The organism is Rhizobium sp. 1399 (assembly GCF_031455475.1).
Classification (GTDB): domain Bacteria; phylum Pseudomonadota; class Alphaproteobacteria; order Rhizobiales; family Rhizobiaceae; genus Rhizobium.
In genome coordinates this window covers 56,904-111,185 of record NZ_JAVDSU010000012.1, presented here as the reverse complement: position 1 = coordinate 111,185, position 54,282 = coordinate 56,904, and the positions used below count along the sequence as shown (strand labels likewise).

The window sequence follows — 54,282 nt, the reverse complement described above, 5'->3', positions numbered from 1 at the left end:
GCCTTCATTTGGGCGCAGAGTGCCTTGGCGACATCGATGTCGAAGCCCTGAATGGTGCCACTGGCGTCGACGAATTCGAAAGGCGGATAGGTCGAGTCCGTGCCGATCACATATTTTTCGCCGTCGGCAAGCGCCGCGCCGGCGAAGAGAGACATTGCCGCCATCGAGGCAGCAGCAAGGAGCTTGGTGGAAATGCGCATGAGGATCCTCTCTGTTGGTGGCTCCGGGCCTTTTTGTTGTTCGCCGGAGGCCGCACACTTCGACGGTGCCACCACCGTCTTGCGGCGATAATCAAACCTTTTCTCACAAAATTGCAACAGGAATCCCGCCGCAATTGTGCGCTGCAACCGGCAGCCAGCGTGCGAGCCGACATGAACGAGGACCGACTGCCACGTTCAGGCGAGGTTAATGCGTGCCTACCTAGCTTCCGGAACAAATCGGCATTTTAGCGCTTTGAGTTTCGCGTGGTGCACAAAAAGCCGTGATTGCGGGGCAGTGAGCCCCGGTCGAAGTCAAAACAAGGACGAGGAAACCCCTTATGGGCATGAAATCCAGACTGTTTGCGAGCGCGGCCTTTCCGCTGCTTTCCCTTGCCTTCGTAGTGCCGCCGGTAGGCGCTTACGCCGCAGTCGGCGGGGTTCAGCATGGCGCTGCCGGCACTGTTGCCAATACCATCGTTGGGGGCAGCTACGAGGTGGCGCAGGACGCACCTTCCGAAGAGGAGCTCCTGAAAAAGAAGAAGCAGGCAGAAGAGCAGCAACAGCAGCAGGAGGCGCCCGCCGAGAAGCCGCAAAAGCGCGAAGCGCCCGCCGAAAGCGCTCCGGAACCGGAACAGAAGCCCAAGCGCCAGCGCGAGCCCGAACCGCAGGCAGAGCCGCAAGTCCAGGCACCCGCGGCCGAGGAACCCGCACGTCCACGCCGCCAGCGCGAAGCCCAGCCCGAACAGGCAGCACCCGACCAGCAGGCTCCTGCCGCCGAGGAACCGCAGCGGCCGCGCCGCCAGAAGCAGGCACAGCCGGAACAGCAGGCCGAGCCGCAAGCTCAGCAGCCGCAGGCGGAGCAGCCCCCGGCAGAGCAGCCGAAGCGCCAGCGCGATCGCAAGCAGAATGCCGAGCAGGCCGCTCCTGACTCGCAGCAGCCGGCTGTCGAAGCTCCGGCCGCCGGCGAGGCGAATCAGCCTGCTGAAAAACCGCGCCAGCGCCCGCAGCGCCAGAAGACGGAGACGACAGAGCAGCCCGCGGAGCAGAGCACGGAACAGCCGGCGGAGCAGCAGGGCGGCAAGCGGCCAGCCGGCGGCAAGCGTCCCGCGGCAACCGAGCAGCAGGCAGCACCTTCCGATGAGGCACCCGTCCCAGCCGGAAAGCCCGCAACGGCCGAACAGCCGACAGGCGAGAAGCCCGTCCCGGCGGAAAAGCCTGCGACAGCCGAAAAGCCCGCTGCAACTGAAACGCCGGCGACCGCTGAAAAGCCTGCCGCTGGCGAACCGCCCGCCAATGGTCAGCAGGCTGTCCAGCCCGTACCCGGCCAGCAGCCTGAACAGCCTGCCGCCATCGTGCCGCAGCCTGGCGAACAGCCGGCAGCCGTAGCGCCGCAGCAGGCCGAACAGTCCATTCCCGCGCCTGAAAAGGTCACGCCGCAGGAGCTGGAGCGCCGCAAGGAGATCGCCCAGGATCCTGCCAAGAGTAGCGAGACCATCGTCCTGCCGGTTGAGAATGGTGCCGCTGTTCTGGACAGCGACAAGGATGCGGACCGCAGCCAGGGCCGGCAGGGCCGTCGCGACCGAGACCGCCAGCGCGCCGACAGCCAGGATTTCAAGCTGCCGACCTCGGATGCCGAGGCTCAGTCGCTGAGCGCCACCCAACAGCGTGCGCCGGTGCAGATCGAGGCCATCACGCGTGAAGAAGGTCGGCGCATCGACCGCCGTCCCCAGTTCGCCCAGCCTGATGGCGTGCGTTACGGCGAACGCACGGACGACAGCCGCGTCATCATCCAGTTCGGCGACCGCACCATTGTTCGCAGCGACGACGACCGCCGCTTCCTGCGCGATGGCGAACGGCCGAGCTATGAGGAGCTTTCGGGCGACCGCTACCGCGAAACGATCATGCGGCCCGAAGGCTATCGCATCGTGACGATCCGCAACCGCTACGGCGACATCATCCAGCGCTCGCGCGTCGATGCCCGCGGCCGGGAAGAGGTGCTCTATTATTCGCCCGAGCTCTACGAGGATCCGGACCGTGATTACTTCGAGGATCCGGGTGCCGACCTGCCGCCGATGCGCCTGCGCGTGCCGCTAAACGACTATATCATCGACACCAGCACCGATCCGGACCGTGACTATTACGAGTTCCTGAGCGAGCCGCCCGTCGAACCGGTCGAACGCGTATATTCGCTGAACGAGGTGAAATATTCCGCCCGTATCCGCGACAAGGTGCGCCGCATCGACCTGGATACGGTGACCTTTGCGACCGGCAGTGCGGAAATCCCGATGACCCAGGCCCGCACGCTGCGCAAGGTGGCCGATGCGATCAACGAAGTGCTCGACAAGAACAAGAGCGAGACCTTCCTGATTGAAGGCCACACGGATGCGGTGGGTTCTGACCAGAGCAACCTGATTCTGTCTGACCAGCGCGCGGAATCGGTCGCCAACGTACTGACGGATGTCTATGGCATCCCGCCGGAGAACCTTGCGACTCAGGGTTATGGCGAGCGCTATCTGAAGGTGAATACAGCAGGACCGAACCAGGAGAACCGGCGCGTGACCATTCGCCGAGTGACGCCGCTGGTGCGGCCTGTGGCACAGAACAGGTAAGCCAGTACCTGGAATTTTATGAGGAGGGCGGGGTCCGTGAGGGCCTCGCCCTTTTTATTTTGTGATGGCGATGATGGGAGGAGGTGGCCCGAAGGGTCGGATGAGGGGTCGCAGGTAAAACAAATGCGGTCTTCACTATCCGCTCAGACGTTCGCTCACGCCGGTTGGGGAGACGGAGGAGCCCCAAGATCAACCGTGCGCGCAACAAAATCCGCAATCGCGATCGTGTCATTGAGATCAAACAAGGCGAGCCCTGCAGCATCCTCGACCTCGTGATCCGCCGCAATCGCCACGATATGCCGATCCTCGGGCGCCAGCGGATCGCGCCTCGCAGCCTCCAGCCGCCGCGCCTCGATCTTCGGGATCGGCTCGCGCTTGTAGCCCTCGATCAGCACCAGATCGCAGGGCGCAAGCCGCGCCAATATCTCCTCGAAGCTCGGCTCCGGGGCGCCGCGCAACTCGTGCATGATGGCGTAGCGGGTGCCCGAGACGATCGTCACCTCATGTGCGCCGGCCTGGCGGTGGCGGTAGCTGTCGGCGCCGACCTTGTCGATGTCGAAATCGTGGTGGGCGTGTTTGATGGTGGAGATGCGATAGCCGCGGCGGGTGAATTCCTCGACGAGGCGCACCGCAAGGCCCGTCTTGCCGGAATTCTTCCAGCCGGCGATGCCGAAGATTTTCTGTGTCATCCGCCCATCTTCTTTCATGTGCCCATCTTTTTCATGCACGAAGTGCCTTCAGCCAGCGTTCGGCCTCCATTAAATCATCCGGCGTGTTGATGTTAAAGAAGGGATCGAGAACGCTGGCGCGGGTCGGATGCAGCGGGAAGGAGACTTCCGTTACGTCATGACGCAAGAGGAAGTCGCGAACACGGCGCTTCTCGTCCATCCTGACCCATTCTTCCAGATCGCCCGCGAGCGCCGTCGGCCAAAGGCCGAAGACCGGATGGCTGCGGCCTTCCGAGGCAGCAATGGCGATCTGTTCGGGATGGCTTACCGCACCCGCAAGCCGGCTAACGAGATCGGCCGGGAAGAAGGGGCAATCGACGGAAACGGTGACGACATGGGTGGCGGGCAGGCCGGCGCCATACATCATCGCCGCATGAATCCCGGCCATCGGCCCCGCCTTGCCGGGAATACGGTCGGAAACAACGGGCAGGTCGTGTCCGTCGGCCGCATCGGCATTGACGGCGATCTGTGCCGTCTGCGGCGAGAGGCGGGCCAGAACATGGGAGAGCAGGCTGCGGCCGCCGAGCGTGACGCCCGCCTTGTCGCGGCCCATGCGCGATGAGCGCCCGCCGGCCAGCACGACGCCGGGAATGGTCGATTGGTCGAGCACGAAGTCAGTCATGGCGATACCTCGGACTATCACACGGGCGAGCGGGGCGCCGATTCCTGCGCGACCGGCGGCACGTGGCGCTTGGCCTCACGATAGAACGTATAGAGGCCGGAGGCGATAACGATGGCAGCGCCCACCAGCGTCCAGAAATCAGGCACTTCGGCAAAGAAGAAGAAACCGAGCAAAGAAGAGAAGATCAGGCTCGTATAACGGAAGGGTGCCACGAAGGAGATCTCGCCGGTACGCATGGCGAGGATGACCGACTGGTAGCCGACGAGCACCAGCACGGAGGCAAGCAACAGATGCGTGAGCGAGGTAACGCTGACCGGTTCCCAGCCGCCGAGGAAGGGGATCATAAGCGCGCCGAAGATTGCGACCGAGACCGCCGTGACCGTCGTGATCATCAGCGAGGGAATATCCTTGCTGATGCTGCGGGTGGCGAGATCGCGCCCTGCGGTGGAGGCGACGCTGCCGACGCAGAGGAGGGCGGCGGCGGTAAAGCCTTCCGGACCGGGGCGGATGATGATCATCACGCCGATGAGGCCGACAAGGATCGCCATCCAGCGCCGCCAGCCGACCGGCTCCTTGAAGAAGAGTGCCGCGCCGAAGGTGACGACGAGCGGCAGAGACTGCAGGATCGCCGAGGCATTGGCGATCGGCATCATGCCGAGAGCGGTAATGTAGGTGACGGCGGCGATGATCTCACAGGCAATGCGCAGAGCGATGACGGGTTTGAGCATGACCCGCCAGGGCCTCAATGCGCCCAGCCTCCAGGCGATCAGATAGACGAGGATGCTGGTGAAGAGGCCACGCAGGAACATGATCTCGCCGGCATTCATGTAGGAAATGACCGATTTGGAGAGTGCGTCGCTTGAGGAAAAGCCCGCCATCGCCATGCTCATATAGATGGCGCCTTCGGTATTGCGTGATCGCGGCATGCTGGAGATTCCCTTACCTTACAAGCCCTTTTAGAAGGGAACGGACAGCAAGGGAATCGGAGGAATGCCACACCTGCAATAATTCGATGCTGCAGCGCAGCGCAACCTAGTGTAAGGGAACGCAATCCTTGTGCAGTTGCGGCAAATATTAGAAATATAAGGATAATTCCAAGATCTTCCGGTTGCGGATTAAGGTTGTATCAACCGATTCAGCAAAATATGCGACCACTCTTCATGATGGAGGAGGCCGCCGAACCATCCGGAATGATTGCGGAGTGGACGGTACCATCAGTTTCAAGGCGCCGCGTCCATGCACTTCATCGACCGACTTCTGCAAAGCCGTCGTATCGTCACCAAGGTCCTGCTGTTCGTCATCCCGCTCGTCGTGCTGATCGCCGGTGTCGGCATCCTCGGTTACCACACGGCCAATATCCTGAACGGCCACATGACGGTGACGCGCGCGACGATCGAAAATATCTCCGATTTCGAGAACCTTCAGGCGGCACTTCAGGAGTTCATCTCCGATCCGTCGGATGCGAGCAGGGCCGGTTTCGGCAAGGCGATCGATGCCCAGGAAAGTGGCGTCGTGCGACTGAACGGCTTGCTGAAGACCGACGACCAGCGCAGCCAGCTGACCGAAGTCAGCGCCCTGGCGTCAGCCATGCGCAGACAGCAGGAGACGCTGTTGGGCCTGCGCCAGACGGAAGATGCGAGCGTTGCAGCCATTACCAGGACGGTGCAGGCGATTTCGGCTGCCGCAGAGGAAGCCGGTGGCCAGACCGATCTCGTGCGCAAGGATTTCACCGACAAGGAAGTCTTCGCCAAGGCACTGCTCTACAATTCCGCTGCCTTCAAGTCGCTGACCGATATCATGGGCGCGATGCGCGTCGACATCCAGATGGGCTTTACGCCCGAGGAGCAGATCGAGGCCGCCCAGCAGCATATTGCCGAGATCCTGAAGCAACTCGATGTCGCCAAGGCCATGGTCTCCCAGGATGGCCAGCCATTGATCGGACAGGTCGCCGAGACAGCCGGCAAGCTCGATGCGCTCTTGAAGGGCAGCGGCACACCGGATGAGAAAGCCTCCGGCATGGCGCCGCTCTTGACCGGCTTCGTCAATACCGAGGGCCAGATGACGCTGCAGTCGGCCAAGAACAGCGACACGGCGTCTGCCCGCTTCGTCAGCCTCGACAAGAGCATTGCCGAACAGCGCGAGCTTTTGACCTCGGTCGACCAGGTGCGCGACAACGCCGACCGGTTGCAGGTGCATGTCAGCCAGATGCTGAGCACACGTGATGGCGCCGCACGGGACGTGGTACTCGCAGATCTCAAGGCGCTCACCGAAACCGCCAAGAAGATCTCCGTACTCGGCGCCAATGATGCCGTCATGAAGGCGTTCGCGGACAAGGTCGCCCCGGCTGCCGTTTCGCTGACCGCTGCTTCTGCAGACATGCTGAAGGCGGCTGCAGATTGGAAGGCGGCACGCCAGCAGTCATCCGAAATCCTCTCCGGCGCAATGGCCTCGCTTCGCCAGTTCGTCAGCCAGGCTCAGGAACTCGGCAAGGAAGACAGCGAGCGTTCGGCCAATGTTTCTGTCTTTGCGATGATCCTCGGGACGCTGCTGGCGATCATCGGCGGGCTGATGCTGGTCGAAACCCTGCGCGGCCCGCTGAAGCGCGTTTCAGACGTGATGACCCGGCTTGCCAATGGCGATCTCGAAGTTGCCATCGAAGGCCGTAACCGCGGCGACGAGATTGGCGACATGGTTCGCTCGGTCGCTGTCTTCCGTGATGCGGCTGTCGAAAACGTCCGGCTCGAGAAGGAGGCCGAAAGCGCGCGGGTGCTCTCAGCCGACGAGGCGAGCCGCCGCACCGCCGAGCGCGCCCGCATCGAGGCCGAACAGAAGCAGGCGCTGAATGCTCTCTCCGACGTGCTGCAGCAGCTGGCACAAGGCAATCTGGAAATCGGCATGCGTCGCGATCTCGCCAGCGATTTCGTCGATATGGCCGATACCTACAATCATGCCGTCGAGGCACTCCGCCAGACGTTGGCCGATGTGCGCGGCGCCACCGTCGAGATCAAGGGCGGCACGGGCAACCTGGCGTCCTCGGCCGACGATCTTGCGCGCCGCACCGAACAGCAGGCGGCCGCACTCGAGGAGAGCTCGCGGGCGCTGCGGCACTTGAGCGATGTCGTGCGCTCCACCGCCGACCGCGCCAAGCAGACGGCGCAATCCGTCAACGAGACACAGGTTTTCGCGACCCGTTCCGGGGAGGTCGTCGCCAAGGCCGTCGATGCGATGGGCGAAATCAACCGGTCGTCCGAGAGGATCGCCACCATCATCGGCGTGATCGACGAGATCGCCTTCCAGACCAACCTCCTGGCGCTGAATGCGGGCGTCGAAGCAGCACGAGCAGGCGAGGCGGGCCGCGGCTTTGCGGTCGTGGCGCAGGAAGTGCGCGAACTTGCCCAGCGCTGCGCCAAGGCCGCCCGCGAGATCAAGGAGCTGATCTCGGCGAGCTCCGGCCAGGTGCAGAGCGGCGTAGAGCTTGTCGAGGAAACTGGCCAGGCGCTCGCCGAAATCATCGCCCATATCGGCGGCGTGCAGCGCCTCGTCGCCGAGATTTCGGCTGCGACAGGCGAACAGTCGACAGGCCTCCACGAGGTCAGCAAGGCGGTGCATGACGTGGAGCTCATTACCCAGCAGAATGCGGCGATGGTGGAAGAGAACAATGCCGAAATCCAGGGCCTGCGCCAGCGCGTCGACATGCTCTCGGACAAGGTCAACCGCTTCCGCACCGGTGACGAAGGCGAGGTGCATGGATATGGCCGCGCCGAGGGTCGCTGGACGGGCCGTGCTGCATAAGTCAATGCATCGGCTTGAGATCAGAAAGGGCCCGCGGTTTTCCAACCGCGGGTTTTTCTTTTGAACAATTTGGCGCCTGCGTCGTTTTCCAACCATGTCCAACAAAGGAGAACCGTGATGGATTGGAACCGTGTTGAAGGTAACTGGAAGCAGGTGAAGGGCAAGGTCAAGGAACAGTGGGGCAAGCTCACCGACGACGACCTCGACCAGATCAACGGCCGCCGCGAACAGCTTGAAGGCAAGCTGCAGGAACGCTACGGCCTCGCCAAGGACCGCATCCGCAGCGACGTCGATACCTGGTACAACGGCCAGACCTGGCACTGATAACAATCCGACATCAGAGTATTCCACTCAGAAAGACTTGGCCCCGCTGATGCGGGGCTTTTTTCGTGCTGGTTATCAGCCGCGGCAAAGCGGGTTGAGTCGATAGCCGAATCCTGATCTCCATTGGACATCTTGAAACGGCGCACAACGGATAGACGAGACATGAGTACCGCGGAAAAATCGGACCACTCGAACCCCGAACTGCCCATGGGATATTCTCCGGTTCCCAGGGGCAAGCTTGCAAACGCCGTCACCTGTCTGGAAATGACCGAGAAGCCGCTGCGGAGGGAGACCGGCAACACTGCAGGGCTTTCCCTGGAGAGGATGCTGTCGCCCGATCCACAGATTTATCGGCAGCTCTTCCGGGCGATCGGTGAGGACTGGCTGTGGGTTTCCCGGCTTGTCATGGCCGATGAGGCGCTGAAAGCCATCATCGGCGACCCCTTGGTGGAAATCTACGCGCTGCTCTCCGATGGGCAGCAAGCCGGAATGCTGGAGCTTGATTTCCGGCAGCCCGGCCAATGTGAACTGGTCTTCTTCGGGGTCGGAAAAAGCGCCATCGGAACAGGGGCGGGGCGCTATCTCATGAATCATGCTTTGTCCATCGCGTGGGCGCATCCGATCGAGCGGCTCTGGGTCCACACCTGCCATTTCGACCACCCGAACGCGCTCCCGTTTTATCAGCGGTCCGGCTTCAGGCCCTATGCTTTCATGGTCGAGGTCACGGATGATCCGCGGCTGACCGGAGTCTTGCCGCGGTCGGCGGCGCCGCATGTGCCCATCCTCGAGTAAGGCAATGCCAGGCAGGGGCTCTTCGAAAGTTCAGGATAGAAGGCTGTAAAGGTTCGTCGGCGCGCCGTGGAGCATGACCTGGCCTTCGAAGCCGAAGCCGCATTTCTCAAGAACGCGGCGAGATGCGGAATTGGCCGGGCGCACCAGCCCGATGATGCGGCGGGCACCCAGCTCTTCGAAGGCAAAGGCCAGTATGCCGCGAACGAGTTCGGTTGCGTAACCGTGCCCCCAGCTTCCGGGATCGAGATGATAGGAGAGGTTGAGACCCTCGAACTCGTTCGACACGGTGACCCCGCCAAAGCCGATCAGCTCACCATTGGCGATGACTGCAAAGCGGCCGAAGCTGTGTTGTTCCCAATGCGCCATGTCCCTCGCCAGCCGCGCGGCGCTTTCTTCGGGGCTGTCCGGCAGAGGCACGGGCCGGTGCGCGACCAGTTCAGGCTTTGCGAACAGCTCCGTCAGAAAATGAAGATCCTCCATCGTCGGCGGGCGCAGCAGCAGCCTGTCGGTGCGGCGCGTCTCATTCATTGGAATATCATTGCCGTCAGTCATTCATGCTCCGCTTGGCAAAGGAAAGGCGCGGGACAGGGAATAGCGATAACGATGTCCCGCCAGATAGCCTCTTCCTCTCGTGCGGCGAAACATAGTCTCTCAACTCATGTAGCCGCCATCCAGCACCAGCGGACTTCCAAGCATGAAGGACGAGGCATCGGAGCAGAGCCACAGCACGCCTTCTGCAATCTCCTGCGGTGTGGCGATGCGGCCGATTGGCGTCTGGGCGATGATGGCGGCCGCAATATCGGCGCTCTTTTTCATAGAGGATTCGACGGGCGGGGTGCCGACCCAGCCGGGGCAGATCGCGGTAATGCGGATACCCTCGCGGGCATATTCGAGTGCGGCACTCTTCGTCAGCCCGATGACGCCGTGTTTTGCGGCCGCATAGGCCGCACCGCCCGGAAAGGGATAGCCGCGCAGGCCGTCAACGGAGGAGTTGTTGATGATGACACCGCCGCCGTTCTTCTGCATGGCCGGGATCTGAAAGCGCATGCAGAGGAAGACCGAGGTCAGGTAGCCGTCGATGGTCTTGCGCCAGGCATCCTCGCCGAGGCTTCCAACCGGTGCGCCGCGTCCGCCGCTGCCGCCATTGTTGAAGGCGTAGTCGATCCGACCATATTGCTTGACGATGCCGGAGATCAGCCTTTCCACAGACTTGCCATTGGCCACGTCGCATTCGACCCAACTGGCGCTGCCATCCGGCAGGCTGGCAAGCGCCTGTTTTGCCCGTTTCTCGTTGCGGCTGGAGATGATGACGGTGGCCCCCTCACGGGCGAAAGCCTGCGCAGTCGCAAGGCCGATGCCGGCCGATCCGCCGGTGACGAGGGCTATCTTGCCCTGCATTTCGGGATAACGTTTTGGGCTGGTGTCAGTGGGCATTCGGCGATTCCATGTTCACACAGTCATGCCATATGAGCGTGCCTTGCGGCTCACTGCAAGATCAGGTGCTCGATGGCTGAAGGGAGGGCGCCATGCATGGCTCAGGGCGTTCAACGCTGCAATCGATTGCTCGCGCTTCGCGGGACCGCATCTCAGCCCCCGGTGACACTCATATGCCGGGCAACGGCCGGGCGCTTGTGGGTGCGGTCGATGATGAAATCGTGGCCCTTGGGCTTGCGCGTGATGGCCTCGTCGATGGCCGCATGGAGCAGGCCGTCGTCCTCGGTGGCGCGCAATGCGGCGCGCAGGTCGGCGGCGTCGTTCTGGCCGAGGCACATATAGAGCGTGCCGGTGCAGGTGAGGCGCACGCGGTTGCAGCTCTCGCAGAAATTATGGGTGAGCGGCGTGATGAAGCCGAGGCGGCCGCCGGTTTCCGCGACCCGGACATAGCGGGCAGGGCCGCCGGTCTGGTAATCGATATCGGCAAGCGTGAATTGCCGTTCCAGATCGGCACGCAGTTTTGAGAGCGGCAGGTACTGGTCGGTGCGATCTTCTTCGATCTCGCCCATCGGCATGGTTTCGATGACGGTCAGATCCATGTCGCGGCCATGCGCGAAGCGCAGCATGTCGGGCATTTCCACCTCGTTGAAATCCTTCAGCGCCACGGCATTGAGCTTGATCTTCAGCCCGGCCTTCTGGGCGGCGTCGATGCCTTCCATGACCTTGGCGAAATCGCCCCAGCGGGTGATCTTTCGGAATTTCTCCGGATCGAGCGTATCGAGGGAAACATTGATGCGGCGCACGCCGCAGTCATAGAGCTCCTCGGCGTGGCGGGCGAGCTGCGAGCCGTTAGTGGTGATCGTCAACTCGTCGAGACCGGAGCCGACCTGGCGGCCAAGCTGGCGTACCAGGTACATGATGTTCTTGCGCACAAGCGGCTCGCCACCGGTCAGGCGAATCTTGCGCACGCCCTTGGCGATGAAGGCGGAACAGAGCCGGTCGAGCTCTTCCAGCGTCAAGAGATCCTTCTTCGGCAGGAAGGTCATGTTTTCCGCCATGCAATAGGTGCAGCGGAAGTCGCAGCGGTCGGTGACGGAAACGCGTAGATAGGTGACGGCACGCCCGAAGGGGTCGATCATCGGCGCTGCATCCGCTACCAGCGGCGAGGCATTGCCTATCGTTCCGACTATGGTGTTCACGTCAATCTCCGTACTCTCCTTAATGTGGGCATATGCTATTGTGGCGTCAAGGGAAACAGCTTTCGGCGCCACGGCAAATTACGCTTGCGCCGAAAAAGATCAGCGCCTACTCCTCGCAGAAGAAGAGGACATAACGATGAGCGATATCTGGCCCACCGAACTCCGGGTTTCGAAAGACCGCCAGAGGCTGGTGGTAAGCTTCAATGACGGGCAGAGCTTCGATCTCTCGGCCGAGCTTCTGCGCGTGCTGTCGCCCTCGGCCGAGGTTCAGGGGCATGGGCCGGGGCAGAAGGTCACGGTGCCGGGCAAGCGCAATGTCGCCATCATCTCAATGATCCCGACAGGCAATTATGCCGTGCGCATCGGCTTCGACGACATGCACGATACCGGCATATATACCTGGACCTATCTGCGCGAACTCGGCGAGCGAGGCTTCGAGCTTTTCTCCGCCTATGAGGAAGAGCTGAAGGAAAAGGGAATGAGCCGCGACGTGGCGGAAAAACCAAGATAATCTTCAATATCAGGCGAAGGGGCGACGAGGGGGCACATGACGGAAACGCATAAAAAGAGCTGGCTGCGAGCCCACGGGCATACCGGCAGCAGGGTCACATTCCTGGAACTCTTCTTCGATCTCGTTTTCGTCTTTTCCATTTCACAGCTGTCGCATGCGCTCTTTGCGCATTACACGCTGTTTGGCGCCGCCGAAGCCGCACTGATGATGTTCGCCGTCTGGTGGGTGTGGATCTTCACCGCCTGGGCGACGAACTGGCTCGACCCCGAGCGCATGCCGGTGCGATCCTTGCTGATCGTGATGATGATGCTCGGCCTCATTCTTTCGGCCTCCATTCCCGAAGCATTCGGCGAAAAGGGCCTGCTCTTCGCCTCAGCCTACGTACTGATGCAGGTCGGCCGCTCGGCCTTCACTGCCTATGCGATGCGGGCTGCAGGCCGTTCGGCCACGCTCAACTTCGTGCGCATTACCGCCTATTTTGTCGTCGCCGGCATATTCTGGATCGCTGGCGGGCTGCTGGAGCATGAAGCACGGCTGATCTGCTGGGTCATCGCGCTCGCCATCGAATATTGCGGGCCGGCGCTCTCCTTTGTCGTGCCTGGCCTCGGCAGATCGAATGCGGCGGAGTGGGATGTTTCCGGCGCGCATATGGCGGAGCGTTGCGCGCTTTTCATCATCATCTGCCTTGGCGAAGCGATCCTCGTATCCGGCCGCACCTTCTCCGAAATGGAATTCTCCGCCATGACCGGCGTGGTCTTTCTGATCGGTTTCATCGGCACGGTCGCCATGTGGTGGCTCTATTTCCGCTTCGGCCATGAGCGCGCGGCACACCGCATCGAGCACACGGATACGCCTGGCAGTATCGCACGGCAGGCCTTCACCTATGCGCATATTCCTGTTCTCGCAGGCATCATCGTGCACGCCGTGGCGGTGGAATTCATGTTCGAACATCCACATGAGACGGGCAGCCTCGCCATTGCCGCTTCCGTGCTCGGCGGCTCCGGCCTCTTCCTGATCGGCAATCTCTGGTTCAAGGGCGCCACCAGCGGCCGTCTGCCGCTCTCCCATCTCGCCGGCATCGTCATCCTGATCCTCTGCGCCTTCTTTGCGCCGTTCATACAGGTCTATGTAATGGGCATTCTGGCGGCGCTGGTGCTGATTATCGTGGCGGCCTGGGAGTACAAGTCGCTGACGCGGGCGCCGGCCGGGCCGGCGTTGCATTAGAGAGTCCGGCATCGCAAAAGGTCATGCATCACGCAGAAACTCCTGCGGTGTAACGGCAAGCCCTTCCAGCCAGCGATTGCCGCGCTCGTATAGAGCTTCCACCTGTTTGCCCTTCAGGCCCGGCATATCGCGCTTTACACGATATCCGATCTGCTCCTGTATATAGGCGAGATGCCGATATCCTTCCGGAAATGCCTGCAGCACCTCTCGGTCGATCCCGAGTATATCGGCGGGCGAAAGAGGATCGATCCTGTCTTTCTCATAGATCGGCTGCCGGATGACGATTGCCCAGCGGTCATTTCTCTTTTCGAGGAAGTCGTAGAAGCGCCCGGTGCAAACCACGTCGCAAGGGCAACCGTGAACCGATGCCCGCTGGGAGATCGTCATCTTGGTCTGAGCTATCGCCCGATGCGCTCTGATGTCGATCGAACTGCCGCCGAGAAAATGGAGGATGCTTACGCCTTTGTTCCAGCCATCCCGGCTGACACGGATAAACTCCGTTGCAGGCCCTTGGAACCAAGTCGCCATCATCCAGGCGTCGTCGTGCCATACGGTCTGGAAACGCTCCCAATGACCGGCATCCCGCCAGATCGCCCAGTTCTGAAGAAGCTCGTTTATTGCAAGCTTGTCATCCCATGCCGGCATCGTCACTACCCCCGCTTGTGTGCTGCAAGCCTCGAAGATAGCTCCGGGCTCAATCCTCGTCACGCAGATCCTGCAGCAGCACGGAGATGATGCGCTCCATCGAGTCGGCGGTCGCCATGCATTGCTCGATCGGCTCGTCCGAGAGCACACGGTCGATGAGGCTGGTCTGGATGGCCATGGCTTCCTCGCTCAGCTTTCGCCCCTCCGGCGTCAGGTAGAGGCGCAGCACGCGCTTGTCGCGCTCGTCGTCGCGGCGAAGGATCAGGCCGCGCTTTTCCATCTGTGGCAGGAGCATGCTCATATTGGAGCGGCCGACCAGCAGCTTACGGGCCAGCTCCTGCTGCGAAATGCCTTCGAAGCGGTAGAGATTGACGAGAATATCGAGATGCGGCGGCTTGATATCGAGATCCGATAACGAGCGCGCCAGGGATTGTTGCATGAGCTGGCAGGCGCGAGCCACCGCGATCCAGCTGCGAAAACGCGGATGATCCCAGGGAAGGGATTGATTTTTGTTCATCGTTGTACTTTATTGTTCAGTGTTGAACATTATCGGAATCCCATCATGGCAAAATTTGCGCTTGAGGTCACCCGCCTCGGATTTTCGCTCATGCAATCCGTTTCCCCGCGTCTTGCCGGCGAAGCGGCCTTCCGGCTGTTCTGCCGAACGCCATCCGTCAAGCCGAAAGGCGAGAAGGCGAAGGCGGCGCATGCGGCAGGTGTTGCCAGGCTTGCGGGCGCGGAACGCTTCCTGCTGCCGGTCGAGGGTAAGCGCGCCCATGCCTACCGGCTGAACGGCGGGGCGCTCGGGCGGCGCAAGCGTTACCTCGTCACCCATGGCTGGGGCTCCGGCATGGCCTATATGGCCGATCTGGTAACGATGCTGGCGGATACCGGCGCGGAAGTGATCGCGCTCGATTTTCCCGGCCACGGTCGCGCTGGCGGACGCTTCCTGCATATGGGGCTGGCGGTCAAGGCGATTGCGGCTGCGGAAGCGCGTTTCGGCCGCTTCGATGCCGTCGTCGGCCATTCCTTCGGCGGCGCGGCGCTGATGGTGTCGGCTTCCTCCATGCTGCCGGATGTAAAGCCAGTCTCGGCCGAACGCATGGTGCTGATCGGCTCCCCCAGCGAAATGCGGTGGCTGTTTACCGATTTCGGCCGGATGCTGCGGCTGAAGCCTGCCGCACAGGCCGCGCTCGAGGATGTCGTGCAGCGTGTCACCGGTCGCAGACTTGAGGATTTCGACGCGGGAAAAACGGCCGCAAGCATCGGCAAGCCCGTGCTGGTCATCCATGCCGAGGACGACAAGGAAGTCAGTGCCGCCCATGCGCGGCGTTATGCGGCCTCAGGCGGGCAGGTGCGGCTGTCCTGGGCGAACGGTTTTGGCCACCGGCGCATCATCTCGGCCGCCCCAGTTCTTGACGAGGTCGCAGCGTTTCTGGCTGAGGAAGACATCAAGAAAGCTGCTGAGATCATTCCGATTTTTGAGCTTCCGGCGCGCCGCGCATCGGTGTAGCGTCCGGCCGGCCGCAGGTCAGGCGGTCGGCAATAGGACTGGGCAGCAATGAAGATCATCAGCAGTATCGAAGAGCTCAACGAGATCTATGGCGCGGGCCTGTCGCAGGCATCCGTCGACAAGGTGACGAAACGGCTGACACCGCTCTATCGCGGAATGATCGAGATTTCGCCCTTCGTGGCGCTTGCGACCGTCGGCCCGGAAGGGCTCGACTGTTCGCCGCGCGGCGATCTCGGCGGCGTGGTGCGCATCGTCGACGACACCGTGCTGCATCTTCCCGACTGGCGCGGCAACAACCGCGTCGATTCGCTTTCCAACATCGTGCGCGACCCGCGCCTGTCGCTGATGTTCCTCATTCCCGGCTCGAATACGGTGATGCGCATCAACGGCCGCGGCGTGGTCTCCAACGACGAGGCGCTGCTTTCGAGTTTCGAGATGGATGGCAAACATCCGCGCACGGTCATCGTCGTCAGCATCGTCGAGGTCTATTTCCAATGCGCGCGTGCAGTGATGCGCGCCGAGCTGTGGAATGCGGAGCACTTCGTCGACCCCGCGAATCTACCGACGCCTGGGCAGATGCTGAAGGATGCGGTGGGGGATTTCGATCATGAGACTTATGATCGGGAATGGCCGGTGCGGGCTGCCAAGACGATGTGGTGAGGTGAGGGTAAGGCGGGGTTTTTAGAGGGTCCGAACCGGCCAAGCGATAGCACCAAATTGGGCAGCCTCTAAGCCGCCACTCTCCTCGGAAAGAGCACAGCGTCCGGCGCCGTCCTGACCCCATCGACGACAAGCGGCGTCCCATAGACATCAGGCACCTCCAATCCCAAGCCTTGAATGCAGTGCCTCCGCCGAGCACGGCAGAAACGGCAGGAGGCAGCGCGCAACGACTGCCAACCCATAAACCTGCTCCGCGAGGCAACCACCAAGACGATCAACTGTCGCCTGCCGTTCTTCGGGCGTGATGTCACCAAGTAGCGCCTTCGCATCCGCCCATGGGGCACGCTTCGCAAAACGGCGGTTCGCCTCGCCGACAAAAGCGAAGATATCAGCAAGACCGACATGCAGCTCATAGGTATCGAAAGCCGCAGCCACCTTCGCTGGAAGCCGCGCCGCCTCCTGTGTAAAATCGCTCTCCTGCAGCGGAGGAACGACCCCACCGAAGGCAGATGAGACAAGCGCCAGCACCCGGTTGGCGAGATTGCCGAGCTGGCCGCCGAGCTCTCCTGTCCAGGCGGCTTCCAGACGCTCAGCCGAGAAGTCGCCATCATCGCCCGAGCGAATATGCCGGAGCAGGTAGTAGCGCAGCGCATCCGGCGTGCCATAAGCATCGATGACGCTGTTGGGGTCGATGCCATTGCCGGCGGATTTGCCGATCTTTCTGCCGTCAACCGTCACATAGCCATGCACCAGGATCGACGGCGGCGGCTGCAGGCCTGCCGAGAGCAGGATGGCCGGCCAGTAGATGGTATGGAATTTCGAGATACCCTTGCCGACGACGTGGATGCGCTCACCGCTGGCGGTCCAATAGCGATTGAAGAGCTCCTCATAGGTGCCGTAGCCGAGCCCCGTCAGGTAGTTGGCCAGCGCATCGAACCAGACATAGACGACTTCATCGCTATCAGGCACGGGAACGCCCCAACCGCGCGCCCGCTCGGCGCTGCGCGAGACGCTGATGTCGTCAAGGCCTCGACGCAGCAGCGCCAGCACCTCGTTGCGCCGGTGGGTCGGAACGATGGAGAGTTCACCGGTCTCGATCAGTTGCAGGATGCGGTCGCCATAGCGCGAGAGGCGGAAGAACCAGTTCTCTTCCCGGACGAGTTCAAGCGGGACGCCGTGCTCAGGGCAGCGGCCGTCAACGAGGTCCGAGGGCTCGTAGAACTGCTCGCAGCCGACGCAATAAAGGCCTTCATAGGCCTTGCGATAGAGGTCGCCATTGTCGGCGCAGGCGTTCCACAAAGCGTGCACGCAGGTGACGTGCCGCGGGTCACGTGAGGTACGCACGAACTCGTCGTTGGAAATATCGAGCCGTGTGCCGAGCCGCTCGAACCTGTCGGCATTGGCATTGACGAAATCCGCCACGGGCAGACCGGCGGCTTCGGCCGAGCGGACATTCTTGAGGCTGTTGTCATCGGTGCCGCACTGAAAGCGCACATTGCGGCCGAGCAGGCGGAAGTGGCGGGCATAGGCATCGGCCTGCACGAGTTCGAGCGCGAAGCCCACATGCGGGGCGGCGTTCACATAGGGGATCGAGGTGGTGATATAGGTCTTATTCATCGGTTGATCCTTTCGAGGGCTAGTTGCCCCGCGAGACGGATCGACTCACGAAAAGACCGCCTCGAGGGCGGTCGCTGGTGCATTATGGACGCACGAAACCCGCCACGCTATGAGCGCGGCATCATCATCACAAAGGTGCTGATTGCGGTTCTGTCCATGCGGGATGTGGTAACATCTGGGGCGGCTTTGGGCAAGCGGGCTGCTTTCGCCGTGTTGTCAGCTATCCTGCGGTATCGTGATGCGATTGCATGGAGGACGCGATGGCGATGGAAAGCGTGAGAACCGGTGGCTGCGCGTGCGGCGCAGTCAGGTACGAAGTCGAAGGCGAGCCGTATCAATCCGGGCTCTGCCACTGCACCAAATGCCGGAAGCTGACCGGTTCCATCTTTTCGGCAACGGCGAACTGGCGTCGCTCGAAGTTCAAGATGGATGGCGAGATCAGTACCTACGACAAACGGTCGTTCTGCCCAATCTGCGGCTCGCGGCTGTTCTTCGTGCTTGATGACGCTGTGGAAGTCTTCATCGGCACCCTAGATCAGGCACCGAACGACATCCACCCCATGGTCGAGGTCTGGACCATCCGCCGCGAACCCTGGCTGCCACGGGTTCCGGATGTCAGGCTTTACGACGAAAACGAACACGCACCGTAAAATCGGCAGGCGCCCGCATCATCAGTAAAACGTCGATTTGAAGGGAACGATCGCCGAGCCCATGGCGGCGGCGTCGCCCGATATGTCTGACACGATGAGCTTGGGGTGTGGGCGGGCGACGCCGTAGCGCGGGCGGCCGAAAAGTTCGGTGCGTTCGCTCAACATCTGCGCCAGTCCCGGCGGCACCTGGCCGCCGAAGACGATCGCCTGCGGGTCGTAGATCGCCCAGATGGCGTTGATGAGACGGTTATAGGCGGGTGTGATCTCCTCGACCCATTCTGCCACGCCCGGCCATTTCGGATCGAAATTCCTGCGCAGGTAAGGGATCGACGGCACGTCGACATTGTGGCGCTTGAGCTTCTCCAGGAGCAGCTGCAGGGCAGGGCGTCGGACCATCTCCTCGTCGTCATACATGCCCGAGAATTCGCCGGCGTTGCCATTGCCGCCGGCCAGGAGTTCGCCGTCGTTGATCAGGCCGCCGCCGAAGCCGTAATTGAAGCTGAGATAGGCGAAGTGCTTGATGAAGCGGCCGGCGCCGAACATCGCCTCGGCGACGGCGCCGGCGCTGCCGCCGTTCAGGAGCCAGACGGGCTTTTTGAACAGATCGCTCAGAAGCGGCCCAAGCTCGATCAGCGACCATTCATGCAGCGGCATCGAGGCATTGTATTTTGTCCCGGAGATCAGAGCGCCGGCAATGCCGAAGCCGATGCCGAAGAAGGTCTCGTCATCGAGGCCGTTCAGCTGCTGCAATTCGGCAATGCGTTCGCACACGCGATCCAGCGCCTGGTTCATGCCCAGCTCCCTCAGCGAGATGTCGCTTTCGCCGAGCACATTGCCTGACAAGTCCACCAGGCAGATGTCGACCACGTCGGAATTGACGGAAATGCCGATCGAATAGGCGTGGCGGCCGTTGAGCCTGAGCATCGGGCTCGGCTGGCCGCGGCCGAGGCCGGGCTTCGGGGACCCCAGAGAAACGATGCCGCGCTCGACGAGCTGGTCGATGATGCGATGGACCGATTGCTGGGTCAGATCCGCATGACTTGTGATCTCGGATCGTGACAGGCCGGGATTGCGCCAGATGAGCTTCAGCAGGCTGCGTTCATTCGCGGAAACGACAATTTCCTCTCCCGGACGCCGGAATCGGGATGCAATCAACGGTTCTGGAGAATAAGGCATCACGCACCTCGAATATACTACAAAAGTGTAACTGTAACAAAGATGGCAACCGCAGGTGCCTGCATAAAGGGCTTCTCGCCCTCAATCAAGTCGGACCACGTCATCGATTTGTTACACACAAAGTGTATTAATCCGGCCGTTCACGATCCGGACGCTGATCCGGCGGGTCTCAAATTCAGGCGAGGGCAAAATGAAGATTTCCATTCTGGTGGCTGCGGCCGCCCTGATGACGGCTGCGTGTTCTTCTGCGCAGGCTGCCAATTTCGAATTCTGGTACGGCAATACGGGGAGCGTCGAAAAGGCGATCCTGGCGCAATGCGACGCCTTCAATTCATCGCAGTCGGCCAATCACGTCACCTGCGTCGGGCAGGGAAGCTATGAAGTCTCCATGCAGAAGGCGATTGCCGCCTACCGTTCCAACAAGCATCCGGTGCTGATCCAGTTCTTCGATGCCGGCACGCTCGACCTGCTGCTGTCGGACGCCGTCGTTCCGGTTCAGGACGTGCTGCCCGATGTCGACTGGAACAATTACATCAAGGGCGCGCGCTCCTATTACGAAACGTCAGGTGGCAAGCTCTATTCGCAGCCCTACAATTCCTCGACGCTGCTCTTCTACGTCAACAAAACCGAACTCGAAAAAGCCGGCGTCACCGAGATGCCGAAGACCTGGGAGGACATTATCGAGGCTGCCCGCAAGCTGAAAGCTGCCGGCAACGAGTGCCCCTATGTCACCAATGGCGAGCCGTGGTCGATGTTCGAGCAGTTCTCCGCCCGTCACGGCCTGCCGATCGCTTCCAAACACAATGGCTATGACGGTCTCGATGCCGAATATGTCTTCAACACCACTTTCTTTGCCAAGCACCTGCAGAACCTGATCGACTGGCGCAAGGAAGGCCTGGTGAAGATCGCCAGCGATACCAAGGCCGGCAATTACACCGCCGCCTTCAATTCCGGCGAATGCGCCATGATGGAAAATTCCTCCGGCTCCTACACGGACTCGTCCAAGGCCTTTGCCGGCAAGTATGAACTCTCCGTCAGCCTGACGCCGATGTACAAGGGTTACGAGCGCCACAACACCTTCGTCGGCGGCGCCTCCATCTACATCATGAAGGGCCATGACCAGGCCGAGATCGATGGCGCCAAGGCCTTCCTCGATTTCCTGCGCAAGCCCGAACAGCAGATGTTCATGACGGCTTCGACCGGCTACGTACCGGTCACCAACGACGTGCTCGATGCCATCGCCAAGAGCCCTGATGCCGGCACCACCAAATATGCGACGGCGGGCGTCGGCATCGAATCCATGAACGAGCCCGGCACCCCCGACACCCGCGGCATCCGCCTCGGCTTCTACGTGCAGTTCCGCTCGATCCTAATCGAAGAAACGCAGAAGGCGTTTGCCGGTACGCAGACCGCACAGGCATCGCTCGACAGTGCCAAGAAGCGTGGCGACGAGCTGCTGCGCCGCTTCGAGCAGACCTACAAGACGGCAAAGCTGCCCTGATCCATCTCCGGTGCGGCGCTCCCCCGTCGCCGCACCGGCCTTTCTCGAAATGGACATGCGTGATGTCGTCGGAATCCTCGCTTTTCAGCCATCGCTGGCTGCCGCTTTTATTGGCCGCACCCTTGCTGCTGCTGATCCTCGTCTTCTTCTATGCGCCGATCATCCAGGCCTTCTACTGGTCCTTCTTTCTGGAAAGGCCGTTCGGCGGCGGGTCGGAATTCGTCGGTTGGGATAATTTCCGCCGTGTGCTTGCCGATCCGGAATTCTGGAATGCCGGCTGGCGCACCGTCGTCTTCATGGTGGTCGCCTCGTCGCTCGCGGTCGCTCTGCCGCTGATCCTGGCGGTGGCGGCCGACCGGAAAATCCGCCTGTCGCTGACGGCCCGCAACGTGCTGGTCTGGCCGAAGGGTGTGGCGGGCGCCTCGATCGGCGTCGTCTTCGCCTTCATCTTCAATCCCTTCGTCGGCATTCTGGCGCCGATCAACCATTTCTTTCCGGGCGCCTGGGCGCCGGGCCTCAATGGCACGGATGCCTTCATCACGCTGATCGTCGCCCACGTGTGGGGCGGCATTCCCTTTAATTTCGTCATCCTGCTCGCCGGGCTGCAATCCATTCCGCGCACCATGTTTCAGGCGGCTGCCATGGATGGCGCTGGGCCATGGCGGCGCATCTTCGATGTGCAGCTGCCGCTGATCATGCCGCAGCTCTTTCTGACGCTGGTGCTGGAATTCACAGAGAGCGTCACCTCGGCCTTCGCGCTGATCGACACGATTACCAAGGGCGGACCGGGCGGCTCCACCAATCTGCTCGTCTACAAGATCTATACCGACGGCTTCAGCGGTTACGATCTCTCGGGCGCCTCCACCCAGACGGCCATCCTGATGGTCTTCGTCGTCATCCTCACCGCCGCGCAGTTCCTGCTTCTCGGCCGCAGCATCAATTACGAACGGTAAGGGCCAGCCATGATCGAAAACGCTCGCTCGCTCAATTTCGCCGCCAGCGCCATCCTGGCTGTCGGTATCATCTTCATTCTCGGGCCGCTCTATCTGACGCTCGCCAATGCCTCACAACCTTACGAGTTCCTGCTGCGCAACAGGCTTGCCTGGTATCCGGGCGACCAGTTCATCGCCAATGTCACGCGCGTCTTCACCGAGACCCGCATCCCGATCCAGATGCTGAACAGCATGCTGGTGGCCTTGTACGATGCCTTCTTCACCTGCGCGCTTTCCTTTCTCGCTGCCTATGCGCTCGTCTATTTCCGCATCCGCTGGGCAGGTATCGCCTTCGCGGTGATCCTCGCGACGATCATGCTGCCGATCGATATCCGCGTCATCACCACCTATCAGGTGGCAGCCAATATCTTTTCGCCGCTGAATGCGCTGCTTGATATCACCGGCGCCAATGCGCTGATCCAAAGCTTGTTCGGTGCGCCCGTTCATCTCGAACTCAGCGTGCTCGACACGCATTTCGGCCTCGTGGCACCACTGGTCGCGCATGGAACCGGCACTTTCCTGTTCCGGCAGTTCTTCCGCACGCTGCCGGCTGATCTCTTCAAGGCGGCGCGCATGGATGGGGCAGGACCGATCCGCTTTCTCTTCCATATTCTGCTGCCGATCTCGCTCAGCAGCTTTGCAGCGCTCTTCGTGCTGACCTTCCTTAGCGGCTGGACACAATATCTCTGGCCGCTCGTTGCCGCCTCAAAGCCTGACATGACGACCGCCGTCGTCGGTCTGGCGCGGCTGGCGCCCGATATGGAAGGCGAAATTCCTGACTTTCCGATGATCATGGCCGGTGTCGTGGTCGTCTCGGTCATACCCCTTGCGATGATTGCGCTTCTGCAGCGCTACCTTGTGCAAGGCCTTGTTCTTTCGGAGAAATGACGTGAACGCCATCGATACCGCCATCCGCACCGCGGCCACCAACATTACGCTTGCAGGCGTTACCAAAGCCTATGACACGAAGGCTGTCGTCATTCCGCCGCTCGATGTCGAGTTGCGCGCGGGCGAATTCACCGTCGTGCTCGGTCCCTCCGGCTGCGGGAAATCCACGCTGTTGCAGATGATTGCAGGGCTCGAAGCCGTCAGCGGCGGCAAGATCCTGTTCGGCAATCGCGAGGTACAGGGCCTGGAGCCGAAGCAGCGCGGCTGCGCCATGGTCTTCCAGAATTATGCGCTCTATCCGCATATGACCGTGTTTCAGAACATGGCCTATAGTCTGAGGGTCGCCGGCTTGCCGAAAGCCGAGCGTCAGGAGCGGGTCGGCGCTGTCGCCGAAATGCTCGGGCTTGCCGCCTATCTCGACCGCAAGCCGGGGCAGCTCTCCGGCGGGCAGCGCCAGCGCGTGGCGATCGGCCGGGCGATCGTACGTGAACCCGGCGTGCTTCTCTTCGACGAGCCGCTCTCCAACCTCGATGCGCAGCTGCGCCACGACATGCGCGTCGAGCTTGCCGATCTGCACCGGCGCATCGGTGCCACGACCGTCTTCGTTACCCATGATCAGGTCGAGGCCATGACACTTGCCGACAGGATCCTGATCCTCAACAAGGGCAGCGTCGAGCAGTTCGATACGCCAAAGGCGATCTATCATCGCCCGGCCTCGGTCTTCGTCGCAAAATTCATCGGCGCACCGCCCATGAATATCCTGCCGGTGACGGGCGACGGCTCCGTGCTGCGTCTGGCGGACGGGCAGGCGGTTGGCGGATACCACGAGGCCGGTAATTTCCAACTTGGCATCCGCCCCGAAGATATCGCTGTCGCAGCGGATGGCGTGATCAAAGGACGGCTGCGGCATTTCGAAGATCTCGGCTCGCATGCGGTGCTTGCCGCCGATCTCGCCGGCACTTCCATCCGTGTCGCCACACCCTTCGGCGCCGATATCGATCCCGCCACAGAGCTTTCCTTCTCCTTCCCACGATCCCGGTTGCACCTGTTTGACGGCGAGACAGGTCGCGCCATTGCGGACGCATTCGCCGACCATTGAAAGACCTCTCCATGAATTACACTGACTATGTGCGGGACTCGGGCAGGACCTGCGCAGTCGTGGCGCATCGCGGCATATGGCGCGATGCGCCCGAAAACAGCCTCGTTGCCATCGAGGCTGCGATCCACGCTGGCTGCGATGTCGTCGAGATCGACGTGCGCCGCAGTGCGGATGGCGGCCTCTTCCTGCTGCATGACAAGACGCTGCAACGCATGGCCGGCATTGACGAGGCGCCGGAGGCTCTGAGTTCGGCGCGGCTCGCCAGCCTCACGCTCAGAAACCGCGACGGCGGCGAGAGCAATGAGATGACGGCCGAAAGACTGCCGAGCCTGCAGCAACTCTTCGACCTGACACGGGATCGCATTTTCGTTCATCTCGACGTGAAGGACCGGGCCATCATTCCTCAGGTGATCGCCTGCGCCCGCGACCTTGATGTGGCGGGCCAAGTGGATTTCTGGGGCAACCTCCGCTCGACCGACGATCTTGCCTGGGTACGCGAGAAGGTCAGCCCGCACGGCGTGCTGTTCATCGCGAAGTCACGGATCGGCGCTGCGCATCCTGAAGCCGATCTGGGTCTCCTGTTCCAGCTTGCGCCTGATGTCTGTGAAGTCTGCTTCGACCACATCGATGATATCGCCGCTCTCCACCCCCGCGCCCGTCATGCGGGCATGGCTCTCTGGGCGAACACGCTCGATTCCGTCGCCTTTGCCGGCTTCACCGATACGGCTGCCATGCAGAATCCCGATGCCATCTGGGGCCGGCTCATCGAAGCCGGCATCTCCCTGATCCAGACCGATGAACCGGTCGCACTGAAATCATATCTCGCCAGCCGCCGCGGCTGACACATAAGGAAAGACCATGAGCTACAAAGACTTCATCGCCGACCCGAACCGCAGCTGCGCCATCGTCGCCCATCGCGGCGCCTGGCATGGCGCGCCGGAGAACAGCCTGGCCTCCATCGAAAAGGCCATCGCCGTCGGCGCCGATATCGTCGAGATCGACGTGCGCAAGAGCGCCGATGGCGAGCTTTTCCTGATGCATGACGATACGCTCCTGCGCATGGCCGGCATCGACCGCGACGCCGAGACCTTCACCATCGCGGAACTGCAGGCGATCGCGCTGCGCGAAGACAATGGCGGCGAGGGCCGCGCCACCACCGACCAGCGCATTCCGACGTTGAAGCAGGTCTTCGAGACCATTCGCGGGCGCATCTTTGCCGATCTCGACCTGAAGGATCGCGGTCTGTTTTCGGAAGTCGCAGCCTGCGCCCGCGAGATGGGCGTGGCGTCCTCCGTCGACCTGAAGACGACCGTCACGACCCGCGAAGATCTCGCATGGGTACGCGCCCAGACTATCGAGGGCGTGCCCTTCATGGCGATGGCGCATTTCACCGCCGGCGGTATCCATGAGACGCTTTCGCTGCTCTCGGAAATCCGGCCCTTCATGTGCGAGCTGCGCTTCGACCACCTCAACACGATTGCAGATAACCAGCAGCTCTTCAGGGATGCCAATATGGCAATCTGGTTCAACACGCTGGATATGGCCGCGAGCGGCGAATGGATCGACACGAGCGCACTCGTCGAGCCCAACGCAATCTGGGGCCGCCTGATGGATGCCGGCGTCAGCACCATCCAGACCGATGAGCCGGCCGCTCTGCGGGCCTATATCGAGGCGCGGAAAGCGGCGCTGAATCCAGCGGGAACCCGCATCGCGGGTTGAGCCTCTGCCAATCTGCCGGCCACCCGCCGAGACGTGGTGGCCCGCATCTGCCGGGGGTCACTTCGCCGGCACCACAAGCGGCGAGCCCTTCGTGACAATGTAGGTTGCCAGTTCCGAGGCCTTGCCATCTCCGACATTTCGCGCCGAATGGGCTACGCCCGAGGGAATGAAGAGGGATTGACCCGCGTTCAGCGTGACGGGCTTTCTGCCTTCAAGCTGGTACTCCAGCGAGCCCTGGAGGACATAGGCAATTTCCTCGCCGGGATGGCGATGACTGGGCGCAAATGCGCCGGGGGCGATATCGACACGCACCTGGACGGCCTCGTGGCCGGGTAAATCGATGTCGTTTTTTACGAGATCTGTGCGCTGGATCGGCTCTTCCGCATTGGCCTTGGTCAACTGCATTGCGCCGGCGATGACGAGAGCGCCTGCTGCCATGATCATGATGGTTCTCATCTGTCTATCCTTCCGTCAGATGGTTGAAACCCGCAATCGGGCGACGGGGCTATCTGAACAGAGGGATGAATTGGAAATGTTTCAGCAGAGGGGGCTTTTTGTATCGCCGTGTATCTGCGGGGCGCTCCGTCAAGGCCTTGCCTGCACTGCTTCAAGATGCTCATCGAGCGCTATCCTGCCCCAATGGCGACGGGCGGGCATTTCAAAGCCGGTGTCGATTGTGACTTCGGTCATCTTCGCGTAGCAACGGGCGGCCGCCCAAGAGAAGCCAAGTCCGAGATAATATTCCTCGAATTTTTCGCGGGGGATCGTCTCGGTCGTGACCGGGCGGCCGAGAAGCGATGAAAACGCCTTGGCGACGTCGGCGAAGGAATAGCGCTCCGGACCTTCGACATGGTCTATCCCGACGTCGTCGATCGGGCTCTTGAGGCGTGCGGCAGCGGCTTCTCCGAGATCCCTTGGCGAAACCATCGGCATCTTCATGTCCTCGGGGAAGGGCGTGAGCAGACGTCCGGTCTCTTTCGCAGGCTGAAGAAGCATGTCGAGATTGGTGAAATAATATGCGCCGCGGTTGATGGCGGCTGGAATACCGCTTGCCTTCACGAGGCGTTCGAATTCGTACAGCACCGAGAGATCGCCGATGCCGGCGCCATCAAGTGCTCCGTAGGTCGAGGCCACGACCAGCTTCTCGAGCCCGGATCCCTCCAGTGCCGCGGCAATGCTCCTGGCGGTCTTCAGTTCCTCGGCGTTCGTGTCGCCTTTGATATCGGCCGGCGGGTTCAGCAGAAAGGCGCGGCGCCCCTTTTGCAAGATGGAACGAATGTGCCCGGTGTCAGCCACATCGGCAATGACGGGTTGAACGCCGTCATGCTTTATGGCGGCAGCTTTTTTCGCGCTGTGAACGACGGCGATGACCTTCTCGCCCGACGCCTGCAAGGCGTCGATGACGACTGAGCCTATGTGTCCGGATGCGCCAAGGATGACATACATGTGTGAATCTCGCAGACGCTCACATGTATAACTGCGCACGCCGGTTCGAGGTTCCATTGCTGGCCCATTCGACCTCTGGCCGAAGACGGCTGCGGGTGCGAATATCCTGGTAGAAATGCCGGAGTGAGGCATCGCCTCGGACCGGACTGTGCAATCAGAGCCGATAGGGCTGCCAACATTGCAGGTGATGTCTTGCCCTTTGCCGTTCACATGGAGCTGGACCCGTATGCTGCAGCAGAGCTTCAGCCGATCATCGAGCATGTGGAGCGTATTTCACCCAATGTCGTCACTCCTCGTCGTTTGAAGGTTGAGCCGCACATATCGCTCGCCGTCTATGACGGGCTCGACCCCAAGCCTCTCACAAACACGCTCGACGCCTTCAGCGCGAACATGAGCGCTCCCAGCATCAAACTTTCGAGCATCGGTCTTTTTCCCGGCCCGGCTTCGGTTCTGTTCGCCGCGCCTGTCGTTTCCGCAGAATTGCTCGCCCTTCATCGGGACTTTCATACCGCGGCCGCCTCGGCAGGGGTGGCGTGCTGGCCGCATTATCTGCCGGGAAACTGGGTGCCGCATGTCACGCTCGCTGAGCAACTAAGCCCCGAAGAGGCCGGGGCGGCAATCAGTGGCGCGACGGGCCTCTGGCAACCGGTGGCCGCAAGCCTGCAGCGGATTTCACTCGTGCGCTTCCATCCGGTCGAGCTGTTGTGGCACCGGCAATTGCCGGGCTGAACCTATTCGGTCGCTTATGCGCGCCAGAAGGGCCGATGGCTCTGCTGGTAGGCGATTTCGCGCGTCATGCCGAAATCCCGGAGCGTTTCGTCAGGCAGGGTATCCAGTTCACGGGCAAAGAGGCGGCGTTCGCTCCAGCGTTCACGCCACAGGCGGAGCGTATCTGTCATGTGCATGATGAAATTTCCTTTCTCTGTTGGCAAAACTCACCTATTGTTAGCGGGAATTTGAGCGTATTTTTCCGCTCATCTTGCTTTTATGTCATGCTTTTATGGCAGTATTCGAGCTCGGAAAAGCGCATTATCTTGACGACATCTGTTAGAAAAACTCACCTATAGGGAAGCCATGGCCCGCAATTTGCCACCACTGTCCTATCTCAGGGCCTTCGAGGCCACGGCGCGTCTCGGCTCGGTGACACGGGCGGCCGACGAGTTGGGGCGCACGCACGGCGCCGTTTCCAAGCAGTTGCAGCTTCTGCAGGAGCAGCTTGGCATTCCGGTTTTCGAAAAATCGGGGACCGGGCTTCGGCTCAACGAGGAGGGAGCGGCCTTCTTCGCCACCGTGTCGCGGGCCTTCGATCTTCTGGAGGAGCGCTATCAAGAACTGAAGGCGAGCCGGAACGAGGCGAGCGTGCATATCGCCTGCAGCGCCACCTTCGCCATGGTTTGGCTCGTGCCGCGTCTGGCGGAATTCTACAGTCTCTATCCGAACTGCCGCGTGCAGCTTTCCTTGTCATCAAGCGCGCGCGACGGCGGTACGAACCGGGCGAGGGATGGCGTGGATTTCACACTGAGCTGGGACCGCCTGTCGCGGCCGCAGGTGAAGGACGAGTTCGTGCCGCTCGCTTCCGTCTCCTTCGGCCTGGTCTCCGCGCCGGATTATTCGTTCAATACGGACGGCGATGACTTCAGCTTCCCGACGCGCATCTCGCCTGACCATCTGAGTGAGCAGTGGACGAGCTGGCAGGCGGCTACCGGACATAGGATCTCGGCACAGTCGGAGCTTTATTTTCCGCATATGCATCTCTGCGTGAGCGCTGCCGTCACCGGGCTTGGGGTAGCGCTGGTCGAGCGGCGCTTTGCGCTGAAGGAGCTGAAGAGCGGGAGGCTCGTGGAGCGGTCGGAATTCCTGACCTACGAGGACGGCTTTGTGGCGATCATGAAACCGGGCCGGGCGCTCTCGCCGGCTGCAAGCCATTTCCTCGACTGGCTGCGCGGCGCCTTCGTGCGGGAATAGGCCGGCGAAAGCTCGCTTCCGCTTCAGCGAAGAAGCAGATCCCGCGCAAGCCAGATGCAGAGGGCAGCCGCGAGCAGCCAGATGATCACGACCGCCACAAGGCCGGCACGGCTGACCGGGCGTTGCACCCGCTCGATGGCCATGTCCCTGAATTCCGACATCAGAGGCGCGGGAATGAGGCGGATGGCGATAAGGATGCCGATCGGGACGATGATGAGATCATCGAGATAGCCGAGCACCGGCACGAAGTCCGGGATGAGATCGACCGGCGAAAGCGCATAGGCAGCAATCGCGCCAGCGACGATCTTGGCCACCACAGGCGTGCGAACGTCATGCGCGGCAATCCAGAGCGCCACGACATCGCGTTTCACGCTCCGCGCCCATTGTTTTGCCGCCTTCAACCATTCGCCCATTGTTGCGCTGCCTGTCTGTTCGAGCATTCGGGCCGGATCATTGCAGGCGTGGTTTAACATTTGATCTATTGAGTGGGAACGGAGCCGAGCCCAGATGTTTTCTGTTTGTTCTTTTTCGCCCTTCAGTTAGATTGCACTCGTACGCGACGCCGATTTCGCGAAAAGGGAGCTTGCATGAAGGCGGTTTTGTTTGGGATTTTCTTACTGACCGCGGGGAATGCGTCTGCTTCCTGCGATCTGATCTCGGCTCCGTGTTCTACCGACAGTTCAGGTAATACCTATATCAGAGAGCGGAATCTCGGCGGCGGTTACAATACGTATCGAAACGGAGATCTCTATTCACAGACGCATCAGCAGCTCAATGGCACCTATCGAGAAACCTATTCGAGCGGCGGCTACCGGACATATTACAGCGACCCCAACCGCAGCGACCCTTATCGGGACAATCCGAAAGGCATGGTTGGCCACTGAGGCGAGGCTGATCTTCCCGCAGCACACTCTGCGCAGTTGGGTGACAACGACGGCACTATTGTTGCCTGCACACTTTTGCTGGAATTGCGCTAGTGATGCTTGAAGTACTGCACCTCGCGCTCATGCTTCTCAGCCGCTTCCCGGGTCTTGAAAGTGCCCAGGTTCTTGCGTTTGTGCGTCTTCGCATCGGGTTTGCGGGAATAGAGACGATATTCACCTGACTTCAGTTTGCGGATCATCGGAACCTCCTGTGCTGAGGGGTAAATCCCCCTCAGCCTCATCCGGTTCCCGCTTGCGAGAACAATCTCTCTCAAAGTCACCGTGCAGCGACAATAGGCCTGAGCGCGTCGATCAACTCGGTGGGGCCTTTGCGGACATCGCGTGCATTCGGCTCGACGTCGATGAGGCCGCCCCTGCTATGCACGTCGTAGAGCTCGGTTAGAAGATCGGCAGCGCTGGCGCTCATCACCCGGCCCAGACTTTCCCGCCATTGCGCGCGGGGCAGGGCTTGAGCAGTAATCGTGCGGCCCAGCAACTGGCTCAGCGCTGCAGCCACGTCGCTCGCGCTATAGCGGCGCGGGCCTTCTGCGTGAACGATCTGCTCGCGCGTTTCGATGTCGGGCCGAAGTAGGAGACCGGCGGCAATCCGGCCGACATCCTGCGCCGAGACGTTGGGGATCGGCTTTTCGACCGGGTCATGAAAGCTCGGCAGAATGCCGGTTGCGATCGCTGCCGGCGCAACGCGACCCCAGCCTTCCATATGCTCGGCCGACCGCAGGAATATCCGGCGCATATCCAGTTGGCGAAGGCGCTGTTCGAATATGTGGAACATGCTCGGCATGGCGAAACCCTCGCCGAGATGGGCGCCATAGTCGGAAATGGCAAGCACGAGGGCGGGGCGCGCCTCTTCCAATGCCTCGGCAATGCTTTCCATCGAGCGGCGCATATCGCCTTTTATGTCTTCGGCCCGCGGGTCGGCCGGCAGGATGACCTGAACGCTGTCCGCACCTGATATCGCTCCGGCAAGCGCCTTGGCGTCCTGCAGATCGGCAAATGCGACATCGCAGCCGATGGCGGTCAGGCGGTCAGCCTTTGCCGGATCGCGCAGGATAGCGCGCACGGGCACACCTGCCTCGCGCAGTGCCTTGGCGGTCGAATAGCCGATTTTTCCGGCGGCTCCGAGGATTGCAATCATGTGTTTCTCCTTGCTGATGACGCGCAAGGACTAAAGGGCGAGCCCGAAGGCGTCGCACAAATTCAGGCCGGTCTTTGCAGTTTCGGGCGGAATTCGCCGACTTCGCGCAGGATCTCGCCGGGTGTCTGGCCCGTGAGCCGGCGCATGGTCGTTGCCATATGGCTCTGATGGGCAAAGCCCGCGGCAAGCGCGATCTCGCTTGCGGCCATATCCGTCGTCGTCATCAGGGCGCGGGCATATTCGACGCGCCGGCGGATGACATATTGGTGCACGGAAACGCCGGTGCTCTTGCGAAACAGGCTCTTCAGCCGTGTGATGCTGACACCGGCAACGACCGCAAGGTCGGCCAGATGCAGCTTCCGGTCCAGATGGGTCTCGATGAATTCCGTCAGCATCCGCAATTGCCGGGCCGAGAGTTTCGGTTCGCCGTTGATCTCGGGCCGCGGCGCGGCGGCGCTCGACGTCTCGATCAGCCGGATGGCGAGCGCGTTGGCGAGAAGATCGATGTAGAGCGGGTCGGAGGGCGTATCGGCTTCCAGATCCGCCTTGATCGCCCGGCAGATCGCCTCGATGCCGGCGTCACGCAGCTGAAATCGCGGCTGCAGCTCGATCTTGCCGGCATCCCGTCCGAGATCTTCCGCGACCTGTTCCAGCCGCGAGGGATCGAGACTCACGCGCAGGATCCGGCAATCGGCATCATCCTCCCAGGACCCGTCGAGGCCGGCCGGGATGACATCGATATCGCCGGGCTTCTGCACGCGGCGCATGCGCCGGCCGCCGCAGTGGCAATCGGCATTGACGGGCGGGCCGAAGTGGATGCCCAGACGATGCATGTCACCACCCGGCACACGAGAGATGCCGCGCGGAATATGCAGGAAGTCGGCCGCGAGCCCACTCCACGCCCGTCCGGCGCTGGTCAGCAGGATCTGCGGTGAGGTCTGCAGGGATGAAGCTGTCATGATCTGTCTTTGCTTTTAGCTTGGGGCTTTCGGCTTAAGGCCGGATGCTACGTCTCAATCGCCGCCTTGCCAACCGGCCATGCCTGAAAGCTCAGATGATCGCCTCGATGAGAAATGGTCCGCGGCGCCTGAGCGCGCTTTCGAAGAGATCGGCAAATTGCTCGCAGCTATGCGCACCCGCGGCATCGACGCCCATGCCCTTGGCGACCAACACCCAGTCCCAGGCCGGGTGATCGAGGTTCATCATCCGCCGCGCGTTCTCGCCGATGCCGTCGACGCCGACATTGCGCATCTCGGCATGCAGCACGGCATAGGCGCGGTTGGCGAAGATGATCGTGATCACGTCGAGATTTTCCCGCGCCTGCGTCCACAGGCCCTGCACCGTATACATGCCGCTGCCATCCGCCTGCAGATTGATGACCTTGCGGTCGGGGCAGGCGACCGCCGCACCCGTCGCAAGCGGGATACCGCAGCCGATCGAGCCGCCGGTGTTCATCAGGTAGTCGTGTGGCGCCGAGCCGGCCGAAAGTTCGAAGAAGCGGCGGGCCGAGGTGACCCCCTCGTCGCAGATAATGGCATTGTCGGGAAGTCTTGCCGCCACCATCACTGCGATCGCATCCTCGGTCAGATGCCCGAACGGAACGATATCGTCGGAAAGGCCCGATGATCGCGACGGAGGTAGTGACTGCCTGACGCCGAGTTCGTCCCTGAGTGCTTCCAGCGCGCCTTTCAGATCTTCGCCATGCCTTGCAAGGGTCAGAACCTTGCAGCCTTTGCGCACCAGCCGTCCAGGCTTGCCCGGATAGGCAAAGAAGGCGACGGGCTCTGGCGCGCCTGCCAATACGAGCACATCAATATCGGCCAGCAGATCAAGGGCGGCGTCGATCGGATAGGGGATGCGGGTCAGAGCGACACGGCCGCGGCCGCGCTCGACCCTCGGCAATTGCATCTCGCTGAAGAGACGCACATCCTTGGCGGCCGCAATTGCACCCGCAATCTCCAGGCAGTCGGCACGGGCAGCCGCACCGCTGACGAGGATTCCGGCCTCGCCGGGCGTATCTCTGATAGCGGCGGCAACCTCGCGCACGACGTCCATGTTCACGGCCGATGGCACCGGCCGGGACAGCCTGACCGGCTGATCCGTTTCGACATGGCCCCAAGCGGCATCTGCCGGCAGGATGAGCGTTGCCACACCAGGGGGTGACAATGAGGCACGGAAGGCAGCCTCCGTCGCGTCTGCCACATCCTCGGGGCCGCTGATGCGACGCACCCAGTTTGACATCGGCGCAGCGAGGCTTTCGATATCAGATGTCAGCGGCGCATCAAGGGCAAGATGATAGGAGGCGTGATCGCCAACGATGTTGATGACGGGAACCCTTGCCCGGCGCGCATTGTGGAGATTGGCAAGGCCGTTCGCCAGCCCTGGTCCGGTGTGGAGCAAGGTCGCTGCCGGTCGGTCGGTCATGCGCGCATAACCATCGGCCGCTCCAGTGACAACGCCCTCGGAGAGGCCGAGCACGCAGCGCATCTGGGGCTTGCGGTCGAGCGCTGCCACAAAATGCATTTCCGATGTGCCGGGATTGGCAAAGCACACCCTGACATCGTTTGCCAGCAGCGTATCACACAGGCTGTCTGCACCATTCATGGCCGTTTCCTCCTGTTTACAACAGCCTTGCACGGGAAGAGTATAAGAACAACCTTGAATATTGCATCCGGCCGGCGTGAGCTTTTGTGATGGGGCTTCAAGCCGCCTTTATAATCATCGCGGCCGCGGCAGCCATTGGGGAAGTTGGCGATGAGCATGCTGTTCAGGAACGAGTTGCATGAGGATTTCGGCAACTGGCCGATCGCCTATATTCCCTATGGCGGGGCGGATTTCGGCGAGATCCGGGCCGTGGCGGAAGCTGTCGGCGACGGCGATCACGGTGCTTTCTACGAGGCGTGGGTTTCGGCTGGCGACCGGCTGAAAGGCGAAGCCGAAGCTGCGCTTTCGGCGGGGCATAAGGTCAGCGCGCGCGAGCTTTATTTGCGGGCAAGCGTCTTCTACTCCGCCTCCTATCATCCGCTCTACGGCGCGCCTGTCGACCCGCGTCTGCTTACCGCCTTCCGCAAGCAGACAGATGCGCTGGAGATGGGGCTAGGGCTCTCGGCACCGACGATCGAGCGGCTTTCCATTCCGCTCGATGAGACGCCGATGCCTGGATATTTCATTCCGGCGCAGGGTCTCGAGCATGAGATGCGGCCGCTCATCATCTTCAACAACGGCTATGACTGCACCATCACGGACACCTATTTCGCCTGCGCGGTCGCAGCCTCGCGGCGCGGCTATCACAGCCTGCTCTTCGACGGCCCCGGCCAGGGCTCCATGCTCTACGAGCACGGCATCCCGCTGCGGCCGGACTGGGACGTGGTCATCAGGGCGGTGGTGGATTTTGCGGTGAACTATCCGCTCGTCGACGCCGATCGTATCGCGCTCAGCGGCTGGAGCCTCGGCGGGCTTCTGGCGCCGCGCGGGGCGGCGGACGAGCCGCGCATTGCCGCGCTGATTGCCGATCCCGGCACCTGGAGCATTGCCGATGGCTTTCGCAGGGTCATCATCCAAAAATTCGGCGTGCCTGCGGAAGCGGTGGCTGATCTCGGTGCTCTCGACCAGAAACTGATCGATACGATGGATGCCTTCATCCGTAGCAATCCAGTGCTGAACTGGAAGGTGGTGCAGCGGGGTTTCTGGGTGCATGGGGTGGATAGTCTGAGCGCCTTCCTCGCCTCGGCCGAGCTCTTCACCATGCGGGGACATGCGGAACGCATTCAATGCGCCACATTGATCACCCAGGCGGAGAATGACGGGCTCGCCGCCGATGCCGGCTTTTTCTTCGATACGCTGCGCTGCCCCAAGACGCTGATGCGGTTCACTGCCGCAGAGGGCGCGGATGGCCATTGCGAGATGAAGAACCGGTCACTGCTCAACAGGCGGGTTCTGGACTGGCTCGACGCGCAATTCGGGCCGGGCAGCAGCTAGATGGTCCAGAAGTCTGCGGGCATGGACGGGCAGTTCCGCCCCTTGCTCCGTGCAGACGACCAGTTGCCGTGTCGCCCAATCATCCGACAGGCGGATGATGGCAATCCCGGACGATCGTTTTTGGCGGCGGACCGCCGTATCAGGCACGATGCCGATACCGACGCCAGCACCGGCCAGCCGGCAGATGGCCTCGAAATCGCGCAGCCGCACGCGGATCTTCAGCCGAATGCCGATGCGGCTGGCCTGCGCATCGATATGATCCTGCAGGGCGCCGCCGGCGAGGCCGATGAAATGCTCATCGACGAGATCGGCGAAGCGGATGCTGCTCTCCAGGGCCAGAGGATGGCTGTTGCTTGCAACGACGACGAGCCGGTCGGTCGCGAAAGGTCGCACCGTCAGCCCGGCCATGTCAGCCGCGGCAGAGAGGATACCGATCTCGGCATGGCCAGCCGCCACGCTTCGGGCAATCTCGACGCTCTGCCGTTCTTTCAATCGCAGATCTACCTGCGGGTTGGTGGCCATCCAGTCCGCCAGCTTTTCAGGCAGGTGTTCCGATATGGCGGCCGTGTTGGCGAGGATGCTGATCGTCGAGCGCAAGCCCCGCGCATATTCGCCGAGCTCGCCATGCATCTGCCTGATCTGGCCGAGGATCACGCGGGCATGGTGAGCCAGCGCTTCTCCGGCCTCTGTCGGAGAGACGCCACGCCGGCCGCGTTCCAGCAGGGTGACTTCACCGAGCGCCTCCATGTCGCGCAGGCGCTCGCTTGCAGCGGCCAGCGAAAGCCCCACATCTGCCGCCCCATGGGTAATGCTGCCGGCATCGACGACGGCCAGGAACAGGCGAAGGTCGGTGAGATCAAAACGCATTTCGCCACGATAGGCCATTTCCTGCCTTCGGGCCAGCCGAAGGCAGGCTCGGGAACTTCCGCATTGTGCCGATATCGGAAGCTGCTAGCGATGCGTCATGTCCGATCTTTCCATCATTTTCATGTCAGCCGTCACCGCCACCTTCTTTGCCGCCGGCATCGTCAAAGGTGTCACCGGCATGGGACTTCCGACGGTCGCCATGGGCGTATTGGGGGTTTTGACCTCACCGCTGACCGCAGCAAGCCTTCTCATCGCGCCGTCCTTCGTCACCAATGTCTGGCAGTTGTTCGCAGGACCGGGTTTCGGTCCGCTTCTGCGGCGGTTCTGGCCGAGGATGACAGCCATTATTGCGGGAACGATGCTTGGTTCGTCATGGCTTGCGGCCAGCGATATCAGCCTCACGACGAGGGGGCTCGGCGCAACGCTTGTGCTCTACGCGGTCTATGCGCTGTTTGCGCGTCGGCTCCGGGTGCCGGAGGCGATGGAGCCATGGCTTTCGCCCGTCATCGGTGCGGCGACGGGACTGGTGACGGGCAGCACAGGCGTCTTTGTCATTCCGGCCGTGCCCTATCTGCAGGCGCTGGGGCGTGCGAAGGATGATCTCGTGCAGGCGCTCGGCCTGTCCTTCACGGTTTCCACCATTGCGCTTGCAGCGTCCCTCGGCGTACGCGGCGCCTTCGACAACGGCAATCTTGCGCTTTCGGTGCTTGCGATCTTGCCTGCGCTCGCGGGCATGTGGGCGGGACAGGTGCTGCGCAGTCGGATCGCGCCGGCAACCTTCCGACGCTGGTTTCTCATCTGTCTTCTGCTGCTCGGCGCGGAAATGTGCCTCGGGCCGCATTGAGCCTTGGCTAAAGCTCCACACCCGTCACATTGCCCTCGGCGTCGGTCATGAACGTGCCCTTGCTCTGGTCGAGCATGGTCAGCACGTTGCCGAAGGGATCGCGCACGACAGCCGCCATGCCGATCGGCAGTTCGAACGGCTCGCAGACCCGCTCTCCGCCGGCCGCCTCGAAACGCGCGAGGGCAGGGGCAAGCTCGGGCACCAGAAGATCCACCTCCGGGCCGGTTTTGGTGTGCAGCACGAGTTCGGCGTCCGTATCCGCCATGGCAAGGCCTGCGGCATCGGGTGTGCGCCAGAGCAGTTTGTGGCCGAGGGTGTGGGAATAAAAGGCCAGGCCTTCGTCCAAGTCGGAGACCCTGAGGATGACGCAGTCGATTTTCTGGAACACGAGCATCTCCTGGCCGTTACGGCATGTCCCGCCGTGCCCCTGGAAATAGAGGGTGGCGGGTGGCGGGCAACGTGAAAAGTTATCACGAACAAGGAGCCTTGGGAGATAGGTGAAGGCATTGTGCCCCGGCACACCATCTCCACGCGATGCATCCACCGCCTTCTTTTGGCCCCGCTCGCTCATCACTAAACTGGCCCCACGCGATGCGCGATTCCTTTCCGTTCAACGAGGGTTTGAGAATGATCAAGACAATGACGATTGCGGCAACCGCCATGCTGGTTTCGGCTCACTATGCCGGCGCCTCCAGCGATGCTGCGTGGAATGCGCTCTTCGCCAAGGTGAACGGCACCTGCATCGGCCAGTCGGGCATGGATACACCAGAGGCGACCGCTCCTGTTGTCTTCGACGATGCGACAGGCAAAGTCGCCGTGCTGCTGCGCGGCTCGATGGGTAAGGGCAAGAGCAAGGTCAAGAACGTCAACCTGATCTGCCTCTACGACAAGAAGACCGGCAAGGCGTCGATCGAGGAATATCGCTGGCTCGGCCGCTAATGCCTTACGGCCATCATGCTCGCGCATGATGGCCTGCTGCCGGCAAAAGCAACATCTCAAGCAGCCAGACGGATGACGATGGCGCCAGCCAGCAAGACGACGAGGATGCCTGTGGTCATCAGGCTCGTCAGAAAGTGCCGATAGGTCTTTCCGGTTCGAGCGCGGCCGGCAATGATCTCGCGTTCACGCGCCAGGTAAGTTACGCCGCTGCGGCCGAACATGGGTTTCTTCCTTGAGGTCATCGACAGGATACAAGAGCGAGTCTGCCGAAAAGCCCATAGGAAATCGATATTGCTGCGGGGCAGGGAATATAGGAATTGCATTAAGGCGTGCAGGCCGATGACGATCCCGTTTGTCTTTATGGGAAGCCTATGCCGGCGCCCTTCCGTCCCAATCGAAAACATATGCCCGAACCAGTAGCTTTGCCTGACGCGGACGGTCTTCGTCCGCGCTGACAATGCGAAAGGAACGAAGCGATGTATGGTCGTTGGTGGGCTTATTACATGCAGGCGCGCATGCGCCATGTGGCTCAGTCTCATCCGTCCTTGAACGCGCAGCAGCGCAGAACCGAGGTGACGTTCGATCATGCGGACGATCTCTGGATATTTCTGAGGCTCGCGCTGGTTCTCGCCGTCTTCTTTGCTGGCCTTGCCTGCATCCTCTGGGTCGCGGGCTGAGGGCACGATGAAGTCAATCGAGCTGGACGATATATCGAAGGCGACGGTCGGGCGCTTCGTCTGGAAGTGTTATATAGCTCTGGCCATCGCCCTCTTTGCGCGGTCCAACACTCTGGAGACGGCATCGAAATGCCTGCTCCTCTATGCGGCCCTGATGATGATGGTCGCGTCCTTCAAGCGCCAGCGCTATTACGCCGGCAGCTTCAACCATTGGAGTGAAGCGCTCTGGCTTGCCTTCGTCGCGGCTGGCCTGCATCTGCTGCAATGAGCCGGCTCTCCGCCGCCACATGCTGACGGCGGGCGACCTCGACGAATATCCGAAGCTCCAGCATCACATGCGTCCTTCCCCGAGGTGCCCTTCGCCCATCTGCCGGCGCGATCCGAAATAGGGCTGGCGCTCCGTCTCGCTTGCCCTGAGCGAATGGCGCAGCCGCAGCAGATCCTTGCGGGCGACGAGGCCGCGCAACTCTCCGTTTTCTGCATCGACGATCGGAATGCGGCCGGCATCGGTCGCCAGCATCAGGTCGGCGACATAACCGACCGTATCGTCGGAATGGGCTGTTGGCAGCGAGCTGTCGGAGACGAGATCGCCGAGCGTCTGGTCGGCAAGCGTGCCATCTTGCTGCCAGCGGAGCGCATCGCCGCGCGAGACCAGGCCTTTCACGATGCCTTTGCCATCGACGACAGGATAGACGCGGTGGGTCTTCGGCGTCGCCATGAAGAAATGGGTCACGTCAGCGACCGTCATATCCGCCGGGAAAGTATCGACCTCCTTGATCATGATGTCGCGGGCGCGGGAGAACTCGAAGGGATCGATGCCGTATTCGCGGGTGATGTGCTGGCCGCGGCGGGCGATCTTCTCCGTCAGGATCGAACGGCGCAGCAGCAGGACCGTGACCGCATAGGCAGCAACGGTCGCCGCCAGCAGCGGCAGCAGCGCCGAGACGTCGCCTGTCAGTTCTACGGCGAAGAAGGTGCCCGTCAGCGGCGCGCGCATCGTGCCGCCCATCATGGCGGCCATGCCGAGCAGGGCCCAGAAGCCGGGATCGCCGGGAAGGAAGAGGCCGAGCAGCCAGCCGAGTGCGCCGCCGAAGATGAGCAGCGGCGCCAGCACACCGCCCGAAGTGCCCGATGACAGGGCAACCAGCCAGATCGCGGCTTTCACCAAGAGGATCGTCAGCACAGCGGCCGGCAGGATGCTGCCGTTCAGCAGGCCGTCGATGATATCGTAGCCGACACCAAGCACCCGCGGCTCGATAAGGCCGCCGAGGCCGATGACGACGCCACCGAGCGCCGGGCACCACATCCAGTGGATCGGCAGCGCCTCGAACAGATCCTCGATCTTGTAGAGCAGCGTCGTCAGGATGCCGGATTGCAGTCCGGCGACGATACCGACAGCGGCGCAGAGCAGGATGCCCCACCACGGCAGGTCCATGTGGAACTGTTTCGGGAAGAGCGGCCCGGCCTGAAACAGGAAGGGGCGCCAGCAGATCGACACGCAGGCCGCGACCGCGACCGGGATGAAGCTGCGCGGCTTCCATTCGAACAGCAGCAGTTCGACAGCGAGCATGATGGCGGCGATCGGCGAGCCGAAGATTGCCGTCATGCCGGCGGCGGCACCGGCGACCAGCAGCGTCTTGCGCTCGGCCGAACTCAGATGATAGCACTGGGCAAAGAGCGAGCCGATCGCGCCGCCCGTCATGATGATCGGGCCCTCCGCGCCGAAGGGGCCGCCGGTGCCGATCGAGATCGCCGAGGAGAGCGGCTTCAGGATCGCCACTTTCGGCGACATGCGGCTGCCGCCGATCAGGATCGCCTCGATCGCCTCGGGAATGCCGTGGCCGCGGATCTTTTCGGAGCCGAAGCGGGCCATCAGCCCGATGACGAGGCCGCCGATGACGGGAATGATAACCATCCAGACGGAGCGTGGCGCCTGCGCCATCGAGACGGCCGCAATGCTGAAGCGGTGGAACCAGACGAGGTTTGTCACCAGCGAGATGAGACTGACCAGAACCCAGGCGGCAAAAGCGCCGCCGGTGCCGACGATCAGCGCCATGCCGACGAGGGCCAAGACACGTTTGTCCGTGGTGAAATCCCCGGCCTTGCGCCGGGAGAGGCCACCCATGAAATCATGGGGACGATGTGGGGTTTTCTGGGGAGGCATTGCAGGTCCTGTTGACGGCTTCGTTCTTGCGGCAAATATATCGTAGCACGATATAAATCAACAGCCAAAATCAGGAGTTGGAACCATGAGGAACGTAGACCGCGCTCTATCGGAAATCGAATATGAGGCGCTCGCCAATCTGAGATACAGGATCCGCAAGTTTCGCCAGTTCAGCGGGAAGGCGGCCGAAAAACTCGGCCTGACGCGGCAGCAGCAGCATCAGGCGCTGCTCGCGATCAAGGGGCTCGGCGTCGGCGGCCGCATGAGCCTGTCCGGTCTTGCGGAGAAGCTCTTACTTTCGCCGGCCGAGGCCGCAGAACTTGCAGCTTCGCTGCAGGAGGCCGGCCATGTCACGATCGACGCGAAACAGAAGCGCCGGCCGGCAGTTATGTTGACAGCACAGGCAGAAGAGCTATTGCGTCGTCTAACGCCCGCTCATCTCTATGAGATCCGCGAGATGGCGCCAGAACTCATGCAGGCGCTGCGCATGCTGCAGGATCACCGGCAGATGGAGATGGCCGCATGGATGCAATGATCGCAGGGGACGCAAGGTGAAGACGCCAAAAAACGATCTGACGGATGCCGATTACGAGGCGCTCTCCAACCTGCGCTATACGCTGCGCCGCTTCATGGATTTCAGCGCCTCGGCCGCCCAGGAAGAGGGCCTGCCGACGCAGCAGCATCAGGCGCTGCTGGCGATCCGCGGTCATTGCAGTGAAGACGCCATGACGATCGGCATTCTGGCCGAACGTCTGCTGATCGCGCCGCATTCGGCAACCGAACTCGTCGGCAGGCTGGTTACCGCAGGCTATGTCTTGCGCCAAACGGACCCGGCCGACAAACGTCGCCAGACGCTGGAGCTGACCGAAAAGGCGGATGCCGTGCTGAGGCGGCTGACGGCCATTCATCTGACCGAAATCAGGGAAATGGCGCCGAAACTCATCGATATGCTGCAGAGCCTGCAGGCGGGTGGCGAACTCAAGTCCGATCCCTGGCCGAGCTAGCGTGAGGTCATCGGGCAGTCAGGCCCGCCGGTTGTTCGCCTGCTTCAGGTGATGGCGAATGCCGTGACCGGCAAGCGGCTCGTCGGCAAAACGACCGATGACATGGAGATGGGCGTGCTGGACAGTCTGCCCCACGACCTCGCCGACATTCCAGCCGATATTATAGCCGTGCGGCTCGGCACGATCGAGATGGGTGCGAGCGTTCTCCAGAAGGTCGAAAGTGTCAAACCATTCCTCTGATGTGAGCTCGAACGGCGTTTCCACATGCCGGAAGGGTACGATGATGCCGGAGCATTGCAGCACCGGATCGTTGGTTTCCAGGAAATAGCAGCTGTTGTTGGAAAAAAGCGGCGGGGCTTTTTCCGCACGGTTTGCGGCACAGAAGGGGCACATAGGCATCATTCCTGACCAATTTCAGTCATTGCGTCGAGCAGGGCAATAGCGCGCGGCGGCGACGTATATGTGACAGGCTGATATCCGAGCACGGAAGCCGGCAGGGCTGTCCAGAAATAGCCGTGCTGCCGGCTGTTAGAGCCGACAGCACGCTGGGTCTCTTCCTCATGGCTGCTTCGTGAAGACGCCGAGATTGTAGAGCTGGACGCGCCGGTTATTGGCCGCCTCCGATTTCGAGCCCTCGATCGGGAAATATTCGCCGACACCGACGGCATAGAGACGGCTGGCATCGACGGCGAAGGTGGTCGACAGGATCTCCTTGATCGCCTCGGCCCGCTGTTGGCTGAGGTCGAGATTGTGCTCGTCGCTGCCAGTCGAGCTGGTATGGCCAACGACGAGGAATTTGTAGGCCCAGAGGTTCGGGTGGTGCAGGGCATCGGCGATCATGCCGAGCGTGCGGTAGGATTCCGGCTCGATGGCGACGGAGTCGTTCGCGAAGGCGATTTCGACCACCATCTGCGGCAGGCGCGCAACCTTGCTCCAGTTCGGCAGGCCGGACATCTGCTTGCCCGATCCGTTCATGGCCTCCTGCCGCAGCAGTTCGACATCGACGATCGGGGCGGCGCCCTGCAGCTTGCCAAGCCCGTTGATGATGCGCTGTTCGGAGATCTGCTGCGCAGGGGCAAGGGCAGGGATCGCCAATGTTGCAACAAAGACGGCGAGGGCGGTTTTTCTCATCCTCATAGCCTTATCTCCAGCCTGCATCTGATATTGCCTGATTGCATTGGGCGCCAACATGTTTCGTCGTCTTGATCAGACAGGCAAGAATATAGCCGTCGCCTTTGACGCCATTGCAGCGCCGCGCCATGTCACCGGCGCAGACTTTGCTGTAGGAGGCCTGCGCCTGTTCCCGTTTCTGAATGGATGCTGCGACGCTCGCAAGCGTAGACGTGCAGGTCGGCGAGACCTTGCCCGCGTTCCGTGCAAGGCAATCGGCAATCCTGTTATTGCCGAGGTTCAGCCCCTTGCAGAGTTTCTTGATATCGGCGCCGCAATCCTTTGCGAGCACGGTCACCGCATCGGCATAGCTGATCGTGTCGGCCTTGGCGGCACAAGTCCAGGCGATGACGATCGCCGCCGCGCCAATCAGTCTCCATCCTCTCGGCATGCGTGAACCCTCCTGCTACGGCCGCCGGAATGGCGTCCCCTCGGGAGCTATTGAACGCAGATCGGGAGTGCTCGGATAAGTACGTTACGGTAAATCGGGTTGTAAATCGGAGGGCAGCTATGCGCTCGCCCGCCGATAAAGCGCGAGAGAGCCGGCTAGCGTCAGCAAGGCGCCGCCGCAGATCCGGTCGAGCCACAGCGCGCCCGATTTCCGCAACAGCCGGACGGCCTGAGAGCCGAGCAACGCGTAGCCGAACATGACCACGAAATCGATGGCGGCAAAGACGAGGGCGAGCACGGCATATTGCTCGACCTGCGGGCTGGCGGGATCGATGAATTGCGGCAGGAAGGCCGAGAAGAAGAGGTAGCCCTTGGGATTGGTGACGGCGACGAGAAAGCTCTTCAGGAAGATCGTCACTGATGAAGCGGATGCATTCCCGCTTTCAGAGCGCAGCGATACATCCAGCATTCCCTTCGAACGCAGCAGCATGACGCCGAGGAAGGCGAGGTAGCAGACGCCGACCCATTTGACGACAGTGAACCAGAATTCCGAGGCAGCCAGCAGCGCACCGAGGCCGAGGGCAACGGCGCCGATCAGCACGAAGTCGGACATGACCGCGCCGATCATGCCTGATATCGCCCGGCGCACCCCGAATTTGGAACCGTTGGTCAGGGCGAGAAGCACCGTCGGGCCGGGTGTGGCGATGCCGATGAATGCCACGAGCGCAAATGCAAGAACCGTCATTTCAGTCATCTCGTCCTCCACCGTCGTCGGAATCGAGTTATGGCATTCAGCGGATATTTACGGAAGGGCCTTTGATCAAAGCCAATATCCTGCTCCGGATCAAAACACAGACCTATGTATCCGGACCATTTACGGCGCCGTTTACTGTAACGTACTTCCGGATATACGCCCGGTATGTTTCGCTTTGCATGAAAGGTCGCTCAGCAGGTCGCCAGTATCTTGGCCATCTTGGTCTTGCTAAAGATGCGCCGGCGTCAATCGGGTCCGGCTGGGTTCTTCATTTCATTCCGGGGGGAAACCGCACATGACAATTCAGTTTGGAATCAGACGCCTGTTGCGAACGCCTATGTCGTTCGTTTTGCTGGCAATAGCTTCGATGGCCATTCCGGCCGCACCGGAGGCCAGGGCCGCTTCCCTGACGGAAGAGGAGGCACGTGAAATCGGCATCGAAGCCTATGTCTATTTTTATCCGCTGATAACGATGGACATCACGCGCAAGCAGCTGACCAATATGGAACCGAAGGAGGGGTCGATCGGCGGTCCGGCCAACCGGTTCGCCAATGTCCGCGAATTTCCGGCTGCAGACATGAAGGCCGTGGTCCGGCCGAATTTCGACACGCTCTATTCGAGCGGCTGGCTTGATCTCACCAAGGAACCGGTGGTGGTTACCGCGCCGGATACCGGAGGCCGCTATTACCTCCTGCCGATGCTGGATATGTGGACGGATGTGTTTGCCGCGCCGGGCTGGCGAACGACCGGAACATCAGTCGGAAACTTCCTGATCGCGTCGCCCGGCTGGAGGCCCGAGCTTCGCGACACGTTCGGCGAATTCAAGCTGCCGGAGGGAACTGAACGGATCGACGCTCCGACGCCTTATGTCTGGATCATCGGCCGCACCAAAACCGATGGCCCTGATGACTACAATGCCGTTCACAAGATCCAGGACGGTTACAAGATCACGCCGCTGTCGCAATGGGGCAAAGGCGCCAAGCAGGCCGAGGTCAAAAAAAACCCTTCCATCGACATGAAGACGCCACCGAAGACGCAGGCCGATACAGCTTCGGCGGAAGATTATTTTGCTTACGCTGCCGAACTCTTGAAACTTCATCCGCCGCACAGCACCGATCAGCCGATCATTGCCCGCATGAAGCAGATCGGCATCGAGCCCGGCAAGAGCTTTGACCTGTCCAAGGCCGATCCCGTCGTCCAGAAAGCGCTGAAGACAGCGCCGCAGGATGCGCAGGCGCTCATGGGTTGGAAGCTGAAGACATTGGCACGGGTGGTCAATGGCTGGTCGATGAATACCGACACGATGGGCGTCTACGGCAATTACTACCTGAAACGGGCGATCGTGGCGCAACAGGGGCTTGGCGCCAATCTGCCTGAGGACGCCATCTATCCGCTGAACCTTGCGGATGAAAGCGGCAACGCGCTCAATGGACAAAGCAATTACACGCTCCATTTCGAAAAGGAGAATATTCCGCCGGTCAACGCCTTCTGGTCGGTCACTCTCTATGACAATGATGGGTTCCAGGTCGCCAATCCGCTCAATCGGTTCGCTGTCAGCAGCTGGATGCCGTTCCAGTTCAACGCCGACGGCTCGCTCGACCTCTATTTCCAGACGGAAAGTCCCGGCAAGGACAAGGAATGGAACTGGCTGCCGGCGCCGAACGGCCCCTACAATCTGACGATGAGGCTCTATGCGCCGAAGGGCAGCGCGCTGATCGGCAAGTGGAACCCGCCGCCGGTGACGCGTGCGGCGCCAGCAGCTCCGCTCGCGGCTCAGTGACAAAGCTAAGTGTGTCGGGCGTGCCATGATCCAAGCGCGCCCCGCCAAGCCTTTCTTTTCCATCGACAGTTCGGCCCGCATCGAAGCATTTCACGCCCGCAGCCGTTAAACAGGCGGTCGGTTTTGTACGCTGAGGAACGGTACTGCGATGGAAGAGACGGCGACGATGACAACAGAGCTGGCGCTGCTGCTGGCGCTTTCGACGCTCTGGGGAGCCTCCTACACCTTCATCAAGATCGGCGTCGAAACCATCCCGCCTGTGACGCTGGTGGCAGCACGGACGCTTGTCGCCGGCCTGCTGCTTCTCGCTATCATCCGCTGGCGCGGCCTCAAGATGCCGCGCGACCGGCAGACGTGGGTCTACTTTCTGGTCCAGGCCTGCCTGAACAGTGTGCTGCCTTTTACGCTGATCGCCTGGGCCGAGCGGACGACCAATGCCGGCCTTGCAGCAATCCTGAATTCCACGACGCCGATCTTTGCCTTTCTGATCACGGCGCTGATCACACGGCACGAGGTCCTCACAAGCCGCAAGCTGTTCGGTGTATCGGCGGGATTGATCGGAACCGCGCTGATCATCGGTATCGGAGCGCTTGACAGCATCGGAGATGCGCTCTGGGCGCAGCTCGCGATCGTGACCGCCACGATCTGCTATGCAGGCGCCGCGGTCTTCGGCCGGAATTTCAGGGGGCTCGATCCTATGATGCCGGCTGCCGGCTCGCTGATATCGGGGGCGGTAATCCTGATCCCGGTCAGCGTCATCGCCGATCGTCCCTGGACGTTGCAGCCGAGCCTGCATTCCGTCCTCGCTCTCCTTGCCCTCTCTGTCTTTTCGACGGCGCTTGCCTTTGTGATCTATTTCCGCCTCGTGCAGACGCTCGGTTCGGTCGGCGCCACGGCTCAGGCCTATCTGAGGGTACCGATCGGCGTTGCAATCGGTGTCGTCTTCCTCGGCGAAACGCTGTCCTCCACGGCAGGCCTTGGGCTTGCCTGCGTCATGGCCGGTGTCATTGCAATGACGCTGCCCACCCGAGCGCGGGTCCGCCAGGCGGTCTAATCCGCAATCGCTTGTTCGACAAAAATCGAAAATCGCCTGTTGTCATCGCGCTGTCATTAATGATGAGGATACGGGTCGGCGCAGTGGGGGAATATTGGCGTGGATGCAAAAGAAATGACCGATGAGAAGACGGCGGCTCCACCGGCAGGTACACCTGCGGAAGTGTTCGGCGCCTTCCTGAAGCTTGGCCTCACCTCGTTCGGCGGACCGATCGCGCATCTCGGCTATTTCCGCAACGAGCTCGTGACGCGTCGCAAATGGATCGACGAGAAGGGTTATGCCGATCTCGTCGCGCTCTGTCAGTTTCTTCCCGGTCCCGCATCGAGCCAGGTCGGCTTCGCCATGGGCCTGCTGCGCGGAGGGCCGCTGGGGGCGCTTGCGGCGTGGAGCGCATTCACGCTTCCGTCCGCGCTGATCCTCATCATATTCGCAACTGCCGCCACCGCGCTAGACAATCCTCTCGGACAGGGCCTGCTGCACGGATTGAAGCTCGTCGCCGTCGCTGTCGTAGCACAAGCCGTCTGGGGCATGGCACGATCGTTGACGCCCGACAAGCCGCGCGCAGGCATCGCGCTGGCCGCGGTTTTCATCGTGACATTGGGGGGAGCGTTCGGCCAGCTCGCAGCCATCGTGCTGGGTGCGGTTTCCGGGCTCGTGCTTTGTCGCGAGGCCGCCATCGAGCACAAGGCAAGTTTTTCGTTCGGTATATCGCGATCATCAGGCGTCACCTGCCTGCTGGCGTTCCTGCTCCTTCTGTTCGGACTGCCGCTTATCGTTTCCATCATGGATTGGCAGGGGCTGCGCCTCTTCGATGCCTTTTATCGCTCAGGCGCGCTGGTGTTTGGCGGCGGCCATGTTGTCCTGCCGCTGCTCGAGGCGGAGGTCGTGAGGCCGGGCTGGGTTTCGGAAAACGCCTTTCTCGCCGGTTACGGTGTCGCACAGGCCGTGCCTGGTCCGCTTTTCACGTTTTCGGCCTATCTCGGGGCGGTGATGGGGCCGGCTCCCAACGGTATCGCGGGCGCAGCCATCGCTCTGGCCGCCATCTTTCTGCCGGGCTTTCTGCTACTCGTCGGCACCCTGCCTTTCTGGGACAGGCTCAGCACTTATCCGCTGGCGCAGGCGGCCATGCGGGGCGCAAATGCCGCCGTGGTTGGCGTGCTGGGTGCCGCACTCTACAATCCGGTATGGACAAGCGCGGTCCTTACATCGGCTGATTTTGCTCTTGCCCTGTCGGGCTTCCTTCTGCTGGTGGTCTGGAAGGCGCCGCCATGGATCGTCGTGGTGCTGATGGCAGCAAGTGCGATCCTGCTGCAGCTTTCCGCCTGAACCGTATCGGGCCAGTCAATCCTTTGGCGACAAGGCGGCTTCTATCGCCGCCCATGCCATCAGGCCAAGCCTAGCATCCGCCGCATCGTTGCCGCCATGGGCGTGAAGGCTGGAGCGGGGCGTCGTCTCGCCTGGAAGCAGCACCCGATGGCCCGCCTCAGGGTCAACGACCAGTGACACCGGCCTGCGGCCTTTTTCACGCCGGCTGGCAAGCTCACGCGCAGACCTCTCCGAGGGCCAGAGTGCATCGTCTCCGCCAGCCACGAGGACGAGATCTGCGGTGGCCCTCTCGACGGGAATGCGCGCTCGCCACAAGGTTTGCTCGTCCGTATCCAGGCAGCTTTCGAAGAAGGAGCGATAGGACACCAACCCATCGCGATAGTCCCGTTGCCAGGCGGGATCGGCGGGGACGAATTCCAGTGGCTCTCCCTTCCAGGTCCAGGATGAACGTTCGGGCCATTCTCTGCCGTCCTTGCCAGGCCCGATATTGCCCCAGACAACCGAGCTCGGGCTGATCGCTATAACAGAGTTCACGCGCGCGTCCCGGGTGGCGACAAGCAAGGCCGCTTCCGCGCCTTTCGATGTCCCGACGAAGACGATGCGCCGGCATCCCCGCGAAATCAGGTAGTCCGTGGCGTCACAGAAGGTTTCCAGCGGGATTTCGCAGATGCCGGCCGATTGCCCCGTTGCGCCGAACCATTGCAGCGCTAGTGCTTTAGCACCTGCCTCGGCAAAGAGTTTAGCGCGATCGATGTCGACCCTGCCGCTGGAACCGCTGAGCACGACGACACCGGTCTCATTCGCGTCGGGCCGGGAGACGAATGCGCCGTTTACCCGGCCTTCGAGCCGTTCGATTTTGCAGCCGTCCATCGCTCTTGTTACCATGCTGACATCTTGTTGAATTATCGGATGGTTCTCGACTGTCACTGAGGACGGAGCCTATCATGGTCGAGCATGCGCGTGCAGGGGCCTCTTTCGAGGATGCCGATGTCGTCAGCAACTATCCTTACCGTCCGCCATATCCCGAGGCGATCTACGGGAAGTTGCTTGCCATCGCGCCTAAGCGCAGCTGTCTGCTGGATATAGGCTGCGGCCCCGGCAAGATTTCACGGCCGCTCTCGCGGCATTTCGAAAAGGTCATAGCCGTCGATCCCTCCCGCCACATGGTCGAGCTCGGTCAGAGCCTGGAGGAGGGGCGCGCACGCAATCTTCACTGGATCGTCGGTTTCGCCGAAGATGTCGATATCCCCGATCGTCCCGATCTCATCGTTGCCGCTGCCAGCATCCACTGGATGGATCACAAGCGCCTTTTCGCACGGCTGAAAACCTACGCCGCCGCCGATCACCGGGTGGCCGTCGTATCAGGAGATGCGCCTTTCCAACCGGCCTGGGAGGCGGGCTGGCAGTCTTTTCTCACCAGATGGGTTCCTGCCATAACGGGCGAGGCGTTCGATCCCATTGGCAAGCGAGAGGACTGGTCGGCCTACAAGGCGTTCCTCGACGTCGAAGGCTCCGAGCATTTCCACTCCGCTCCATTCGAGCAAAGCGTGGAAGACTTCATTCGCTGCCAGCATTCGCGCGATACGTTCGCGCCATCCCGTCTGGCCGGCAGGATGAACGAGTTCGACGGAGAGCTCGGCGAGATGCTGGCTCCCTATGCTCGCGAACGAAAACTGAGTTTCATCGTCCGGACGAAACTGGTCTGGGGCTCGATCAGGTTGTGATCTGCCTGTGCCCAAAACCGCAATCCGGCCGGTCAAGATGTTGAACCTCTAGGCCACTGCCATGATGACATGGGCCTGAATTTTGGCGGCAATCTCACCGTCGCCATGCCGGTCGGCAATCGCGGATGCGGCACAATCGGTCGCAACGTCCAGTTTTCCCGGGGCTCTGGCTTCGATTTCGCTCCGAAGGACTGTCCCGTGGCAATAGGCGAGGGCAGGAATCCGGGGCGAGGATGCGCGGCTTTGTTCGGCTTTCGTTTCGATCACCACATGGGAGAAACCTGCCTCTTCCAGCTCGGCGCGGATCAGCGCCTTGTCATGATAGCCGTGCGGCGTGCGGACCAGGAAGCGCGGCGGATCATCCGGAAACATCGTCGCAAGGGCATTCGTCACATCGTCGGCAAAAACATTCTCCTCGATGCGGTCCCATACGTTGAACAGGAAATGTCCGCCGGGCTTCAAGACACGCTTTGCTTCGCGGTAGCCGGATATGCGGTTCGGGAAGAACATCGCGCCGAACTGACAGCAGACGAGATCGAAGGCGGCATTTTCAAACGGCAGCGCCAGAGCATCCGCCTGGCGCCATTCCAGGCGACTATCGAAGCCTTGCTGCGAAGCGGCGTAGTCGAGCATCGGCTGGTTGAGATCGCTGATGATATAGCGTGCGCCCGACGACAGTTTCGGCGCCAGTGCGCGGGTGACGACCCCGGTGCCTGCTGCGGTTTCCAGAACGACGCCGGGAGACAGGGAAGCCGCTCTCCGGGCAAGATCCAAGGCGAAGGGCTCGAAAATCAGCGGCACCATATAGTGGTCGTAGTTTTCCGGGATCGAGCCGACGAACAGCTTGTCCTTTTCCAGCATTGTCGTCACCTTCCGCCGCCCAATAGGGCTTTAAGCACATCAGTTTCACTCCCGCTCACAGCCGCAGGCTTTCGTCCAGCCAAACCCGGAAGCCGCCGCGGAAGGCGTTGTCGTTGCTGCCACGCCGGCATTTGGGCGGCAGATCCTTCAGCTTTTCGACGTTGCCGCCACCGATGACGATATAGTCAGGCAGCAGGGCGGCAGCCAGGCGGTCGGCGACGTCGAAGACCGATTTTCGCCATCTGCCCTTACCGCGACCTTCCAGGCCGCGTTCGCCGACATAGTCCTCGAATGTCGCCTTCTTGTAGGGCATGTGCGCCAGTTCGAGCGGCATGCAGACGTTCTCGGCGATCATCGCCGAGCCGAGGCCCGTGCCGAGGCCAAGGAAGAGCATACGGCCGGCCTCGTAGCTGCCGATCGCCTGCATCAGCGCGTCGTTGACCATGCGCACGGGTTTGCCGAGGGCGTTTTCGAAATCGAAGCCCTTCCATCCCGGGCCGAGGTTGAACGGATCGGCCGCGGGGCGGTGGGCAGCGACGGGGCCGGGATAACCCATGGCGACGACATCATAGTGCCAGTCGGCGGTCAGATCGGTGAGGGCTGTCACCATCTTCGCCGCCGTCATCGCGCGCCCCGATACGACCGCACGTCTCTCGCTGCCGCTGCTGAGTTCCGCCTTCACGTGCGAGCCGCCGATATCGACGGCGAGCACGATGCGGCCGGCCGGCGCCGCAACCTTCGGCTTGGCTTGCTCACGCGTCTGCTTTTCTTCCATTGTGTCAGCCATGGCTGGCGCTCCTCTCCGGCTGTACCCTCATTCCTTCCCGCACTATTCTATAGAGCCCGCGCTATTCTATCGGGCGCAAGATCGTAGCCGGCTGTCAAGCCGGTATATTGCGGATCGCTTAATTTCATCTCAGGATGGCAGGGAAGACGAGCAAATAGAGCGGAGGAACAGCACTTGGCCTTTCCGACACGACCACCCGGTTCCGTCGAGCCGCCAGGTGCGCCGGGCATCGAGCCCCGATGGACGTCCAGCGACAAGAGTGCTGTTGGTACCGCCGTCAGTTCGGCGAGCTGCGTCTGGTTCACGGCAAGCCACGGCATCCTCAACGAGATCTACGCGCCACGGCTCGATATGGCCTGCGTGCGGGATTTCGGTTTCATCGTCACGGCTCCGGGCTATTTCTCCGAGGAGAAGCGCGACGCCGATCACAGCGTACAGGCGATCGAGGACGGCGTTCCGGCCTTCCGCCTCGTCAATACCGCCCGCGACGGGCGCTATCGCATCACCAAGACCATCTTTTCAGACCCTGAGCGCGAGGTGGTGCTGCAGGACATCTGCTTCGAGGCACTGATAGGCAATCTCTCAGACTACCGGCTGCATGCGCTTGTTGCCCCGCATCTCGTCAACGGCGGCGCCGACAACAACGGCTGGTACGATGATTTCAAGGGCAGGCAGATGCTGTTTGCCGAGGGTTCCGGACGGTCACTCGCCATTGCCGCTTCGGTGCCCTGGCTTGCGCGGTCAGTTGGCTATGTCGGCATCTCCGACGGCTGGCAGACGCTGTCGCGCGGCGAGGGGCTGAATGAGGAGTACAACTGCGCCACATCAGGCAATGTCGCGCTGTCAGGGACACTGGATATGCAGGCGGGCAAGGGCCAAGCTGACCAGGGAAGGGCGCTGATCGCCATCGGCTTCGGCACGCAGCCGGAGGAGGCTGCCCTGCGCACGCTGCTCAGCCTTCAGCAGGGCACGGAACCGGCGCTGAAACATTATCGCAGCGGCTGGCGGGAATGGCAGGCCGGCCTGCTTGCGCTCGACGAACCACATGATCCTGACAAGCTCAACCGTTACCGCGTCAGCACCGGCGTGCTTGCCACGCACCGCGATGATGCGTCCGGCGCCATCATCGCCAGCCTTTCCATCCCCTGGGGCTCCAGCAAAGGCGATGACGACCTTGGCGGTTATCATCTGGTGTGGACGCGCGATCTGGTGGAAACGGCGGGCGGTCTGCTTGCGGCCGGGGCCACAGCGGATGCACGCTCCGTGCTCGACTATCTCGCTGTCATCCAGGAAGCGGACGGCCATTGGGTGCAGAATGCCTGGCTCGACGGAAGGCCCTACTGGTACGGCATCCAGATGGATGAGACGGCCTTTCCCATCCTGCTCTATGACATGCTGCTGCGCTCAGGCGCGATCGATGCCTCGGAGAGGGGACGCTATCTGCCCATGGTCGAAGCGGCTGCGGGCTATATCGTCAGAAACGGCCCCGCCACCCAGGAGGATCGCTGGGAGGAGGATGCCGGCTACTCGCCGTTTACGCTCGCTGTGGAGATCGCCGGCCTGCTTGCAGCGGCCGATGCCGTGGAAGCGGCGGGGCGGCTGGATGCGGCGCACTATCTGCGCGAGGTCGCCGACGGCTGGAACGAGCGCATCGAGGAATGGACCTACGCCACCGATACCGAACTGTCGCGCCGTCTCGGCGTCGAAGGCTATTATGTGCGCATCGCCTCGGCGACCGATGGCAGCCTGTCACTGCGGCGTGACTTCATTCCGATCCGCAATCGGGACGATCTCGGCGAGGTGCTTGAAGCGGACCTGCTGATAAGCCCGGATGCGCTGGCGCTGGTGCGCTTCGGCCTCCGCGCCGCCGACGACCCGCGCATGCTCGGCACAGTCGCGGCAATCGATGCGGAGTTGCGCCGCGACCTTCCGGCCGGTCCCTACTGGTATCGCTACAATGACGACGGCTATGGCGAGCGCATCGGCGGTGCGCCCTTTGCCGGCAGCGGTGTCGGCAGGCTCTGGCCGCTCTTGACCGGCGAGCGCGCTCATTATGAACTCGCCGCCGGGCGAGCGGACGAAGCGCAGCGGATGCTTGCTGCGCTGGAAGCTTCGGCAAGCGAAGGTGGGCTCTTGCCTGAACAGATCTGGGACAGCGAAGACGTGCCGCAGCGCGAGCTTTTCCTCGGCCGACCCTCGGGCAGCGCCATGCCGCTCGTCTGGGCGCATGCCGAACATATCAAGCTGCTGCGCTCGCTGCGCGACGGCGTGATCTTCGACATGCCGCCCCAGACCTTTGCCCGCTATGTCGCAGCAAAGCCGGCGCCGGCACCGTTCTCCTGGCGGCTGACGGCCCGACGCGACCAGATGCAGGCGGGCCGGCGGCTCCGCATCGAACTGCCCGAGCCTGCTCTGGTACGCTGGTCCACCGACGGCTGGGCAAGCGCCGCCGACAGCCCATGCCACGACACCGGCTTCGGCACTCATGTCTTCGACCTGCCGACGCAGGCGCTCGGCCCCGGCATGATCGACTTCACGATCTTCTGGAAGGATGCGCAGCGCTGGGAGGGTGTGGATT

The 54,282-nt window shown here is 61.8% G+C and carries 59 protein-coding genes and 1 pseudogene (2 of these 60 running past the window's edge); 30 read left to right on the top strand and 30 right to left on the bottom strand.

The window, feature by feature from the left end; all coding sequences use genetic code 11:
• A protein-coding gene (locus J2X71_RS29315) for a transporter substrate-binding domain-containing protein (protein WP_007819184.1) crosses the window boundary here: on the bottom strand, window positions 1–200 show its 5' end (the start). Its footprint begins 574 nt before the window's first position; 200 of the gene's 774 nt are visible here — the first part of the coding sequence; the start codon lies at window positions 198–200; its stop codon lies beyond the left edge, outside the window.
• A 338-nt stretch (window positions 201–538) separates the two neighbouring features.
• Here J2X71_RS29315 and J2X71_RS29310 point away from each other — a divergent pair, with 338 nt between their 5' ends.
• Entirely contained in the window at window positions 539–2,809 is a 2,271-nt protein-coding gene (locus J2X71_RS29310; RefSeq protein ID WP_310387775.1) for an OmpA family protein, read from the top strand.
• A 155-nt stretch (window positions 2,810–2,964) separates the two neighbouring features.
• On the opposite strand, the gene mobB is transcribed toward J2X71_RS29310, so the two are convergent.
• Genes mobB through J2X71_RS29295 form a run of 3 tightly spaced genes read right to left on the bottom strand, consistent with a single transcriptional unit; the run spans window position 2,965 to window position 5,085 of the window.
• Complete coding sequence (gene mobB / locus J2X71_RS29305; RefSeq protein ID WP_310387773.1) at window positions 2,965–3,498, bottom strand: molybdopterin-guanine dinucleotide biosynthesis protein B; 534 nt, start codon at window positions 3,496–3,498, stop codon at window positions 2,965–2,967.
• A gap of 31 nt (window positions 3,499–3,529) precedes the next feature.
• Window positions 3,530–4,159, bottom strand: coding sequence for a molybdenum cofactor guanylyltransferase MobA (gene mobA, locus J2X71_RS29300; protein WP_310387771.1), 630 nt, complete (start codon window positions 4,157–4,159; stop codon window positions 3,530–3,532).
• A gap of 17 nt (window positions 4,160–4,176) precedes the next feature.
• A complete protein-coding gene (locus J2X71_RS29295; RefSeq protein ID WP_310387770.1) occupies window positions 4,177–5,085 on the bottom strand; it encodes a DMT family transporter in 909 nt (302 codons plus the stop codon).
• Between the two features lie 310 nt (window positions 5,086–5,395).
• Between J2X71_RS29295 and J2X71_RS29290 the strand changes: the two genes are divergently transcribed.
• The 3 genes from J2X71_RS29290 (at window position 5,396) to J2X71_RS29280 (ending at window position 9,067) form a co-directional block, all read left to right on the top strand.
• Complete coding sequence (locus tag J2X71_RS29290) at window positions 5,396–7,951, top strand: HAMP domain-containing methyl-accepting chemotaxis protein (RefSeq protein ID WP_310387768.1); 2,556 nt, start codon at window positions 5,396–5,398, stop codon at window positions 7,949–7,951.
• A 117-nt stretch (window positions 7,952–8,068) separates the two neighbouring features.
• Window positions 8,069–8,275, top strand: coding sequence for a CsbD family protein (locus J2X71_RS29285; protein WP_113321602.1), 207 nt, complete (start codon window positions 8,069–8,071; stop codon window positions 8,273–8,275).
• A gap of 162 nt (window positions 8,276–8,437) precedes the next feature.
• On the top strand, window positions 8,438–9,067 hold the full coding sequence (locus J2X71_RS29280) for a GNAT family N-acetyltransferase (RefSeq protein ID WP_310387765.1): 630 nt from the start codon (window positions 8,438–8,440) through the stop codon (window positions 9,065–9,067).
• 30 nt (window positions 9,068–9,097) lie between these two features.
• Here the strand turns inward: J2X71_RS29280 and J2X71_RS29275 are convergent, their stop codons facing one another.
• From J2X71_RS29275 to moaA, 3 genes are all read right to left on the bottom strand, one after another.
• Window positions 9,098–9,619 carry a GNAT family N-acetyltransferase gene (locus J2X71_RS29275; protein ID WP_310387763.1) on the bottom strand — a complete coding sequence of 174 codons (522 nt, stop codon included), beginning with the start codon at window positions 9,617–9,619 and terminating at the stop codon, window positions 9,098–9,100.
• 99 nt (window positions 9,620–9,718) lie between these two features.
• Window positions 9,719–10,501: an SDR family oxidoreductase gene (locus tag J2X71_RS29270; RefSeq protein WP_310387762.1), complete on the bottom strand. Its 783-nt coding sequence runs from the start codon at window positions 10,499–10,501 to the stop codon at window positions 9,719–9,721.
• Between the two features lie 152 nt (window positions 10,502–10,653).
• Window positions 10,654–11,700, bottom strand: a complete 1,047-nt coding sequence (gene moaA, locus J2X71_RS29265) for a GTP 3',8-cyclase MoaA (RefSeq protein ID WP_310387760.1) — start codon at window positions 11,698–11,700, stop codon at window positions 10,654–10,656.
• 136 nt (window positions 11,701–11,836) lie between these two features.
• Between moaA and J2X71_RS29260 the strand changes: the two genes are divergently transcribed.
• A complete protein-coding gene (locus tag J2X71_RS29260; protein WP_113321606.1) occupies window positions 11,837–12,211 on the top strand; it encodes a gamma-butyrobetaine hydroxylase-like domain-containing protein in 375 nt (124 codons plus the stop codon).
• A gap of 36 nt (window positions 12,212–12,247) precedes the next feature.
• Entirely contained in the window at window positions 12,248–13,435 is a 1,188-nt protein-coding gene (locus tag J2X71_RS29255) for a low temperature requirement protein A (RefSeq protein WP_310387758.1), read from the top strand.
• A 21-nt stretch (window positions 13,436–13,456) separates the two neighbouring features.
• Here the strand turns inward: J2X71_RS29255 and J2X71_RS29250 are convergent, their stop codons facing one another.
• Together J2X71_RS29250 and J2X71_RS29245 are read right to left on the bottom strand one after the other, a co-directional pair.
• A complete protein-coding gene (locus J2X71_RS29250; protein WP_113321608.1) occupies window positions 13,457–14,080 on the bottom strand; it encodes a nuclear transport factor 2 family protein in 624 nt (207 codons plus the stop codon).
• Between the two features lie 49 nt (window positions 14,081–14,129).
• The gene (locus J2X71_RS29245) at window positions 14,130–14,597 is read right to left on the bottom strand and encodes a MarR family transcriptional regulator (RefSeq protein ID WP_310387755.1); all 468 of its coding nucleotides are present in this window, start codon (window positions 14,595–14,597) and stop codon (window positions 14,130–14,132) included.
• Window positions 14,598–14,642: 45 nt separating this feature from the next.
• Between J2X71_RS29245 and J2X71_RS29240 the strand changes: the two genes are divergently transcribed.
• Together J2X71_RS29240 and J2X71_RS29235 are read left to right on the top strand one after the other, a co-directional pair.
• Window positions 14,643–15,593, top strand: a complete 951-nt coding sequence (locus tag J2X71_RS29240) for an alpha/beta fold hydrolase (protein ID WP_310387754.1) — start codon at window positions 14,643–14,645, stop codon at window positions 15,591–15,593.
• Window positions 15,594–15,641: 48 nt separating this feature from the next.
• Window positions 15,642–16,253, top strand: coding sequence for a pyridoxamine 5'-phosphate oxidase family protein (locus J2X71_RS29235; protein ID WP_310387752.1), 612 nt, complete (start codon window positions 15,642–15,644; stop codon window positions 16,251–16,253).
• Between the two features lie 68 nt (window positions 16,254–16,321).
• On the opposite strand, the pseudogene metG reads toward J2X71_RS29235, so the two are convergent.
• Window positions 16,322–17,870, bottom strand: a pseudogene (gene metG, locus J2X71_RS29230) (methionine--tRNA ligase).
• Between the two features lie 260 nt (window positions 17,871–18,130).
• Here metG and J2X71_RS29225 point away from each other — a divergent pair.
• Complete coding sequence (locus tag J2X71_RS29225) at window positions 18,131–18,520, top strand: GFA family protein (protein ID WP_310387750.1); 390 nt, start codon at window positions 18,131–18,133, stop codon at window positions 18,518–18,520.
• A gap of 21 nt (window positions 18,521–18,541) precedes the next feature.
• Here the strand turns inward: J2X71_RS29225 and J2X71_RS29220 are convergent, their stop codons facing one another.
• Window positions 18,542–19,696, bottom strand: coding sequence for an ROK family transcriptional regulator (locus J2X71_RS29220; protein WP_310387748.1), 1,155 nt, complete (start codon window positions 19,694–19,696; stop codon window positions 18,542–18,544).
• A gap of 190 nt (window positions 19,697–19,886) precedes the next feature.
• Between J2X71_RS29220 and J2X71_RS29215 the strand changes: the two genes are divergently transcribed.
• From J2X71_RS29215 to J2X71_RS29190, 6 genes are all read left to right on the top strand, one after another.
• Window positions 19,887–21,197: an extracellular solute-binding protein gene (locus J2X71_RS29215; protein WP_310387746.1), complete on the top strand. Its 1,311-nt coding sequence runs from the start codon at window positions 19,887–19,889 to the stop codon at window positions 21,195–21,197.
• Window positions 21,198–21,259: 62 nt separating this feature from the next.
• Window positions 21,260–22,150: a sugar ABC transporter permease gene (locus J2X71_RS29210; RefSeq protein ID WP_310387743.1), complete on the top strand. Its 891-nt coding sequence runs from the start codon at window positions 21,260–21,262 to the stop codon at window positions 22,148–22,150.
• A 9-nt stretch (window positions 22,151–22,159) separates the two neighbouring features.
• Window positions 22,160–23,077 carry an ABC transporter permease subunit gene (locus J2X71_RS29205; RefSeq protein WP_310387742.1) on the top strand — a complete coding sequence of 306 codons (918 nt, stop codon included), beginning with the start codon at window positions 22,160–22,162 and terminating at the stop codon, window positions 23,075–23,077.
• A 1-nt stretch (window position 23,078) separates the two neighbouring features.
• The gene (locus J2X71_RS29200; protein WP_310387740.1) at window positions 23,079–24,176 is read left to right on the top strand and encodes a sn-glycerol-3-phosphate ABC transporter ATP-binding protein UgpC; all 1,098 of its coding nucleotides are present in this window, start codon (window positions 23,079–23,081) and stop codon (window positions 24,174–24,176) included.
• Window positions 24,177–24,187: 11 nt separating this feature from the next.
• Window positions 24,188–25,018, top strand: a complete 831-nt coding sequence (locus tag J2X71_RS29195) for a glycerophosphodiester phosphodiesterase family protein (RefSeq protein WP_310387739.1) — start codon at window positions 24,188–24,190, stop codon at window positions 25,016–25,018.
• Between the two features lie 16 nt (window positions 25,019–25,034).
• Window positions 25,035–25,895 carry a glycerophosphodiester phosphodiesterase family protein gene (locus tag J2X71_RS29190; RefSeq protein WP_310387737.1) on the top strand — a complete coding sequence of 287 codons (861 nt, stop codon included), beginning with the start codon at window positions 25,035–25,037 and terminating at the stop codon, window positions 25,893–25,895.
• Between the two features lie 57 nt (window positions 25,896–25,952).
• Here the strand turns inward: J2X71_RS29190 and J2X71_RS29185 are convergent, their stop codons facing one another.
• A complete protein-coding gene (locus tag J2X71_RS29185) occupies window positions 25,953–26,351 on the bottom strand; it encodes a cupin domain-containing protein (RefSeq protein WP_310387735.1) in 399 nt (132 codons plus the stop codon).
• Between the two features lie 129 nt (window positions 26,352–26,480).
• Window positions 26,481–27,341: an NmrA family NAD(P)-binding protein gene (locus J2X71_RS29180; RefSeq protein ID WP_310387733.1), complete on the bottom strand. Its 861-nt coding sequence runs from the start codon at window positions 27,339–27,341 to the stop codon at window positions 26,481–26,483.
• A 192-nt stretch (window positions 27,342–27,533) separates the two neighbouring features.
• Between J2X71_RS29180 and J2X71_RS29175 the strand changes: the two genes are divergently transcribed.
• Complete coding sequence (locus J2X71_RS29175) at window positions 27,534–28,070, top strand: 2'-5' RNA ligase family protein (RefSeq protein WP_310387731.1); 537 nt, start codon at window positions 27,534–27,536, stop codon at window positions 28,068–28,070.
• A 14-nt stretch (window positions 28,071–28,084) separates the two neighbouring features.
• Here J2X71_RS29175 and J2X71_RS29170 read toward each other — a convergent pair whose 3' ends face one another.
• Window positions 28,085–28,246 (bottom strand): DUF1127 domain-containing protein, encoded by a 162-nt coding sequence (locus J2X71_RS29170; protein ID WP_310387729.1) that lies wholly within the window; start codon window positions 28,244–28,246, stop codon window positions 28,085–28,087.
• A gap of 169 nt (window positions 28,247–28,415) precedes the next feature.
• Between J2X71_RS29170 and J2X71_RS29165 the strand changes: the two genes are divergently transcribed.
• The gene (locus tag J2X71_RS29165; protein WP_007819098.1) at window positions 28,416–29,306 is read left to right on the top strand and encodes a LysR substrate-binding domain-containing protein; all 891 of its coding nucleotides are present in this window, start codon (window positions 28,416–28,418) and stop codon (window positions 29,304–29,306) included.
• A gap of 23 nt (window positions 29,307–29,329) precedes the next feature.
• Here the strand turns inward: J2X71_RS29165 and J2X71_RS29160 are convergent, their stop codons facing one another.
• A complete protein-coding gene (locus J2X71_RS29160; RefSeq protein ID WP_405049768.1) occupies window positions 29,330–29,746 on the bottom strand; it encodes a YkvA family protein in 417 nt (138 codons plus the stop codon).
• Between the two features lie 147 nt (window positions 29,747–29,893).
• Between J2X71_RS29160 and J2X71_RS29155 the strand changes: the two genes are divergently transcribed.
• Window positions 29,894–30,190: a hypothetical protein gene (locus J2X71_RS29155; RefSeq protein WP_310387727.1), complete on the top strand. Its 297-nt coding sequence runs from the start codon at window positions 29,894–29,896 to the stop codon at window positions 30,188–30,190.
• Window positions 30,191–30,279: 89 nt separating this feature from the next.
• Here J2X71_RS29155 and J2X71_RS29150 read toward each other — a convergent pair whose 3' ends face one another.
• From J2X71_RS29150 to J2X71_RS29135, 4 genes are all read right to left on the bottom strand, one after another.
• Window positions 30,280–30,429: a hypothetical protein gene (locus tag J2X71_RS29150; protein WP_113308362.1), complete on the bottom strand. Its 150-nt coding sequence runs from the start codon at window positions 30,427–30,429 to the stop codon at window positions 30,280–30,282.
• Between the two features lie 77 nt (window positions 30,430–30,506).
• Window positions 30,507–31,385: an NAD(P)H-binding protein gene (locus J2X71_RS29145; RefSeq protein ID WP_310387724.1), complete on the bottom strand. Its 879-nt coding sequence runs from the start codon at window positions 31,383–31,385 to the stop codon at window positions 30,507–30,509.
• A 62-nt stretch (window positions 31,386–31,447) separates the two neighbouring features.
• Window positions 31,448–32,344 (bottom strand): AraC family transcriptional regulator, encoded by an 897-nt coding sequence (locus tag J2X71_RS29140; RefSeq protein WP_310387722.1) that lies wholly within the window; start codon window positions 32,342–32,344, stop codon window positions 31,448–31,450.
• A 91-nt stretch (window positions 32,345–32,435) separates the two neighbouring features.
• Complete coding sequence (locus tag J2X71_RS29135; protein ID WP_310387720.1) at window positions 32,436–33,989, bottom strand: acetolactate synthase large subunit; 1,554 nt, start codon at window positions 33,987–33,989, stop codon at window positions 32,436–32,438.
• A 150-nt stretch (window positions 33,990–34,139) separates the two neighbouring features.
• Between J2X71_RS29135 and J2X71_RS29130 the strand changes: the two genes are divergently transcribed.
• Entirely contained in the window at window positions 34,140–35,363 is a 1,224-nt protein-coding gene (locus J2X71_RS29130) for an alpha/beta fold hydrolase (RefSeq protein ID WP_310387719.1), read from the top strand.
• Here the strand turns inward: J2X71_RS29130 and J2X71_RS29125 are convergent.
• Window positions 35,301–36,230, bottom strand: a complete 930-nt coding sequence (locus J2X71_RS29125) for a LysR family transcriptional regulator (protein ID WP_113323492.1) — start codon at window positions 36,228–36,230, stop codon at window positions 35,301–35,303. The two genes, J2X71_RS29130 and J2X71_RS29125, sit on opposite strands and share 63 nt — an antisense overlap.
• A gap of 97 nt (window positions 36,231–36,327) precedes the next feature.
• Between J2X71_RS29125 and J2X71_RS29120 the strand changes: the two genes are divergently transcribed.
• Window positions 36,328–37,074, top strand: coding sequence for a sulfite exporter TauE/SafE family protein (locus J2X71_RS29120; RefSeq protein ID WP_310387716.1), 747 nt, complete (start codon window positions 36,328–36,330; stop codon window positions 37,072–37,074).
• A 7-nt stretch (window positions 37,075–37,081) separates the two neighbouring features.
• Here J2X71_RS29120 and J2X71_RS29115 read toward each other — a convergent pair whose 3' ends face one another.
• Window positions 37,082–37,468 (bottom strand): VOC family protein, encoded by a 387-nt coding sequence (locus J2X71_RS29115; protein WP_405049773.1) that lies wholly within the window; start codon window positions 37,466–37,468, stop codon window positions 37,082–37,084.
• A 233-nt stretch (window positions 37,469–37,701) separates the two neighbouring features.
• Here J2X71_RS29115 and J2X71_RS29110 point away from each other — a divergent pair, with 233 nt between their 5' ends.
• On the top strand, window positions 37,702–38,013 hold the full coding sequence (locus tag J2X71_RS29110) for a hypothetical protein (protein WP_192733019.1): 312 nt from the start codon (window positions 37,702–37,704) through the stop codon (window positions 38,011–38,013).
• Between the two features lie 56 nt (window positions 38,014–38,069).
• On the opposite strand, the gene J2X71_RS29105 is transcribed toward J2X71_RS29110, so the two are convergent.
• On the bottom strand, window positions 38,070–38,234 hold the full coding sequence (locus J2X71_RS29105) for a hypothetical protein (protein WP_310387710.1): 165 nt from the start codon (window positions 38,232–38,234) through the stop codon (window positions 38,070–38,072).
• Between the two features lie 255 nt (window positions 38,235–38,489).
• Here J2X71_RS29105 and J2X71_RS29100 point away from each other — a divergent pair, with 255 nt between their 5' ends.
• Both J2X71_RS29100 and J2X71_RS29095 read left to right on the top strand, forming a co-directional pair.
• Window positions 38,490–38,690, top strand: a complete 201-nt coding sequence (locus J2X71_RS29100) for a hypothetical protein (RefSeq protein WP_310387709.1) — start codon at window positions 38,490–38,492, stop codon at window positions 38,688–38,690.
• A gap of 7 nt (window positions 38,691–38,697) precedes the next feature.
• Window positions 38,698–38,958 carry a hypothetical protein gene (locus tag J2X71_RS29095; protein ID WP_310387707.1) on the top strand — a complete coding sequence of 87 codons (261 nt, stop codon included), beginning with the start codon at window positions 38,698–38,700 and terminating at the stop codon, window positions 38,956–38,958.
• 63 nt (window positions 38,959–39,021) lie between these two features.
• On the opposite strand, the gene J2X71_RS29090 is transcribed toward J2X71_RS29095, so the two are convergent.
• Window positions 39,022–40,854, bottom strand: a complete 1,833-nt coding sequence (locus tag J2X71_RS29090) for a chloride channel protein (RefSeq protein WP_310387705.1) — start codon at window positions 40,852–40,854, stop codon at window positions 39,022–39,024.
• A gap of 85 nt (window positions 40,855–40,939) precedes the next feature.
• Between J2X71_RS29090 and J2X71_RS29085 the strand changes: the two genes are divergently transcribed.
• Window positions 40,940–41,389, top strand: a complete 450-nt coding sequence (locus J2X71_RS29085; protein WP_310387703.1) for a MarR family transcriptional regulator — start codon at window positions 40,940–40,942, stop codon at window positions 41,387–41,389.
• 94 nt (window positions 41,390–41,483) lie between these two features.
• A complete protein-coding gene (locus J2X71_RS29080; protein WP_405049772.1) occupies window positions 41,484–41,858 on the top strand; it encodes a MarR family winged helix-turn-helix transcriptional regulator in 375 nt (124 codons plus the stop codon).
• Window positions 41,859–41,876: 18 nt separating this feature from the next.
• Here J2X71_RS29080 and J2X71_RS29075 read toward each other — a convergent pair whose 3' ends face one another.
• The 4 genes from J2X71_RS29075 to J2X71_RS29060 all read right to left on the bottom strand — a co-directional run bounded on the left by J2X71_RS29075 (window position 41,877) and on the right by J2X71_RS29060 (window position 44,172).
• Window positions 41,877–42,251, bottom strand: coding sequence for an HIT domain-containing protein (locus J2X71_RS29075; protein WP_310387699.1), 375 nt, complete (start codon window positions 42,249–42,251; stop codon window positions 41,877–41,879).
• A gap of 165 nt (window positions 42,252–42,416) precedes the next feature.
• Entirely contained in the window at window positions 42,417–42,989 is a 573-nt protein-coding gene (locus tag J2X71_RS29070) for an OmpA family protein (RefSeq protein ID WP_310388011.1), read from the bottom strand.
• 10 nt (window positions 42,990–42,999) lie between these two features.
• Entirely contained in the window at window positions 43,000–43,419 is a 420-nt protein-coding gene (locus tag J2X71_RS29065; RefSeq protein WP_310387697.1) for a hypothetical protein, read from the bottom strand.
• 117 nt (window positions 43,420–43,536) lie between these two features.
• On the bottom strand, window positions 43,537–44,172 hold the full coding sequence (locus J2X71_RS29060) for a LysE family translocator (RefSeq protein WP_113323475.1): 636 nt from the start codon (window positions 44,170–44,172) through the stop codon (window positions 43,537–43,539).
• A gap of 337 nt (window positions 44,173–44,509) precedes the next feature.
• Here J2X71_RS29060 and J2X71_RS29055 point away from each other — a divergent pair, with 337 nt between their 5' ends.
• From J2X71_RS29055 to chrA, 3 genes are all read left to right on the top strand, one after another.
• Window positions 44,510–45,952, top strand: coding sequence for a DUF1254 domain-containing protein (locus tag J2X71_RS29055; protein ID WP_310387694.1), 1,443 nt, complete (start codon window positions 44,510–44,512; stop codon window positions 45,950–45,952).
• A 166-nt stretch (window positions 45,953–46,118) separates the two neighbouring features.
• Window positions 46,119–47,006, top strand: a complete 888-nt coding sequence (locus J2X71_RS29050) for an EamA family transporter (protein ID WP_310387692.1) — start codon at window positions 46,119–46,121, stop codon at window positions 47,004–47,006.
• A gap of 114 nt (window positions 47,007–47,120) precedes the next feature.
• Entirely contained in the window at window positions 47,121–48,332 is a 1,212-nt protein-coding gene (chrA, locus tag J2X71_RS29045) for a chromate efflux transporter (protein WP_310387689.1), read from the top strand.
• A 15-nt stretch (window positions 48,333–48,347) separates the two neighbouring features.
• Here chrA and J2X71_RS29040 read toward each other — a convergent pair whose 3' ends face one another.
• Window positions 48,348–49,217, bottom strand: a complete 870-nt coding sequence (locus tag J2X71_RS29040; RefSeq protein ID WP_405049767.1) for an acyl-CoA thioester hydrolase/BAAT C-terminal domain-containing protein — start codon at window positions 49,215–49,217, stop codon at window positions 48,348–48,350.
• A 59-nt stretch (window positions 49,218–49,276) separates the two neighbouring features.
• On the opposite strand from J2X71_RS29040, the gene J2X71_RS29035 reads away from it, so the two are divergent.
• On the top strand, window positions 49,277–50,056 hold the full coding sequence (locus tag J2X71_RS29035; protein WP_113323472.1) for a trans-aconitate 2-methyltransferase: 780 nt from the start codon (window positions 49,277–49,279) through the stop codon (window positions 50,054–50,056).
• Window positions 50,057–50,104: 48 nt separating this feature from the next.
• Here J2X71_RS29035 and J2X71_RS29030 read toward each other — a convergent pair whose 3' ends face one another.
• Window positions 50,105–50,917: a class I SAM-dependent methyltransferase gene (locus tag J2X71_RS29030; RefSeq protein WP_310387686.1), complete on the bottom strand. Its 813-nt coding sequence runs from the start codon at window positions 50,915–50,917 to the stop codon at window positions 50,105–50,107.
• 55 nt (window positions 50,918–50,972) lie between these two features.
• A complete protein-coding gene (locus J2X71_RS29025; protein ID WP_310387685.1) occupies window positions 50,973–51,704 on the bottom strand; it encodes an ROK family protein in 732 nt (243 codons plus the stop codon).
• 174 nt (window positions 51,705–51,878) lie between these two features.
• On the opposite strand from J2X71_RS29025, the gene J2X71_RS29020 reads away from it, so the two are divergent.
• Window positions 51,879–54,282 carry the 5' portion of a glucan 1,4-alpha-glucosidase gene (locus J2X71_RS29020; RefSeq protein WP_310387683.1) on the top strand. It continues 20 nt past the right edge of the window, so only the first 2,404 of its 2,424 coding nucleotides appear in the window; its start codon is at window positions 51,879–51,881; the stop codon falls past the right edge of the window.

Excerpts from the sequence above, each read along its gene's own strand:
- J2X71_RS29135 (WP_310387720.1), bottom strand. The coding sequence starts at position 33,989 with ATGAATGGTGCAGACAGCCTGTGTGATACGCTGCTGGCAAACGATGTC.
- J2X71_RS29205 (WP_310387742.1), top strand. The coding sequence starts at position 22,160 with ATGATCGAAAACGCTCGCTCGCTCAATTTCGCCGCCAGCGCCATCCTG.
- J2X71_RS29245 (WP_310387755.1), bottom strand. The coding sequence starts at position 14,597 with ATGAACAAAAATCAATCCCTTCCCTGGGATCATCCGCGTTTTCGCAGC.
- J2X71_RS29070 (WP_310388011.1), bottom strand. The coding sequence starts at position 42,989 with ATGAGAAAAACCGCCCTCGCCGTCTTTGTTGCAACATTGGCGATCCCT.
- J2X71_RS29110 (WP_192733019.1), top strand. The coding sequence starts at position 37,702 with ATGATCAAGACAATGACGATTGCGGCAACCGCCATGCTGGTTTCGGCT.
- J2X71_RS29210 (WP_310387743.1), top strand. The coding sequence starts at position 21,260 with ATGTCGTCGGAATCCTCGCTTTTCAGCCATCGCTGGCTGCCGCTTTTA.
- J2X71_RS29165 (WP_007819098.1), top strand. The coding sequence starts at position 28,416 with ATGGCCCGCAATTTGCCACCACTGTCCTATCTCAGGGCCTTCGAGGCC.
- J2X71_RS29090 (WP_310387705.1), bottom strand. The coding sequence starts at position 40,854 with ATGCCTCCCCAGAAAACCCCACATCGTCCCCATGATTTCATGGGTGGC.
- J2X71_RS29130 (WP_310387719.1), top strand. The coding sequence starts at position 34,140 with ATGAGCATGCTGTTCAGGAACGAGTTGCATGAGGATTTCGGCAACTGG.
- J2X71_RS29290 (WP_310387768.1), top strand. The coding sequence starts at position 5,396 with ATGCACTTCATCGACCGACTTCTGCAAAGCCGTCGTATCGTCACCAAG.
- J2X71_RS29055 (WP_310387694.1), top strand. The coding sequence starts at position 44,510 with ATGTCGTTCGTTTTGCTGGCAATAGCTTCGATGGCCATTCCGGCCGCA.
- mobA (WP_310387771.1), bottom strand. The coding sequence starts at position 4,159 with ATGACTGACTTCGTGCTCGACCAATCGACCATTCCCGGCGTCGTGCTG.
- J2X71_RS29190 (WP_310387737.1), top strand. The coding sequence starts at position 25,035 with ATGAGCTACAAAGACTTCATCGCCGACCCGAACCGCAGCTGCGCCATC.
- J2X71_RS29285 (WP_113321602.1), top strand. The coding sequence starts at position 8,069 with ATGGATTGGAACCGTGTTGAAGGTAACTGGAAGCAGGTGAAGGGCAAG.
- J2X71_RS29195 (WP_310387739.1), top strand. The coding sequence starts at position 24,188 with ATGAATTACACTGACTATGTGCGGGACTCGGGCAGGACCTGCGCAGTC.
- J2X71_RS29025 (WP_310387685.1), bottom strand. The coding sequence starts at position 51,704 with ATGGCTGACACAATGGAAGAAAAGCAGACGCGTGAGCAAGCCAAGCCG.
- J2X71_RS29260 (WP_113321606.1), top strand. The coding sequence starts at position 11,837 with ATGAGCGATATCTGGCCCACCGAACTCCGGGTTTCGAAAGACCGCCAG.
- J2X71_RS29075 (WP_310387699.1), bottom strand. The coding sequence starts at position 42,251 with ATGTGCCCCTTCTGTGCCGCAAACCGTGCGGAAAAAGCCCCGCCGCTT.
- J2X71_RS29145 (WP_310387724.1), bottom strand. The coding sequence starts at position 31,385 with ATGATTGCAATCCTCGGAGCCGCCGGAAAAATCGGCTATTCGACCGCC.
- J2X71_RS29060 (WP_113323475.1), bottom strand. The coding sequence starts at position 44,172 with ATGACTGAAATGACGGTTCTTGCATTTGCGCTCGTGGCATTCATCGGC.
- J2X71_RS29225 (WP_310387750.1), top strand. The coding sequence starts at position 18,131 with ATGGCGATGGAAAGCGTGAGAACCGGTGGCTGCGCGTGCGGCGCAGTC.
- J2X71_RS29215 (WP_310387746.1), top strand. The coding sequence starts at position 19,887 with ATGAAGATTTCCATTCTGGTGGCTGCGGCCGCCCTGATGACGGCTGCG.
- J2X71_RS29065 (WP_310387697.1), bottom strand. The coding sequence starts at position 43,419 with ATGCCGAGAGGATGGAGACTGATTGGCGCGGCGGCGATCGTCATCGCC.
- J2X71_RS29295 (WP_310387770.1), bottom strand. The coding sequence starts at position 5,085 with ATGCCGCGATCACGCAATACCGAAGGCGCCATCTATATGAGCATGGCG.
- J2X71_RS29100 (WP_310387709.1), top strand. The coding sequence starts at position 38,490 with ATGTATGGTCGTTGGTGGGCTTATTACATGCAGGCGCGCATGCGCCAT.
- J2X71_RS29170 (WP_310387729.1), bottom strand. The coding sequence starts at position 28,246 with ATGCACATGACAGATACGCTCCGCCTGTGGCGTGAACGCTGGAGCGAA.
- J2X71_RS29310 (WP_310387775.1), top strand. The coding sequence starts at position 539 with ATGGGCATGAAATCCAGACTGTTTGCGAGCGCGGCCTTTCCGCTGCTT.
- J2X71_RS29250 (WP_113321608.1), bottom strand. The coding sequence starts at position 14,080 with ATGCCGGCATGGGATGACAAGCTTGCAATAAACGAGCTTCTTCAGAAC.
- J2X71_RS29115 (WP_405049773.1), bottom strand. The coding sequence starts at position 37,468 with ATGCTCGTGTTCCAGAAAATCGACTGCGTCATCCTCAGGGTCTCCGAC.
- J2X71_RS29235 (WP_310387752.1), top strand. The coding sequence starts at position 15,642 with ATGAAGATCATCAGCAGTATCGAAGAGCTCAACGAGATCTATGGCGCG.
- chrA (WP_310387689.1), top strand. The coding sequence starts at position 47,121 with ATGACCGATGAGAAGACGGCGGCTCCACCGGCAGGTACACCTGCGGAA.
- J2X71_RS29185 (WP_310387735.1), bottom strand. The coding sequence starts at position 26,351 with ATGAGAACCATCATGATCATGGCAGCAGGCGCTCTCGTCATCGCCGGC.
- J2X71_RS29150 (WP_113308362.1), bottom strand. The coding sequence starts at position 30,429 with ATGATCCGCAAACTGAAGTCAGGTGAATATCGTCTCTATTCCCGCAAA.
- J2X71_RS29155 (WP_310387727.1), top strand. The coding sequence starts at position 29,894 with ATGAAGGCGGTTTTGTTTGGGATTTTCTTACTGACCGCGGGGAATGCG.
- J2X71_RS29160 (WP_405049768.1), bottom strand. The coding sequence starts at position 29,746 with ATGCTCGAACAGACAGGCAGCGCAACAATGGGCGAATGGTTGAAGGCG.
- J2X71_RS29270 (WP_310387762.1), bottom strand. The coding sequence starts at position 10,501 with ATGCCCACTGACACCAGCCCAAAACGTTATCCCGAAATGCAGGGCAAG.
- J2X71_RS29080 (WP_405049772.1), top strand. The coding sequence starts at position 41,484 with ATGGATTTCAGCGCCTCGGCCGCCCAGGAAGAGGGCCTGCCGACGCAG.
- J2X71_RS29120 (WP_310387716.1), top strand. The coding sequence starts at position 36,328 with ATGTCCGATCTTTCCATCATTTTCATGTCAGCCGTCACCGCCACCTTC.
- J2X71_RS29280 (WP_310387765.1), top strand. The coding sequence starts at position 8,438 with ATGAGTACCGCGGAAAAATCGGACCACTCGAACCCCGAACTGCCCATG.
- J2X71_RS29220 (WP_310387748.1), bottom strand. The coding sequence starts at position 19,696 with ATGCCTTATTCTCCAGAACCGTTGATTGCATCCCGATTCCGGCGTCCG.
- J2X71_RS29085 (WP_310387703.1), top strand. The coding sequence starts at position 40,940 with ATGAGGAACGTAGACCGCGCTCTATCGGAAATCGAATATGAGGCGCTC.
- J2X71_RS29030 (WP_310387686.1), bottom strand. The coding sequence starts at position 50,917 with ATGCTGGAAAAGGACAAGCTGTTCGTCGGCTCGATCCCGGAAAACTAC.
- J2X71_RS29275 (WP_310387763.1), bottom strand. The coding sequence starts at position 9,619 with ATGACTGACGGCAATGATATTCCAATGAATGAGACGCGCCGCACCGAC.
- J2X71_RS29140 (WP_310387722.1), bottom strand. The coding sequence starts at position 32,344 with ATGACAGCTTCATCCCTGCAGACCTCACCGCAGATCCTGCTGACCAGC.
- J2X71_RS29180 (WP_310387733.1), bottom strand. The coding sequence starts at position 27,341 with ATGTATGTCATCCTTGGCGCATCCGGACACATAGGCTCAGTCGTCATC.
- J2X71_RS29050 (WP_310387692.1), top strand. The coding sequence starts at position 46,119 with ATGACAACAGAGCTGGCGCTGCTGCTGGCGCTTTCGACGCTCTGGGGA.
- J2X71_RS29040 (WP_405049767.1), bottom strand. The coding sequence starts at position 49,217 with ATGGTAACAAGAGCGATGGACGGCTGCAAAATCGAACGGCTCGAAGGC.
- J2X71_RS29240 (WP_310387754.1), top strand. The coding sequence starts at position 14,643 with ATGGCAAAATTTGCGCTTGAGGTCACCCGCCTCGGATTTTCGCTCATG.
- J2X71_RS29035 (WP_113323472.1), top strand. The coding sequence starts at position 49,277 with ATGGTCGAGCATGCGCGTGCAGGGGCCTCTTTCGAGGATGCCGATGTC.
- J2X71_RS29095 (WP_310387707.1), top strand. The coding sequence starts at position 38,698 with ATGAAGTCAATCGAGCTGGACGATATATCGAAGGCGACGGTCGGGCGC.
- J2X71_RS29255 (WP_310387758.1), top strand. The coding sequence starts at position 12,248 with ATGACGGAAACGCATAAAAAGAGCTGGCTGCGAGCCCACGGGCATACC.
- J2X71_RS29105 (WP_310387710.1), bottom strand. The coding sequence starts at position 38,234 with ATGTTCGGCCGCAGCGGCGTAACTTACCTGGCGCGTGAACGCGAGATC.
- J2X71_RS29125 (WP_113323492.1), bottom strand. The coding sequence starts at position 36,230 with ATGCGTTTTGATCTCACCGACCTTCGCCTGTTCCTGGCCGTCGTCGAT.
- mobB (WP_310387773.1), bottom strand. The coding sequence starts at position 3,498 with ATGACACAGAAAATCTTCGGCATCGCCGGCTGGAAGAATTCCGGCAAG.